The organism is Streptomyces sp. Ag109_G2-15 (assembly GCF_900215565.1).
GTDB classification, from domain to species: domain Bacteria; phylum Actinomycetota; class Actinomycetes; order Streptomycetales; family Streptomycetaceae; genus Streptomyces; species Streptomyces diastatochromogenes.
The window spans coordinates 1209363-1267033 of record NZ_OCNI01000001.1 but is presented as its reverse complement, the minus strand read 5'-3'; the positions used below and the strand labels follow the sequence as shown (position 1 = coordinate 1267033).

General features: G+C 70.0%; 45 protein-coding genes and 1 pseudogene (2 of these 46 cut by a window edge). 19 read left to right on the top strand and 27 right to left on the bottom strand.

Annotation, left to right across the window (positions count from 1 at the left end):
* The 4 genes from CRP49_RS05285 to CRP49_RS05270 all read left to right on the top strand — a co-directional run.
* Positions 1 to 768: the 3' portion of a tetratricopeptide repeat protein gene (locus tag CRP49_RS05285; protein WP_097252366.1), read on the top strand. It extends 204 nt beyond the left edge of the window; only the last 768 of its 972 coding nucleotides appear in the window; its start codon lies off the left edge, out of view; its stop codon occupies positions 766 to 768.
* A 621-nt stretch (positions 769 to 1389) separates the two neighbouring features.
* Positions 1390 to 2037: a DUF6230 family protein gene (locus CRP49_RS05280; RefSeq protein ID WP_097252365.1), complete on the top strand. Its 648-nt coding sequence runs from the start codon at positions 1390 to 1392 to the stop codon at positions 2035 to 2037.
* 119 nt (positions 2038 to 2156) lie between these two features.
* Positions 2157 to 2714 (top strand): DUF6114 domain-containing protein, encoded by a 558-nt coding sequence (locus CRP49_RS05275; protein WP_097252364.1) that lies wholly within the window; start codon positions 2157 to 2159, stop codon positions 2712 to 2714.
* A complete protein-coding gene (locus CRP49_RS05270) occupies positions 2704 to 4065 on the top strand; it encodes a hypothetical protein (RefSeq protein WP_179851509.1) in 1362 nt (453 codons plus the stop codon). Before CRP49_RS05275 ends, CRP49_RS05270 begins: the two co-directional genes overlap by 11 nt.
* Positions 4066 to 4226: 161 nt before the next feature.
* On the opposite strand, the gene pyk is transcribed toward CRP49_RS05270, so the two are convergent.
* The 3 genes from pyk to pta all read right to left on the bottom strand — a co-directional run bounded on the left by pyk (position 4227) and on the right by pta (position 9086).
* Positions 4227 to 5654 (bottom strand): pyruvate kinase, encoded by a 1428-nt coding sequence (pyk, locus tag CRP49_RS05265; RefSeq protein WP_097252363.1) that lies wholly within the window; start codon positions 5652 to 5654, stop codon positions 4227 to 4229.
* 133 nt (positions 5655 to 5787) lie between these two features.
* A complete protein-coding gene (locus tag CRP49_RS05260) occupies positions 5788 to 6999 on the bottom strand; it encodes an acetate kinase (protein WP_097252362.1) in 1212 nt (403 codons plus the stop codon).
* Positions 6996 to 9086 (bottom strand): phosphate acetyltransferase, encoded by a 2091-nt coding sequence (gene pta / locus CRP49_RS05255; protein WP_097252361.1) that lies wholly within the window; start codon positions 9084 to 9086, stop codon positions 6996 to 6998. Before pta ends, CRP49_RS05260 begins: the two co-directional genes overlap by 4 nt.
* A 223-nt stretch (positions 9087 to 9309) precedes the next feature.
* Here pta and CRP49_RS05250 point away from each other — a divergent pair, with 223 nt between their 5' ends.
* Positions 9310 to 10335, top strand: coding sequence for an ATP-dependent 6-phosphofructokinase (locus CRP49_RS05250; RefSeq protein WP_097252360.1), 1026 nt, complete (start codon positions 9310 to 9312; stop codon positions 10333 to 10335).
* Between the two features lie 12 nt (positions 10336 to 10347).
* Here the strand turns inward: CRP49_RS05250 and CRP49_RS05245 are convergent, their stop codons facing one another.
* The 6 genes and pseudogenes from CRP49_RS05245 to CRP49_RS05220 form a co-directional block, all read right to left on the bottom strand.
* A complete protein-coding gene (locus tag CRP49_RS05245; RefSeq protein WP_097252359.1) occupies positions 10348 to 11052 on the bottom strand; it encodes a helix-turn-helix transcriptional regulator in 705 nt (234 codons plus the stop codon).
* A gap of 137 nt (positions 11053 to 11189) precedes the next feature.
* The gene (locus CRP49_RS05240; protein WP_097252358.1) at positions 11190 to 12017 is read right to left on the bottom strand and encodes a carbohydrate ABC transporter permease; all 828 of its coding nucleotides are present in this window, start codon (positions 12015 to 12017) and stop codon (positions 11190 to 11192) included.
* Between the two features lie 8 nt (positions 12018 to 12025).
* On the bottom strand, positions 12026 to 12889 hold the full coding sequence (locus CRP49_RS05235) for a carbohydrate ABC transporter permease (protein ID WP_097252357.1): 864 nt from the start codon (positions 12887 to 12889) through the stop codon (positions 12026 to 12028).
* A pseudogene (locus CRP49_RS05230) lies at positions 12886 to 14269 on the bottom strand (extracellular solute-binding protein). Before CRP49_RS05230 ends, CRP49_RS05235 begins: the two are co-directional and overlap by 4 nt.
* Before the next feature lie 116 nt (positions 14270 to 14385).
* Positions 14386 to 14577: a hypothetical protein gene (locus tag CRP49_RS05225; RefSeq protein ID WP_097252356.1), complete on the bottom strand. Its 192-nt coding sequence runs from the start codon at positions 14575 to 14577 to the stop codon at positions 14386 to 14388.
* A gap of 10 nt (positions 14578 to 14587) precedes the next feature.
* Positions 14588 to 15361 carry a DUF5753 domain-containing protein gene (locus CRP49_RS05220; protein WP_306459707.1) on the bottom strand — a complete coding sequence of 258 codons (774 nt, stop codon included), beginning with the start codon at positions 15359 to 15361 and terminating at the stop codon, positions 14588 to 14590.
* 223 nt (positions 15362 to 15584) lie between these two features.
* On the opposite strand from CRP49_RS05220, the gene CRP49_RS05215 reads away from it, so the two are divergent.
* On the top strand, positions 15585 to 16085 hold the full coding sequence (locus CRP49_RS05215) for an ATP-binding protein (protein WP_097252354.1): 501 nt from the start codon (positions 15585 to 15587) through the stop codon (positions 16083 to 16085).
* A gap of 8 nt (positions 16086 to 16093) precedes the next feature.
* Here the strand turns inward: CRP49_RS05215 and CRP49_RS05210 are convergent, their stop codons facing one another.
* Entirely contained in the window at positions 16094 to 18007 is a 1914-nt protein-coding gene (locus tag CRP49_RS05210) for a tetratricopeptide repeat protein (RefSeq protein WP_179851508.1), read from the bottom strand.
* Positions 18008 to 18170: 163 nt separating this feature from the next.
* A complete protein-coding gene (locus tag CRP49_RS05205) occupies positions 18171 to 19013 on the bottom strand; it encodes a 5'-methylthioadenosine/S-adenosylhomocysteine nucleosidase (protein ID WP_179851507.1) in 843 nt (280 codons plus the stop codon).
* Positions 19014 to 19046: 33 nt separating this feature from the next.
* On the opposite strand from CRP49_RS05205, the gene CRP49_RS05200 reads away from it, so the two are divergent.
* Entirely contained in the window at positions 19047 to 19604 is a 558-nt protein-coding gene (locus CRP49_RS05200; protein WP_097252352.1) for a hypothetical protein, read from the top strand.
* Positions 19601 to 21793: a tetratricopeptide repeat protein gene (locus tag CRP49_RS05195; RefSeq protein ID WP_143669963.1), complete on the top strand. Its 2193-nt coding sequence runs from the start codon at positions 19601 to 19603 to the stop codon at positions 21791 to 21793. The genes CRP49_RS05200 and CRP49_RS05195 overlap by 4 nt, the downstream gene beginning before the upstream one ends.
* On the opposite strand, the gene CRP49_RS05190 is transcribed toward CRP49_RS05195, so the two are convergent.
* A complete protein-coding gene (locus CRP49_RS05190; RefSeq protein WP_097252351.1) occupies positions 21675 to 22370 on the bottom strand; it encodes a response regulator in 696 nt (231 codons plus the stop codon). The genes CRP49_RS05195 and CRP49_RS05190 overlap by 119 nt on opposite strands.
* On the bottom strand, positions 22370 to 23986 hold the full coding sequence (locus CRP49_RS05185) for a sensor histidine kinase (protein WP_097252350.1): 1617 nt from the start codon (positions 23984 to 23986) through the stop codon (positions 22370 to 22372). The genes CRP49_RS05190 and CRP49_RS05185 overlap by 1 nt, the downstream gene beginning before the upstream one ends.
* Positions 23987 to 24107: 121 nt before the next feature.
* Here CRP49_RS05185 and CRP49_RS05180 point away from each other — a divergent pair, with 121 nt between their 5' ends.
* Positions 24108 to 25517 carry a cation:dicarboxylate symporter family transporter gene (locus CRP49_RS05180; protein ID WP_097257201.1) on the top strand — a complete coding sequence of 470 codons (1410 nt, stop codon included), beginning with the start codon at positions 24108 to 24110 and terminating at the stop codon, positions 25515 to 25517.
* 198 nt (positions 25518 to 25715) lie between these two features.
* Here the strand turns inward: CRP49_RS05180 and CRP49_RS05175 are convergent, their stop codons facing one another.
* Entirely contained in the window at positions 25716 to 26339 is a 624-nt protein-coding gene (locus CRP49_RS05175) for a TetR/AcrR family transcriptional regulator (RefSeq protein WP_097252349.1), read from the bottom strand.
* A 117-nt stretch (positions 26340 to 26456) separates the two neighbouring features.
* On the opposite strand from CRP49_RS05175, the gene CRP49_RS05170 reads away from it, so the two are divergent.
* Complete coding sequence (locus tag CRP49_RS05170; RefSeq protein WP_097252348.1) at positions 26457 to 28139, top strand: MFS transporter; 1683 nt, start codon at positions 26457 to 26459, stop codon at positions 28137 to 28139.
* A gap of 100 nt (positions 28140 to 28239) precedes the next feature.
* Positions 28240 to 29004, top strand: coding sequence for a DUF2127 domain-containing protein (locus tag CRP49_RS05165; protein ID WP_097252347.1), 765 nt, complete (start codon positions 28240 to 28242; stop codon positions 29002 to 29004).
* Positions 29005 to 29019: 15 nt separating this feature from the next.
* Here the strand turns inward: CRP49_RS05165 and CRP49_RS05160 are convergent, their stop codons facing one another.
* From CRP49_RS05160 to CRP49_RS05150, 3 genes are read right to left on the bottom strand one after another with little or no spacing between them, the layout of a single operon-like run.
* Positions 29020 to 29439: a hypothetical protein gene (locus CRP49_RS05160; RefSeq protein ID WP_097252346.1), complete on the bottom strand. Its 420-nt coding sequence runs from the start codon at positions 29437 to 29439 to the stop codon at positions 29020 to 29022.
* Between the two features lie 53 nt (positions 29440 to 29492).
* On the bottom strand, positions 29493 to 30389 hold the full coding sequence (locus tag CRP49_RS05155; protein WP_097252345.1) for an aldo/keto reductase: 897 nt from the start codon (positions 30387 to 30389) through the stop codon (positions 29493 to 29495).
* Between the two features lies 1 nt (position 30390).
* Positions 30391 to 31305 carry an NAD-dependent epimerase/dehydratase family protein gene (locus CRP49_RS05150; RefSeq protein ID WP_097252344.1) on the bottom strand — a complete coding sequence of 305 codons (915 nt, stop codon included), beginning with the start codon at positions 31303 to 31305 and terminating at the stop codon, positions 30391 to 30393.
* Between the two features lie 46 nt (positions 31306 to 31351).
* Between CRP49_RS05150 and CRP49_RS05145 the strand changes: the two genes are divergently transcribed.
* The 6 genes from CRP49_RS05145 to CRP49_RS05120 all read left to right on the top strand — a co-directional run bounded on the left by CRP49_RS05145 (position 31352) and on the right by CRP49_RS05120 (position 39632).
* On the top strand, positions 31352 to 31873 hold the full coding sequence (locus CRP49_RS05145; RefSeq protein ID WP_097252343.1) for an Lrp/AsnC family transcriptional regulator: 522 nt from the start codon (positions 31352 to 31354) through the stop codon (positions 31871 to 31873).
* Between the two features lie 29 nt (positions 31874 to 31902).
* On the top strand, positions 31903 to 32331 hold the full coding sequence (locus tag CRP49_RS05140; RefSeq protein ID WP_097252342.1) for a MerR family transcriptional regulator: 429 nt from the start codon (positions 31903 to 31905) through the stop codon (positions 32329 to 32331).
* A complete protein-coding gene (trxA, locus tag CRP49_RS05135) occupies positions 32328 to 32660 on the top strand; it encodes a thioredoxin (protein WP_306459706.1) in 333 nt (110 codons plus the stop codon). The genes CRP49_RS05140 and trxA overlap by 4 nt, the downstream gene beginning before the upstream one ends.
* Positions 32661 to 32807: 147 nt before the next feature.
* Entirely contained in the window at positions 32808 to 36770 is a 3963-nt protein-coding gene (locus CRP49_RS05130) for a DNRLRE domain-containing protein (protein WP_097252341.1), read from the top strand.
* Position 36771: 1 nt separating this feature from the next.
* On the top strand, positions 36772 to 37242 hold the full coding sequence (locus CRP49_RS05125; RefSeq protein WP_097252340.1) for a hypothetical protein: 471 nt from the start codon (positions 36772 to 36774) through the stop codon (positions 37240 to 37242).
* 167 nt (positions 37243 to 37409) lie between these two features.
* Positions 37410 to 39632, top strand: a complete 2223-nt coding sequence (locus CRP49_RS05120; protein ID WP_097257199.1) for a UvrD-helicase domain-containing protein — start codon at positions 37410 to 37412, stop codon at positions 39630 to 39632.
* 77 nt (positions 39633 to 39709) lie between these two features.
* Here the strand turns inward: CRP49_RS05120 and glgB are convergent, their stop codons facing one another.
* The 4 genes from glgB to CRP49_RS05100 form a co-directional block, all read right to left on the bottom strand.
* Positions 39710 to 42106: a 1,4-alpha-glucan branching enzyme gene (gene glgB / locus CRP49_RS05115; protein ID WP_097252339.1), complete on the bottom strand. Its 2397-nt coding sequence runs from the start codon at positions 42104 to 42106 to the stop codon at positions 39710 to 39712.
* Complete coding sequence (locus CRP49_RS05110) at positions 42103 to 43527, bottom strand: maltokinase (RefSeq protein WP_179851506.1); 1425 nt, start codon at positions 43525 to 43527, stop codon at positions 42103 to 42105. The genes glgB and CRP49_RS05110 overlap by 4 nt, the downstream gene beginning before the upstream one ends.
* Before the next feature lie 178 nt (positions 43528 to 43705).
* Positions 43706 to 45406, bottom strand: a complete 1701-nt coding sequence (treS, locus tag CRP49_RS05105) for a maltose alpha-D-glucosyltransferase (protein ID WP_097252337.1) — start codon at positions 45404 to 45406, stop codon at positions 43706 to 43708.
* Positions 45403 to 47532: an alpha-1,4-glucan--maltose-1-phosphate maltosyltransferase gene (locus CRP49_RS05100; RefSeq protein ID WP_097252336.1), complete on the bottom strand. Its 2130-nt coding sequence runs from the start codon at positions 47530 to 47532 to the stop codon at positions 45403 to 45405. The genes treS and CRP49_RS05100 overlap by 4 nt, the downstream gene beginning before the upstream one ends.
* A 337-nt stretch (positions 47533 to 47869) precedes the next feature.
* Between CRP49_RS05100 and CRP49_RS05095 the strand changes: the two genes are divergently transcribed.
* Positions 47870 to 50488 (top strand): glycosyltransferase family 1 protein, encoded by a 2619-nt coding sequence (locus CRP49_RS05095; protein WP_097252335.1) that lies wholly within the window; start codon positions 47870 to 47872, stop codon positions 50486 to 50488.
* 3 nt (positions 50489 to 50491) lie between these two features.
* Here the strand turns inward: CRP49_RS05095 and CRP49_RS05090 are convergent, their stop codons facing one another.
* From CRP49_RS05090 to CRP49_RS05080, 3 genes are all read right to left on the bottom strand, one after another.
* Positions 50492 to 51013, bottom strand: coding sequence for a DUF1990 domain-containing protein (locus CRP49_RS05090; RefSeq protein WP_097252334.1), 522 nt, complete (start codon positions 51011 to 51013; stop codon positions 50492 to 50494).
* A gap of 71 nt (positions 51014 to 51084) precedes the next feature.
* Positions 51085 to 52746, bottom strand: a complete 1662-nt coding sequence (locus CRP49_RS05085) for a M4 family metallopeptidase (protein ID WP_097252333.1) — start codon at positions 52744 to 52746, stop codon at positions 51085 to 51087.
* A gap of 251 nt (positions 52747 to 52997) precedes the next feature.
* On the bottom strand, positions 52998 to 55037 hold the full coding sequence (locus tag CRP49_RS05080; RefSeq protein ID WP_097252332.1) for a M4 family metallopeptidase: 2040 nt from the start codon (positions 55035 to 55037) through the stop codon (positions 52998 to 53000).
* A gap of 336 nt (positions 55038 to 55373) precedes the next feature.
* Here CRP49_RS05080 and CRP49_RS05075 point away from each other — a divergent pair, with 336 nt between their 5' ends.
* The gene (locus tag CRP49_RS05075; RefSeq protein ID WP_097252331.1) at positions 55374 to 55985 is read left to right on the top strand and encodes a TetR/AcrR family transcriptional regulator; all 612 of its coding nucleotides are present in this window, start codon (positions 55374 to 55376) and stop codon (positions 55983 to 55985) included.
* 38 nt (positions 55986 to 56023) lie between these two features.
* Here the strand turns inward: CRP49_RS05075 and CRP49_RS05070 are convergent, their stop codons facing one another.
* The 3 genes in view from CRP49_RS05070 to mdlC are tightly spaced (at most 53 nt apart) and all read right to left on the bottom strand, a layout consistent with a single transcriptional unit that may run on beyond the window.
* Positions 56024 to 56425, bottom strand: coding sequence for a tautomerase family protein (locus tag CRP49_RS05070; protein WP_097252330.1), 402 nt, complete (start codon positions 56423 to 56425; stop codon positions 56024 to 56026).
* Positions 56426 to 56444: 19 nt separating this feature from the next.
* Entirely contained in the window at positions 56445 to 57206 is a 762-nt protein-coding gene (locus CRP49_RS05065; protein WP_097252329.1) for an SDR family oxidoreductase, read from the bottom strand.
* A gap of 53 nt (positions 57207 to 57259) precedes the next feature.
* Positions 57260 to 57671: the 3' end of a benzoylformate decarboxylase gene (gene mdlC, locus CRP49_RS05060; protein WP_097252328.1), read on the bottom strand. 1199 nt of this gene lie beyond the right edge of the window; 412 of the gene's 1611 nt are visible here — the last part of the coding sequence; its start codon lies off the right edge, out of view; its stop codon occupies positions 57260 to 57262.

Below are 57671 nucleotides of genomic sequence, written 5' to 3'. Positions count from 1 at the left end.
CCCGTCGTCATCGACTTCTGGGCCGAGTGGTGTCAGCCCTGCAAGCAGCTGAGCCCGGTCCTGGAGCGACTGGCCGTCGAGTACAACGGGCGCTTCCTGCTCGCCAAGATCGACGTCGACGCCAACCAGATGTTGATGCAGCAGTTCGGGGTCCAGGGGATCCCCGCCGTGTTCGCGGTCGTCGCCGGGCAGGCGCTGCCGCTCTTCCAGGGGGCCGCCGGCGAGCAGCAGATCCGGGAGACCCTGGACCAGCTGGTACAGGTCGCCGAGCAGCGCTTCGGCCTGACCGGTCTGGTCGTCGACCCGGACGCGCAGCCGGGCGCCGCCGCCGAGCGCGAGGTGCCGGCCGGGCCGTACGACGCCCTGCTCGAAGCGGCCGTACAGGCGCTGGACGCGGGCGACTTCGGCGGGGCCGTCCAGGCCTACAAGAACGTACTGAGCGACGACCCGGCCAACACGGAGGCCAAACTGGGCCTCGCGCAGGCCGAGTTGCTCCGGCGGGTGCAGGGTATGGACCCGCAGCAGGTGCGCAAGGAGGCCGCCGAGAAGCCGGGTGACGTGGACGCGCAGATCGCGGCCGCCGACCTCGACCTGGTGGGCGGTCATGTCGAGGACGCCTTCGGGCGGCTCATCGAGACCGTGCAGCGCACGGTGGGTGACGACCGGGACGCGGTGCGGCGCCGGCTGCTGGAGCTGTTCGAGGTCGTGGGCCCCGAGGACCCGCGGGTGGTCGGGGCGCGCCGCGCCCTGGCCCGCGCCCTGTTCTGACCAGTTACTAAACGCCACGGCTTGTGATGCCGGGGTGAAAGATTTGCCGACGTGGCGTCAGGGCGGCTGCGCTTTACCAAATCTTGGTAATCGCAGCCGCTGTTACTCGCAGTAAATCAGGGCCGTTGATCTGTCTGGTTTCGTCCATGGATCAACGGCTTTGCTCTGCCCCTGGATGCGACCGAGTGTTGCCCTCCGAGACCGGCGGGTCGTTGTTCGGTTATCCGGCCGTTACTAGCGAGTAACGAACCCCCTTGTGCCGGGCGCGAGAATGCACCACGATCGGCGACGCTCGGTCCATTCCCGTACCCCGACAGCCGGTCGGGTCACGGGAGACTCTGGGTCCCCACCGAGCAGAGCCGGCGGCAGTGGCGCCGGCTCTAGGGCAGGGGGGTCTTCGCCGGACCGGCGAAGCCTGTCCAGAGGTTGTGCGTGATGCGTGTCAGGCGCGACCAGTGGTTGTCGCTCGGGGGTGATCGCCGGTGATTCGGGCGCGGTTCGCGCCTCCGAGTACGGGCGCTCTCCTTCCCGAGGACGTAGCACTTCTCCCATCCCTGCCTGGCTGAGCCGCCGACTGGGGCGAGTCCGGGCCAGGAGATGTACGTCCGAGAAGGAGGAAATATGGAGTCCCAGGTGCGTGGCGGGACCAGATGGAAGCGGTTCGCTGTGGTCATGGTGCCCAGCGTCGCCGCAACGGCCGCGATAGGTGTCGCCCTCGCGCAGGGCGCTCTCGCTGCTTCGTTCAGCGTTTCGGGTCAGCAGTTCAAGGTGACGGCCGACAGCCTCCACGGTGAGGGCTTCGCCCAGTACGGGGCGGTCGACAGCGGCTACACGCTCGACGGGAAGAAGACGGCCCACGCGGTCGCCGTCTCGTCGTTCAACGACGCCACGATCACCAACATGTGCCAGTCCGTGGTCACCCCGGACGTGCCGTTCCTCGGGTCGATCACCCTCCGTCTGGAGGCCGGCGGTGCGGGTCACGACAAGGTCCAGGCCCACAACCTCTACATCGACGTCGACGACCTGAAGGCCGACGCCGTCTTCCACGGCATCGACATCGGTGTGGCCGCCAAGGACGCCAGCAAGGGTCCGGGCATGAAGGGCAACGGCGAGCAGGCCAACCCGTTCGGCTTCGCCCAGCAGGCGGACTCGGCGGACCTGACCAACGTGCAGCAGACGGCGTGGGCCACCACCGCCGGCACGTTCAAGCTCAGCGGTCTGCACATGTCGCTGCACAAGGGCGACGGCAAGGGAATCGAGTGCTACTAGGCACTCGGTGATCGGGCGGGGGCGCCGACGGCACCCCCGCCCGACCCGCACTCCGGCCGCGTCTTCACGCGCGGCACACATCACCACCACAGCAACGCCGCACCAGGGAGCTGTTTTCCATGAGCGCCGAGACTCCTGCCGCCGACCCCGGCCAGTTCACCCACCGGAGGCTGCAGTTCCGCGCATGGCGGGGCGCCCGTCCGTTCTGGGCCGGGCTGTACGTCCTGCTCAGCGGCCTTCCGATCATGTACTTCCCGTACTTCCACCTCCAGCTCGGTCATCTGACGCTGGCGATGGCGACCACGGCGGGGGCCGGCTCCCTGATCATCGGCGTGCTGCTCATGGTGCTGGGCGTCAGCCTCTGGTTCCAGAAGCACGTACGGACGTTCGCGGGAGTCGCCGCGATCCTGCTGGCGCTGGTGTCACTCCCCGTGTCGAACTTCGGCGGCTTTATCGTGGGCTTCCTGCTCGCCCTCGTCGGCGGAGCGATGGCCGTGGCGTGGGTGCCGGGCGCGGAGCCGCAGTCGGAGCCGCCGGCCGGGCCCGGCCCGGGTGAGGGTGCCGCCCCCGAAGCCGCACCGCTGCCGCGTCAGGCCGCGGACGGGGTGAGCGAGTCGTACGACCTGTCAGGGACGAGCCCGGCCAACGAGGCGAACGGGAGGCACAGTGCCGGCTGACGAGGTGGCCCACGGGACCGACGTGGACGGGTCCCGTACCAGAACCGGGCCACGCCACGCGGCACCCAAGAAGCCGCTGTTCACCAGGTTCCACATGCCGGGCGGCAAGGCGATTGCCTCCGTGGCGATGCCCACGGCGGTCATCGTGGGCATGGGTTTCACGTCGACCCTCGCCCTCGCCGACAACGGCAGCACGCCGTCGACGTCCAACAGCCAGAAGGCCGCGGACTACAAGGACTGCGTCACGGCGCTGGACGACTCCAAGAACGCCTCGGCCTCGCCGTCGCCGTCCGCGAGCGTGTCCACCGCCACGGCCACGCCGACCCCCACGGCGTCCGCCGGCACCCAGGACGGCAAGGACACGGGCAAGACCCCTTCGTCGGATTCAGGTTCCGGCGACCAGGCCACGCCCAAGCCGACGGCGACCTCCGGCTCCTCCGACTCGGGTTCGGACTCCGGCTCCTCGGGCTCCGGTGGCGGCAGCACGGCCACGCCGACCCCGTCGGCGTCCCAGAGCAGCGGTGGCACCATCCTGGACACCATCGGCGACACGATCGGTGACATCGGTGACGTCCTGACCGGCGGCAAGAAGGACTCCGGTACGTCCGCGAGCCCCACGCCGTCCGCGTCCGAGTCGTCGTCGCCGGCCACGTCGTCCTCGTCCGGCACGTCCGGTTCGTCCGGCTCCTCGGGCAAGGGCAGCGCCTCCGACACCGTCAAGGACACCGCGACCAAGGCCGCCAAGACGGTCGAGGACACGGTCAAGGACACCACCGGCACCGTCTCCAAGACGGCCGAGGACGCCACCAAGGCGGTCAAGGACGCGGCCGAGTCGGCCACGCCCAGCCCCTCCGCCAGCTCCTCGACCTCCGCGGACGACTGCCCGGTGGCCACCGACGACGAGAGCGGCGTCGACAACAAGGTGCCGGTGGCGGACGACCCCTGGTACCTGAACGCCAGCTCGCTGCTGCTGAAGGGCGCCGACTACCAGGGCATCGTCGAGGTGAAGACGGCCGACGGCACCAAGAAGAAGGTGCTGAAGTACGTCATCTCCGGCGGCACGGACATCGGTGACCTGCACCAGACGGTGAACGACAAGCAGTCCGGCAAGACCTACCACGTGCAGGCCGCCAAGGGCTCGACGTCCACCATCCGCAACGGCGACACCGTGATGTACACCCAGAGCATCTCGGGCAACCTGTTCGGCCTGATCCCGGTGACGTTCAGCCCCGACAGCCCGCCGCCGCTGAACATCCCGCTGATCTACTTCACCAACGTGAAGGTGGTCCAGGCGGCCCAGTTCGGTGGTGACCTCCACGTGCCCGGCATGCACGTGTACACGACCGACTGAGCAGCCGTTCAAGCCCGTTCGGGAGCCGCACGCCGTGGCCCGGCCCTCCACTTGCGGAGGGCCGGGCCACGGCCTTTGGTGGCCCTTTACGCCGACGATCTGAGGGCGCCCCCTGTCACAGGGGGCGCCCTCACTGTCGTACAAGGCCCTTGCGGGGAGCGTTACTTGGTCTCGCCGCCCACGTGGTGGACCCGGACCATGTTGGTGGTGCCGGGGACGCCGGGGGGCGAGCCGGCGGTGATGATGACCGTGTCGCCGGGGTTGAAGCGGCCCAGCTTGGCCAGCTCCTGGTCGACCATGTCGACCATCTCGTCGGTGCTGTTGACGAACGGCACGACGTTCGGCTCCACGCCCCAGCTGAGCGTCAGCTGGTTGCGGGTGTCCTCGTCGGTGGTGAAGGCGAGGATCGGCTGGGACGCGCGATAGCGGGACAGACGCCGGGCGGTGTCGCCGGACTGGGTGAAGGCGATCAGGCCGCGGCCGCCGAGGAAGTCGGCGATCTCGCAGGCCGCCCGGGCGACCGAACCGCCCTGGGTGCGCGGCTTCTTGCCGGGGACCAGCGGCTGCAGGCCCTTGGAGAGCAGCTCCTGCTCGGCCGCGGTGACGATCTTCGACATGGTCTTGACGGTCTCGACCGGGTAGGCGCCCACCGAGGACTCCGCCGAGAGCATGACCGCGTCGGCACCGTCCAGGATCGCGTTGGCCACGTCGGAGGCCTCGGCGCGGGTCGGCCGGGAGTTGGTGATCATCGACTCCATCATCTGGGTCGCCACGATCACCGGCTTGGCGTTGCGCCGGCACATCTCCACCAGGCGCTTCTGCACCATGGGGACCTTCTCCAGCGGGTACTCGACGGCGAGGTCACCACGGGCCACCATGACGGCGTCGAACGCCGCGACGACTTCCTCCATGTTCTCGACCGCCTGCGGCTTCTCGACCTTGGCGATCACCGGGACCCGGCGGCCCTCCTCGTCCATCACGCGGTGGACGTCCTGCACGTCCTTGGCGTCCCGGACGAAGGAGAGGGCGACCATGTCGCAGCCCATGCGGAGGGCGAAGCGCAGGTCCTCGATGTCCTTCTCGGACAGCGCCGGGACGTTGACCGCCGCGCCGGGCAGGTTGATGCCCTTGTGGTCGGAGACGACACCGCCCTCGATGACGATCGTCTTCACCCGCGGACCCTCGACGTCCAGGACCTTCAGCTCGACGTTGCCGTCGTTGATGAGGACCTGGTCGCCGCGCGACACGTCGCCCGGCAGCCCCTTGTACGTCGTGCCGCAGATGTGCTTGTCGCCCGGCACGTCCTCGGTCGTGATGACGAACTCGTCACCCCGCTCCAGCTCGACCGGACCCTCGGCGAAGGTCTCCAGGCGGATCTTCGGGCCCTGCAGGTCGGCGAGGACACCGATGGCCCGGCCGGTCTCCTTCGAGGCCGCACGGACGCGGTCGTACCGCGTCTGGTGCTCGGCGTGGGTGCCGTGGCTGAAGTTGAAGCGGGCCACATTCATGCCGGCCTCGATCATCGAGACGAGCATCTCGTGGGAGTCGACCGCGGGGCCGAGAGTACAGACGATTTTCGAACGGCGCATGGGGGCGATCCTATCGGTTTGTTTCGCTGCGGAATATTCCGTCTGGCGGAAGATACAAATGGGCGGACATGCGCTCAGGCGTGTTACTGCCGTGTATTACTCAGCTCCACTGCTCAGCTGTACTGCCTTTTGCTCAACTGCTCTTTCCGACCAGCGTGTACGTCTGTGTGGCGATCTCCAGTTCCTCGTCGGTCGGCACCACGGCGACCGCGACCCGCGCGGACTCCGGCGAGATCAGCCGCGGCTCGTCGCCGCGTACGGCGTTCAGCTCGCCGTCGACCGCCAGGCCCAGGCCCTCCAGGCCCGCGATCGCCGCCTCCCGCACCGGCGCCGCGTTCTCGCCGACGCCGGCCGTGAACGCGACCGCGTCCACTCGGCCGAGCACCGCGTAATAGGCGCCGATGTACTTCTTGATCCGGTGAATGTAAATGTCGAAGGCGAGCGCGGCCGCTTCGTCGCCCTCGTCGATCCGGCGGCGGATCTCCCGCATGTCATTGTCCCCGCACAGGCCGAACAGACCGCTGCTCTTGTTGAGAAGAGTGTCGATCTCATCCATGGACATTCCGCCAACACGCGCCAAATGGAAGATGACGGCGGGATCCAGGTCGCCGGACCGCGTCCCCATCACCAGGCCCTCCAACGGCGTCAGCCCCATGGAGGTGTCCACGCACCGGCCCCCCTCGACCGCCGACGCCGAGGCGCCGTTGCCGAGGTGCAGCACGATCACGTTCACGTCCGCCGGGTCCTTGCCCAGCAGCCGCGCGGTCTCCCGGGAGACGTACGCGTGCGAGGTGCCGTGGAAGCCGTAGCGGCGGATGCGGTGCCGGTCCGCGATCTTCGGGTCGATCGCGTAGCGGGCCGCGGACTCCGGCATGGTCGTGTGGAACGCCGTGTCGAAGACGGCGACCTGCGGCAGATCGGGGCGCAGCGCCTGCGCGGTGCGGATGCCGGTGAGGTTGGCCGGGTTGTGCAGCGGCGCGACGGGGATCAGTCGCTCGATCTCGGCGAGCACCTCGTCGTCGATGACGGTGGGCTCGGTGAAGAACATGCCGCCGTGCACCACCCGGTGCCCGATCGCGGCCAGTTCCGGCGACTCCAGGCCCAGGCCGTCCCGGGCCAGCTCCTCGGCGACCGCCTTGAGGGCCGCGTCGTGGCCGGCGATCGGATCGGTGTGCTCGCGGGTGTCGCCCGTGGTGAGGCAGGTGTGCTTGAGCCGGGAGGTCTGCTCGCCGATCCGCTCGACCAGACCCACCGCCAGCCGGCTGCTGTCCCGCATGTCCAGCAGCTGGTACTTCACCGACGAGGAGCCGGAGTTGAGGACGAGGACACGGGTGGGGGAGGTCACTGCTGGGACGCCTTCTCGCTCGGGTTCTGGGCCTGGATCGCCGTGATGGCGACGGTGGAGACGATGTCCTGGACGAGTGCGCCCCGGGACAGGTCGTTGACCGGCTTGCGCAGCCCCTGCAGGACCGGTCCGACGGCGATCGCGCCGGCCGACCGCTGCACGGCCTTGTACGTGTTGTTGCCGGTGTTGAGGTCGGGGAAGATCAGCACGCTGGCCTGCCCGGCGACATCGGAGTCCGGCAGCTTGGTCGCGGCGATGGACGGTTCCACGGCCGCGTCGTACTGGATCGGCCCCTCGATCTTCAGGTCGGACCGCCGCGAGCGCGCCAGCTCGGTCGCCTCGCGCACCTTGTCGACGTCGGCGCCCGAACCCGACGTACCGGTCGAGTACGACAGCATCGCGATCCGCGGCTCCACGCCGAACTGCGCCGCCGTGGCCGCCGACTGGATGGCGATGTCCGCCAGCTGCTGGGCGTTCGGGTCCGGGTTGACCGCGCAGTCGCCGTAGACCAGCACCTTGTCGGCCAGGCACATGAAGAAGACGGACGACACGATCGAAGAGTCCGGCTTGGTCTTGATGATCTCGAACGCGGGCCGGATGGTGGCCGCCGTGGAGTGCACCGAGCCCGACACCATGCCGTCGGCCAGGCCCTCCTGGACCATCAGGGTGCCGAAGTAGTTGACGTCGGAGACGACGTCGTAGGCCAGCTCCACCGTCACGCCCTTGTGGGCGCGCAGCGCCGCGTACTGCTCGGCGAAGGCGTCCCGCAGCTCGCTGGTGGCCGGGTCGATCAGCTGGGTGTCGCCGAGGTCGATGCCCAGGTCGGCGGCCTTCTTGCGGATCTGGTCGACCGGACCGAGCAGGGTCAGGTCGCACACGCCCCGGCGCAGCAGCACCTCGGCCGCGCGCAGCACCCGCTCCTCGGTGCCCTCCGGCAGCACGACCCGCCGCTTGTCCGAGCGGGCCTGCTCCAGCAGCTTGTGCTCGAACATCATCGGGGTGACCCGGTCGCTGCTCGGCGCCGAGACCCGGCGGGCCAGCTCGGCGGTATCGGCGTACCGCTCGAACAGGCCGAGCGCGGTCTCCGCCTTGCGCGGGGTGGCCGCGGTCATCTTCCCCTCCAGGGAGAAGAGCTGCTCGGCGGTGGGGAAGCTGGTGCCGGAGACCGAGATCACCGGGGTGCCCGGGGCGAGCCGGGCGGCCAGCGTGAGGATCTCCTCGCTCGGCACCTCGTTCAGGGTGAGCACCACGCCGGCTATCGGCGGGGTGCCGGCACTGTGCGCGGCCAACGAGCCGACGACCAGATCGGCCCGGTCGCCCGGGGTCACGACCAGGCAGCCCGGGGTCAGGGCGCTGAGGAAGTTCGGCAGCATCGCACCGCCGAAGACGAAGCCCAGCGCGTCCCGGGCGAGCCCGGAGTCGTCCCCGAGCAGCACCTTGGCGTCGAGGGTCTGGGCGATCTGCGCGACGGTCGGCGCGGACAGCGCGGGCTCGTCGGGCACCACGTAGCAGGGCACCGGCAAGCGGTCCGCGAGCCGTACGGCGATCTCGTCGCGGTCCTCGCGGGCCACCCGGTTGGTGACCACGGCGAGGACGTCGCAGCCCAGCCCGTCGTACGCGCGGTAGGCGTTGCGCGTCTCGGCGAGCACGGACTCGGCCGTCTGCTTACGGCCGCCGACCACCGGGATCACGGACGCGCCGAACTCGTTGGCGAGGCGGGCGTTCAGGGACAGCTCGTCCGGCAGCTGGGTGCCGGCGAAGTCGGTGCCGAGGACGAGGACGACGTCGTAGTCCCGGGCCACCAGATGGAAACGGTCGACCAGCGCGGAGACCAGTTCGTCCGTGCCCTGTTCCGCCTGGAGCGCGGACGCCTCCAGGTAGTCCATGCCGTAGACGGTCGCCGGGTCCTGGGAGAGGCGGTAGCGCGACCGCAGCAGTTCGAACATCCGGTCGGGCCGGTCGTGCACGAGCGGACGGAACACACCCACCCGGTCGACCTGCCGGGTCAGCAGCTCCATGACCCCCAGTTCGACGACCTGCCGGCCGTCGCCGCGGTCGATCCCGGTCACGTACACGCTGCGCGTCACGTGTGCACTCCGTTCCCTGTGTCTCGGCAGAGATGACTCGTCTGCGATGTCGTCTGCGATGTCTCGTCTACGGCATAAAAATCGCCCACCAAGGTGAGCAGAACCCTCTTGACAATACCCCCGGTGCCGGATAAGGCGCCCGTCAGGACTTCACCGCTCCGGCGGACGTGAAACAATCGGCACTGGCTCACCGGCACCGACAGCGAGCAGGAGACACAGCACGATGCGCATCGGAGTTCTCACCGCAGGCGGCGACTGCCCCGGCCTGAACGCCGTGATCCGGTCGGTCGTGCACCGAGCGGTGGCGCAGTACGGCGACGAGGTCATCGGCTTCGAGGACGGCTACCGGGGTCTGCTCGACCGCCACTACCGCTCCCTCGACCTGGACGCGGTCAGCGGCATCCTGGCCCGCGGCGGCACCATCCTCGGCTCCTCCCGCCTGGAGCGCGACCGGCTGCGCGAGGCATGTGAAGGCGCCGCCGACATGGTCGAGGAGTTCGGCATCGACGCGCTGATCCCGATCGGCGGCGAGGGCACGCTGACCGCGGCCCGCATGCTCTCCGACGCGGGCCTGCCGGTCGTCGGCGTCCCCAAGACCATCGACAACGACATCTCCTCCACGGACCGCACCTTCGGCTTCGACACCGCGGTCGGCGTCGCCACCGAGGCGATGGACCGCCTGAAGACCACGGCCGAGTCCCACCAGCGCGTGATGGTCGTCGAGGTGATGGGCCGGCACGCCGGCTGGATCGCCCTGGAGTCCGGCATGGCCGCCGGCGCCCACGGCATCTGCCTGCCCGAGCGCCCCTTCGACCCCGCCGACCTGGTCAAGATGGTCGAGGAGCGCTTCGCCCGCGGCAAGAAGTTCGCGGTCGTCTGCGTCGCCGAGGGCGCCCACCCCGCCGAGGGCACCATGGACTACGCCAAGGGCGAGATCGACCAGTACGGCCACGAGCGCTTCCTGGGCATCGGCACCGCGCTCGCCTACGAGCTGGAGCGGCGCCTCGGCAAGGAGGCCAAGCCGGTCATCCTCGGCCACGTCCAGCGCGGCGGCGTCCCGACCGCGTACGACCGTGTCCTCGCCACCCGCTTCGGCTGGCACGCCGTAGAGGCCGCACACCGCGGCGACTTCGGCAAGATGACCGCGCTGCGCGGCTCCGACGTCATGATGGTGCCGCTCGCGGAGGCGGTCACCGAGCTGAAGACGGTCCCGAAGGACCGCATGGACGAGGCGGAGTCGGTCTTCTAACCGTTCCGGCTTCTAACCATTCCGGCTCTCGACCGCGGTCCAGAAGTTCTCGACGATCTGATCGAGGAAGTCCCGGCCGGACACACTGGCCTCCTTGGTGCCGCCGCCCCAGCTGAGGGTGGCGGCCATGTGCCCCTGGTAGTCCTCGTGCAGCTCCTGCAGCACGTCCTCCAGAACCCCCCGGTCCAGGGGCGCAACCTTCGCCACCGGGCGCACATAGGCCTGCCAGCGGGTGGTCACCGCGCTGTGCAGCAACTCGGCGAGCTTGGTCTCGCGGTCCGTGACGGTCACGAAGTCGGGCAGGGACAGCTGCAGCACGTCCGCGAGCACGGCCGACTGGCGCTCGTTGCCGCGCCATGTCCCGCTGTCCTCCATGTGCAGGTACCCGGACAGGTCCATGCCGACGGCACGGGCGACATCCTCCGGTGCGATCCCGCGCGAGACGCGGTGCTCGCGCAGGGTCCGCGGCCGGCCGATCAGTTCGCCCGGCGAACACCACAGCACGCCCGCGAGAGCGGTGAGTTCGGGGTTGCTGGGCGCGGCGGTGCCGCGCTCCCACGCGGCCACGAGGTCGGGGGTGACATAGGGCATCCCGTACGACGCACGCATCCCGTAGGCGACGTGCTCGGGCCCCATGCCGAGGGCGGCACGGAGCCTGCGGGCGGCCGGGGCGTTGAACGGGGGGGTCGAGGGGTTTTGGGCTGAGGGCTGGCGCACTCAGCACAAGGTAGGGAGCTACCCATGAGTTGACTACGGGCCGTTCCGACAGGATCACTAATTGTAGGAACGTACGGTTCCGGCCGTTCGGTATGTTCCGGCCGTTCGGTAGGTAACGGACGGATCACCCGTTCCCGCTATCCCTTGACCGCGCCACCGAGTGCGAACCCACCCCCCAGCCGTCGCGCCACGAGCACGTACAACAAGATCACCGGCGTCGAGTAGATCACGGAGAAGGCGGCGAGCTGCCCGTACGCCACCATGCCCCGGTTGCCGAAGAAGTCGTTGATGCTGACCGAGGCCGGCATCTGGTCCGGGCTGAGCAGGAGCATGAAGGGGACGAAGAAGTTCCCCCACATCATCACGAACGAGAAGACGGTGACGACGGCGAGCCCCGGCCCCATGAGCGGCAGCACGATCCGGACCAGGGACTGGAGGGAGGAGGCCCCGTCCGTCCAGGCCGCCTCCTCCAGCTCCTTCGGCACCCCGTCCATGAAGTTCTTCATGAGCCAGATGGCGAAGGGAAGCTGGGAGGCGGCGAAGAAGAAGATCGTCCCCTGGACCGTGTCGATCAGGTTCACCCGCACGAACAACGCGTACACCGGCACCATGATCGCGGTGATCGGCAGACCCGTCGCGAACAGGATCGTCAGGAGGAAGGGCCGGTTGAGCCGGGACCGGAACCGGGAGAGGGGATAGGCGGCGAGGGCCGCGCAGACGACGGTCAGCGCGGTGGCACCGCCGCACAGGATCAGGCTGTTGAGCAGCGGTGTGTAGGTGATGTCCGGGGTGAGGACGGCGTCGAAGTTGCCGAGCGTGAGCCCGTCGGGCACTTTCACTTTCAGGTCCGCCCGCGGGTCCACGGAGGACAGCAGCACCCAGGCGAGGGGCAGCGCGAAGGCGAGGGCCACGGCGAGGAGCGAGACGTCGGCGGCGAGGCGACGAGAGGCGCGTTTGCGGGGCATGGCCGGTCCTACACCTCCGTGCGCAGCAGACGCAGATACGCGACGGAGAACAGGGAGCCCACGAGCAGCAGGAGCAGGGCGACGGCGGTGCCGTACCCGATCATGCTGTTCTGGAAGGCCTGTTCGTACATGAACAGCGGCAGGGTCTGGCTCTTGTCGCCCGGCCCGCCCCTGGTCATCACCCAGATCAGCCCGAAGACGGAGAGCGTCTGCAGGGTGTTGAGCATGAGGTTGGTGCCGATGGAACGCCGGATCATCGGCAGGGTGATGTGCCACATCCGCCGCCATCCGCCGGCGCCGTCCACTTCCGCGGCCTCGGTGATCTCGCTCGGTATCTCATCCAGCGCGGCGGAGTAGACGAGCATCGAGAACGCCGTTCCGCGCCAGACGTTGGCGAAGGAGACGGCGAGGATGGGGAGGGTGAACAGCCAGTTCTGCGTGGGCAGATGGAGATGCTGAAGGATGGCGTTCAGCGTCCCCTCACGCCGGAAGAAGGCGTAGAGCAGGAACCCCGCGACGACCTCAGGCAGCACCCAGGCCGTGATCACGACCCCGCCCGTGAGAGTTCGTACGGGCTTGGAGGCACGTTTCATCAGCGCTGCGAGGGCCAGCCCCAGCGTGTTCTGCCCGACGAGCGAGGACAGCACGGTGAACACAAGGGTCAGCCATACGGCGTTGAGGAACGCGTCGTCGTGGAAGGCCTTGCGGAAGTTGTCGAGGCCGACGAAGGAGGAGTGGGCCTGACCGGTCAGCTGGAGGTCGGTGAAGGCGATGTAGACGCAGTAGGCGATGGGCCCGGCGAGGAAGAGCAGGATGAGGACCACGGCGGGGGTGAGGGGGAGTGCCCGGGTGAACCGGCGCCGGACGCTCACCTCTGGACCACTTGGCCGCCGGTGACGTCCTTGAGCGTCGAGTCGTACGCACTCGCCGCCTTCTCCGCGGACTGGTCGCCGGTCGTCACGCTCTCCATCGCCTCCTGGACGGCGGTCGACACCTTCGGGTACGCGGGATAGGCGGGCCGGTAGTGCGTGCTCGCGACCAGGTCGGTGAAGAACTTGATGCCGGGTTGGGCGGTGGCGTACGCGGGGTCGGCGGCGACGTCCTTGCGCACGGCTATTCCGGAGTTGGCGATGTACCACTTCCGGGCGTTGTCCTTCGTCTGCATGGTCTTGATGAAGTCGAAGGCGAGGTCCGGGTGGGCTGCCTTCGCCGGGACGGACCAGGTCCAGCCGCCGGACATGCTCACCTTGCCGGGGGCCTGGCCGTGCTGGGTGGGCATGTGGGCGAGCCCGAGCTGCTGGGACCAGTCGTTCCACTCGTGCCCGCTGCCCGGCAGCCAGGCCTGCGGGAGCCAGGAGCCGTCGAGGTCGATGCCGAGCTTGCCCTGGGGGAGAAGTTCGCCGTTGACGGTGGTGGCGAAGTTGGGGTCGAGGGCGTCGGAGACGTCGGGGCCGAGCTTCTCCTTGTACACGGTCTCGACGAACTTCAGCGAGTCCTTGAACCCCTGGCTCCCGGCGATCCACTTCTTGCCGCCGCTGTCGTACAGCGGGTCCGACGTCCCGTCGCCGGTGCCGTACAGGAGCATTTCGAACCCCTGCATGGTGGCCCGCTCACCCGCCGGCTTGCCGGTGTAGACGTTGAGGGGGGGTGACGCCGGGGACTTTCTTCTTGATGATCCGGGCGGCGGAGAGGATGTCGTCCCAGGTCTTCGGCTGCCAGGTGGTGGGGAGCCCGGCCTGACGGAAGACCCGCTTGTCGAACCACAGGCCCCGGGTGTCCGTGCCGTCGGGAACGCCGTACGTCTTCCCGTCCTCACCCTTAGCCGCGTTCTTGGCGGTGTCGATGAACTGCTGCCAGTCCGGCCACTTGGCGAGGTACGGGTCGAGGGGCTTCAAGTACCCACTGGTGATGTCCGAGTTGATGAGGAAGGTGTCCTCGTAGACCAGGTCCGGGGCGGTCCTGGGGGAGCGGAGCATCTGCTGGAGCTTGGTGTAGTACTCCGAGTCCGGGGCCTTGATGGGGACGAGTTCGACCTTCTTGCCCGGGTACTTCTTCTCGAACTCCTTCTTCATGTCGGCGAGGTAGGTGTCCATCACCTTGATGGAGTTGTCCGTCGACTGCTTGAAGGAGACCTTCAGGGTGTTGGGGCTGCTGCCGGATCCGTTGCCGCAGGCGGTGAGGGCGGTTGCGGCGAGGGTGAGTGCGATGAGGGTGGCGGCGGTGGGGGTGGCGGCGGTGGGGCGCACGGGCATGACCTCCTGCGGGCACACATCGTTGTGGCTTGGCGTGGAGATGGCTGCCGTGTGAACGTAAGAGGAGTGGTCTAGTCAGGTCAATGAGTCTGCGGTGATTGGGCTTCGGTGGCGGGCTACAGGAGGTGGTCGGCCTTGCCGGACTTGATGTCACGGATGAGGGCGCGGAGGGCTTCGCGGGAGTCGGTGAGGGGGTGGTCCTCCTGGCCGGCTATGGCGATGTAGGCGTTGCCTTGGGGGTCGGTGCCTATGCGGAAGCAGTTGGCGCCCTCTCCGCAGAAGGGTTCTTCCCAGCTGATGTCGGTCATGGCGGCGCTCCTAGAGGTCGTTGGCCAGGGCGTGGATGAAGTCACGCGAGGCATGCGGCGCGAGTGATACGGCCTGCGCGGCGTCCAGTTGGGCTCGGTACTTGCCGAGTTGGGCTTCCGAATCGATGAACTCCGGGCCGTGCGTGCTGTCGAGTTCCACGGTGTCGAGGCGGGGGACGGCTGCCTCTGCGTGGACCACGGACTGCCCGGCTCCCGGGAAGCCGCCCGCCTTGAACGGAATGACCCGCAGGGTCACGGTCTCGCGCTCGGACATGCGTACCAGATGCTCAAGTTGGCGCCTTGCGACCGCAGGACCGCCGAACTCCATGCGGAGGGCGGCCTCGTGGAGGATCACGTCGAGCGACGGCGGGCTCGGCCGGTCGAGTACCTGCTGCCGGTCGATCCGGTGGGCGACCCGGATGTCGACGTCGTCCGAGGAAAGGCGTGGGATCACTGCTTCGAAGACGGCGCGGGCGTGGTCCTCGGTCTGCAGCAGTCCCGGCAGGTGCACGGTGACGGCGATGTGCAGGCGTATGGCGTGCCACTCCATCTCGGCGATGTCCAGGAAAGCGTCCCGGAGTTGTCCCCGGTATGCCTCCCACCAGCCCTTCTCGCGCCCGGCAGCCATGGCGGCGAGGGCCTCGACGAGGGCCTGGTCCGCGCAGCCGTAGTTGCCCGCGAGGGTCCGTACGCGCTCGGCGCTGATGCCGGAGCGACCCGACTCCATGTTGGGCACGTTCGTGCGCGGGACGCTCAGCAGCGCGGCCGCTTGCTCCGTGGTCATCCCGGCCGCGACACGCAACTTGCGCAACTCGGCACCGAGCCGTCGCTGACGCTCTGTGGGAGCGCTCCTCGGTGGCATCCGCCCTCCTGTTCGGCCGTGTGACGGGGACAGTCTGCCGCTGGTGTGACTGATCGGTCCACCGAGGACTTCGACGAAGAGTAGTACACGTACTCCGCGCATGCATTCGGAATCACGCACACCCGTACACGCGAAGGAGTCGTCCGTGTCCGCACCGGTCACTGTCTCGGCCTGTCCCCGCTCCGCCGACGAATGGCAGACAACGCCGCCGTCCCCCGACACGCTCGCCTACAGCTTCACGCTCCCCGCCGGGCCGGCCAGCCCCCGTGTTGCCCGTGCGGCTGCCCGCGTCGTTCTCCAGATCCATGGCCTGGCCGAGATGACGGACGCGGTGGTGCAGGTGGTTTCCGAACTGGCCGCCTGCGCGTGTCGGTTCACACCCGAGAGTGAGGTGTACGTGTCCCTGCGGTACCGGGACGGGGGCCTGCGGGTGAACGTCTACGACGGACACGCCCGGCACGACCATCCCCGGCTGGCGGCGGCCTGCGACACGCGGAGGCGGGCCGCGCTGCGGGTGCTCGGGTGCGTGGTGCGGGCGTGTCAGGGGGAGTGGGGGTTCGGGGAGGCGCGGGAGCCTGGGGGTGGGATGCGGATGTGGGCGGTGGTGCCTTGGCGGGGGGCTCGGGGGTATGTGGGGGTGGGGTGAGGTTGGGGTTATTCCGGTAGTTCGGCGGCGCGGGAGCGGGCTTGGTCGGCTCGGTCCGGGGCATTGGCGCGGGTGTAGGCGTCGGCGGCCTGGAGGTAGGCGGAGCGGGCTTCGGCGGGGCGGTTAGCGGCCTTGTGGGCAAGGGCCAGGTTGCTGAACGTCAGACCCTCGCCGTACCAGTCCTCGAACGCTCGGCGGATCTTCAGGGACGTGCCGTATGCCTCGACCGCCTCCTCCGTCCGGCCCGCCGTCTGCAGAGCGAGACCAAGGTTGTTCCACACTCCGCCCTCGCCATGGCGGTCTCCGGTGGCTTGGTGCAGGTCGCGGGCGCGGATGTGGGCGTCGATCGCTTCCCGAGTCCGGCCCGCCCTCCGCAGGGCGCTGCCGAGGCTGTTCCACGCCTTGCCCTCGCCGTGGCGGTCTCCGGTGGCCTGGTGTAGGTCGCGGGCGCGGATGTGGGCGTTGATCGCCTCCTCCACCCGGCCCGCCTCCCGTAGGGCAATGCCGAGGTTGTGCCACGCGCCTGCTTCAAGGTGGGGGTCTTCCGCAGCCTGATACAAGTCACGGGCCCGGGTGTGGGCGTCGATCGCTTTCTCTGTCCGGCCCATCTCTCCGAGAGCGTTGCCAAGGTGGTCCCACGCCATGGCCTCGCCCAACCGGTGCCTGGCTCGGTGAGCGGCCTCCCGCGCCGCCTCCGCGACGGCGATCCAGTCGTCGAAATACCGCCGCCAGTACAGGTACTCCCCCAGACACTCTGCCAGCCGCACTGCCGCGCCCGCGAACCGTTCTTCCCGCGCCCACCCCGCCGCGGCTACCAGACCCGCCCGCTCACCGTCCAACCATGCCAACGCCTGACCCCGGTCCCCGAACCGCTCTGGCTCCGCCATGCCAGGCAGCCACCGCAATCGGTCATCAGCGGCATCCGCCCACCGGGCGTAGAACCCGAGCACCCGCTCCCGCGCCGCCTCCCCCTCCTCCCTCAACCTCGTATTCCCCGCCACCACACCCGCCCCGAACGCCCGCACCAGGTCATGCAACCGCCACCGCATAGCAGGAGCCGTCCCATCGACGTCCCGCGCCGGCATGACCAGATGCGTGGCGGCCAACTCCTCCAACAGGCAGAGCACGGCCTCCATGTCGAGGTCAGCCAGAGCGGCGATCGCTTCCGTGCTGGTCCCCGCACCCGGAGCAAGACAGAGGAGACGCAGCAGCCGGGCTTGGTCGGACGACAGTCGGCGATACGACGTCTCCAGCACAGGACGCAAGACGAGTGAGCGCCCGTACAGATCCGTGCCCGGACTGCCATGGTCGAGAACGGCGGTCGGGTCTCCGGCGTCCCGGATATCGGCCACCAGAGAGGCGATGCCTCGATGTCGGCGCCGACGCAGCATCCCCACCGCGATCTGGAGCGCCAAGGGCAAGTGGCCACAACGATCGACGAGTTCGCGTAGTGCGTCGGGTTCGCCCACAGCGCGCTCGTCGCGCTCGTCGGTGTCGCGCAAGGCGCGCGTCACCAGGGCGACTGAGTCGTCCGGATCAAGCGTCTCGAGGTCGATGAGTCGTACCGGAAGAGCGTCAGGACGGTCCCGGGACGTGATGAGCACCCGGTGATGGTCCGTGCCGGGGAGCAGCGGCAGGTACTGGGACGGATCCGACGCGTTGTCCAGGATCAGCAGCATCCGATCCCGCCGTTCGGCGAGGAGCGCCCGGTACGCGTCGTACTGGCGCTCCGCCGTCGGCGGCAGCTCCTGCCCCCGTACCCCGAGCGCGTCGAGCAGCGCCAGAACCGCCTGATCAGCTGTGACCGGGTCGTCGTCGTACCCGCGCAGGTCCACGAACAGAGTCCCGCCCGGAAACCAGCCCTCCGCACGCGCCCGATGCGCCGCCTCCACCACCAGCGCGGTCTTGCCGATGCCTCCCATGCCTGTGACGGCGAAGATGAGGAGCGGAAGTGCGGTCGTATGGGACTCGTCGGGGGCGAGGTGCGGGAGCAGGCGGTCCAGCTCCGCCGACCGGCCGGTGAAGCCCAGCGGGCGGGGCGGCAGGGTGGCGGTCGCGCGGGGGACCGGGCCGTGGATCGTGCCCTTACCGGCCTCCGACCTGCTTCCCGATGACGGGGCCGTAGAAGGTCCCGCCCCGGAAATCGATGCGGTCGCCCCCGGAACCGACTTGGGGACCCTCCTCGGAGTCGCCGGAACCCCCGTCGCGAGGCAGATGCTTGCGCAGCACCGCCACCGTCACCGAAGCCGCCTGCGCCGCCGCCCGCTTCTGCGAGCCGCCGGCGTCGGCCTTGCGCTTGTTCGCGTCCGCGCGGTCGCTGATGCCTCGGACGACGAGGGCGTCCAACTGTCCGTTGAAGTGGGCGGCGTTGGCCGCTCCGGAGCCCTCCATCTCGATCGCGCCGGCGTCGTTGTAGTGCGACTCGATGTGCCGTGCGATGTCGGACTCGGCGTCGGCCAGCACCACGTCACCGGTCGCGATCGGCGCGAAGTGCACCTCCACGCCCTCCAGGTCCCGGGCCGCCGAACGGGCCGCCTGCTCCAGCGCGTGGGAGCTGGGCAGGGCCTTGGGGCGAACCTTGAAGCCTTCGTCGGTCTGCTTGCCGCTGTGGATCTCGTACACCTGGGTGCCGACCACGACATCACCGATCTCGATGACGTCCTTCAGACTGCCGGCCACCCCCACGAAGAACACGGCCTGTGGATGCAGCCACTCGATGAGCTGCGTCGCGAGCGCCGCGGCACGCTCGGCGCCCACGCCCAACTCGCTGACCGCGACCTGCCAGGGGCTGTCGGGCAGCCTGCCGATCTCGACGCGGGTTCCTTTCGGGTGGACGCGTTCCTCGCGGTCCTCGATGTACGCCCGCACCGCCGTGTACTCCAGCGCGAGTGCGGTCAGGATCAGAACAGTCGGCTTCGTCTGCGGCACACTCTTAAGGTACTGCCGGGGGAAGGGGCACGAGTGGCGGAACGGGACGTTACGGTAGGGCAGTTGCTGCTCACCGAGTACCAGACGATCAAGGACGAGCAGAAGACGCGGATCGGGTTCCGGGACAATCTGCTGTACGTCACCCTCACTGTCGTGGCAGCCGTGATCGCCGCCGCCGCGCAGGCCAAGCAGGCCGCGATGTTGCTGGCGCTGCCGCCGGTGTGTGTGGTGCTCGGGTGGACGTATCTCGTCAATGACCAGAAGATCTCCGCCATTGGGGCCTATGTGCGGGGGGAGTTGGGGCCTCGGCTCGCGGAGATGGTTCAGGTGGAGGGGGGCGAGGTCTTCAAGTGGGAGGCCGCCCATCGGGGGGATGCGCGGCGGGTCTCGCGGAAGGTCGCGCAGTGCGTGATCGACCTGCTGGCCTTCTGCGTGGTGCCGTTGAGTGCGCTGGTCGTGTACTGGGTTGGGGCTGACGCCTCGACCGGGTTGGTGATTCTCTCCGTTCCGGAGGCGGTCTCGGTGCTCGGGCTGGGGGTGTACATCGTTCAGTACGCCCTGCCGTTCGGGAGCGGAGGCCGGGCGGGGTGAGCGATCACATTCACTTCCAGGACGGGGAGTTCAAAGGGACGGTCATCGGGAAGGCGGAGTACCGGCAGGAGGCTCCGGCGCCTACGGCGTTGGATGCGTTGCCTCCTAGGGCGGCTGGGTTCACGGGTCGCGACGGGGAGTTGGGTCGGCTGCTCGATGTCCTGAACCCGGCCTGCTCCAGCGGAGCACAGGCTGTACTTGTCACCGCAGTGTCCGGGCTGGGCGGTATCGGCAAGACCACGCTGGCGGTGGAGTCGGCGTACGCGGCCCGGGAGGCGGGTTGGTATCCAGGCGGCGTGATCTTTGTCGATCTGCACGGATACGACGACGTACCGGTGACGGCTGATCAGGCACTTCAGTTGTTGCTGCGGGCCCTCGGCGTCGAGCCCCAGCACATTCCGGCGGTCGCGGACGAGCGAGCGGGGCTCTATCGGTCGCTGCTGGCGGGTCGGGATGCCCTGCTCGTCCTCGCTGACAATGCGTCGTCACCGGATCAGATATGGCCCCTGCTGCCGGGCGGCAACAGGCACAGGATCCTCGTCACCTCCCGGGATCGGCTGCCCCAATTGGACGCCCGGCTCCTGCCGTTGGATCAGCTCGGGCCTCCGGCAGCGTACGACCTTCTCGACCGTGCACTGAGAATCGCCGACCCGGATGACAGCCGTATCGGCGAGGAGGCCGAGGCGGCTGGACGGCTCGCCGGACTCTGTGGGCACCTCCCGCTGGCTCTGCAGATCGCCGCCGCGTTGTTGGCCGAGGATCCCGGCATGTCCGTCGCGGATCTTGTAGACGAGTTGACTACGTCGTACGACCGTCTCGCCGCCCTCGATGACGGCCACCGCAGCATCCGCGCCGCCTTCGACCTCTCCTACCGTCGGCTCCCGCCCGGCCAAGCCCGCCTGTTGCGCCTGCTCGCTCTGGCACCGGGGCCCGAGGTGAGTGACGAGGTCGCCGCCGCGCTGGTCGGGGCCGACGTCCTTCCGCTACGGGACCTGAGGGGACTGGCCCGCGCGAACCTCGTGGAGCGGGGGAGCGGCCGAGGGCGGTGGCGATTGCATGATCTCGTGCGGGCGTTCGGGGTGGGCGTGGTGGCCGGGGATGCGGGCTTGCGGGAGGAGGGGGAAGCGGCGCGGGCTCGGGTGCTGGAGTTCTACCTCCGGTGGGCATCGAGGGCTGAAGACCGGTTGCGGTGGGTGCCGGGAATGCCGGAGCCGGAGCGGTTCGCGGACCGGAGACAGGCGCTGGCGTGGCTGGACGGGGAGCGGGCGGGGCTGGTTGCGGCAGCGCTGTGGGCGCGCGAGGAGCGCTACGCGGCCGCCGCGGTGCGGCTGGCCGCATCCATGACGCTGTACCTGTATTGGCGACGGTACTTCGACGACTGGCTCACCACTAGCCATGCTGCCCAAGGGGCCGCTCACGACATCGGGGACCACCGCAGCGAGGCTTTCTCGTGGAACAACCTTGGCTACGCTCTCCGCGAGATCGGGCGGGTAGAGGAGGCGATTGACGCCCACACCCGGGCCCGCGACCTGTATCAGGCTCTCGACGACGTCCATGGCGAGGCGAGCGCGTGGGACCTCCTTGGCTACGCTCTGCGGGAGGTCGGTCGGGCGGGGGAGGCGATTGACGCCCACACCCGGGCCCGCGACGTGTACCAGGCTCTCGACAACCTCCAAGGCGAAGCCGAAGCGTGGGACTACCTCGGCCTCGCCCTGCGGGACGTCGGCCGGGTGGGGGAGGCGATCGACGCCCACATCCGCTCCCGTGACCTGGAGCAGGCCACTGGGGATCGCCACCGTGAGGGCGTCTCGTGGCACAACCTCGGCTTGGCCCTTCTACATGCGGGCCGGGTGGAGGAGGCGATCGAGGCGTATGGGAAAGACCTGGAGATCTGCCGGGAGCTCGAGGACTGGTACCGAGCAGGTCAGACCCTCGAAGGCCTGGCACGCGCTCACCAGAGTGCCCACCACTCCGCTGACACCTACGCCTGCTTGCTCCAGGCCGCCGATGCCTACAACAGAGCCGGCGCTCCCGCTGAAGCCGCCAACGCCCGCGCCCAAGCCGCCGCCCTCACCGCCCCTGAGAAACCCACCGATAAACCAACTCCGGCCTCCCCACCTGCCCATAAACCGGCTCCCGCCCAGCCCTCCCCGCCTCCACCAGATGCTCCAGGTACCGCCGAGCGGTAATCCGCGAAATCCCCACCGCCTCCGCGACCCCCGCCGCCGTAAGCCCCTCCGACGCCTCCCGAAGCACCCCCGTGACCCGCTCCAGCGTCGGCCCGCTCAAGCCCTTCGGCAGCGCCGCAGGCGAAGGTGCTCGAAGCGCACCCAGGGCCCGGTCCACCTCGTCCTGCCCGCTCGCCTCGCCCACCGCCGCATGGAACTCGGCGTACCGCACCAGCCGGTCCCGCAGCGTGGCGAAAGTGAAGGGCTTCAGGACGTACTGGACGACCCCCAGGGAGACACCCTCCCGCACCACCGCAAGGTCCCGCGCCGACGTCACGGCTATCACGTCCGCGTGATACCCGGCGGCCCGCAGCGACCGAGCGAACTGCAGCCCGTGCACATCCGGCAGGTGCAGGTCCAGCAACAACAGGTCCACGGCCGTGCGGTCCAGGATCCGCCGTGCCTCCGCGCCCGTGTGCGCCTTGCCCACCGCCACGAACCCCGGCACCCGGCCGACGTACATCACATGCGCGTCGGCGGCCACGGGGTCGTCCTCGACGACGAGGACGCGGATGGGTTGCGAAACAGAACCCGTCATCAGCCGCCACCCACCGATGTGCGCAACGGCAACCGCACCTCGAACACCGCTCCGCCCTCCTCGGCCTCCGCCACCGTCAGCGTCCCGTCGAGCCGGGTGACCGCCTGCCGGACCAGGGCGAGGCCGAGGCCGCGCCCGCCGGGTCCCGCCGGCTTCGTCGAGAACCCCCGTTGGAATACCAGGTCGGCATGGGCGGGGTCGACCCCCGGTCCCGTGTCGGACACGCGCAGCACCAGTTCGGCGGCCGAGGCGTACGCCGTCACGGTCACCCGGGCTCGCACACTGCCCTGCGCCGCGTCCACCGCGTTGTCGATCAGGTTGCCGAGGACGGTCACCAGGTCCCGCGCGGACAGCTCGGGCGGGAGTACGCCGTCGTCGAGCCGGCTGTCCGCCGAGACCACCAGCTCGACGCCCCGCTCGTTGGCCTGGGCCGTCTTGCCCAGGAGCAGTGCGGCCAGCACCGGCTCGCTCACGGCGGCCACCACCTGGTCGGTGAGGGCCTGGGCCAGCTCCAGTTCCGCCGTCGCGAAGTCCACGGCTTCCTCGGCCCGGCCCAGCTCGATCAGGGAGACGACCGTGTGGAGGCGGTTCGCCGCTTCGTGGGCCTGGGAGCGCAGGGCCTGGGTGAAGCCGCGCTCCGAGTCCAACTCGCCCATCAGGGACTGGAGTTCGGTGACGTCCCGGAGGGTGACCACCGTGCCCCGGCGCTCTCCGCCCGACACCGGTGACGTGTTCACCACCAGCACCCGGGACGCCGTCAGGTGCACCTCGTCCACGCGTGGCTCCGACGACAGCAGTGCGCCGGTCAGCGGTGCCGGCAGGCCCAGGTCCGCCACCGACCTGCCGATCACGTCCTCCTCCTCGCCGACCCCGAGCAGCTCCTGGCCGCCGTCGTTGATCAGCGCCACCCTGAACTGCCCGTCCAGCATGAGCAGCCCCTCGCGGACCGCGTGCAGCGCCGCCTGGTGGTAGTCGTGCATCCGGCTCAGCTCGGTCGCGTTCATGCCGTGGGTGTGGCGGCGCAGGCGGGCGTTGACGACGTACGTGCCCACCGCGCCCAGCAGCAGCGCGACGCCGGCCACTCCGAGCAGGGCCGTGACCTGGCCCCGGACCCGTGCGCTGATCGCCTCCACCTTGATGCCGGCGCTGACCAGGCCGATGACCCTGCCGTTCTCCTCCACCGGGGTGACCGCGCGGACGGACGCGCCGAGGGTGCCGGTGTAGGTCTCGGTGAAGGTGCGGCCGTGCTGGGCGGGGCCGATGCGGCCGAGGAAGTGCTTGCCGATCTGCTTCTCGTCGGGGTGGGTCCAGCGGATGCCGGACGGGGTCATGATCGTCACGAAGTCGACGTTCGCGTCCCGCATGACCTGCAGCGCGTAGGGCTGGAGGTCCTTGGTCGGATCGGGGGTGTGGATCGCCGTGCGGACGGAGGGGGAGTCCGCGATCGAGCGGGCCACCGCCGTCGCGTGGCGGGCCGCCGCGTCCTCGGCCTGCCGTTCGTCGCTGACGTAGGTGAACAGCGCGTACCCGGCCACGACCACCGCTATCAGCACGGCCTGCATGGCGAACAGCTGGCCGGCCAGGCTGCGGGGGCGGGGGAGGGACGGGAAGCGCATGTCAGCAGTGTGCCTCTCGGGTTAAGCATGAACTAAATGAACGGAAGGGTGACCGCCCTCACAGAGCGGGAGATAGTCACGGCATCCCCCACAACCCCCGGACGTGAGCCGCACGCCGGTGATGCCGACGAAGACGTCAAGGAGGGCAGCCGTGGCCGCCACATCCCCCGATACGGCACCTGCCGCACCCCGCGTGAAGCGGGACCGGACCCACTACCTGTACATCGCCGTCATCGTGGCGGTCGCGCTCGGTATCGCCGTGGGGCTCATCTGGCCCGATGCCGGAGTCGAGCTGAAGCCGCTGGGCACCGGCTTCGTGAACCTGATCAAGATGATGATCTCGCCGATCATCTTCTGCACGATCGTGCTCGGCATCGGCTCCGTACGGAAGGCCGCGAAGGTCGGTGCCGTCGGCGGTATCGCCCTCGGCTACTTCCTCGTGATGTCGCTGGTCGCGCTGGCCATCGGGCTCGTCGTCGGCAACGTGCTGCACCCGGGTGACGGGCTGCACATCACCAACGCCATCAAGGCGACCGGGCACGAGCAGGTGTCCCCGGACGCGCTGCCGCCGGTCGACTTCGTCCTGTCGATCATTCCGACGACCTTCGTGTCCGCGTTCACCGAGGGCCAGGTGCTGCAGACCCTGCTGGTCGCGCTGCTCGCCGGGTTCGCGCTGCAGGCCATGGGGTCGGTCGGGCAGCCGGTGCTGCGGGGCATCGAGCACATCCAGCGGCTGGTCTTCCGCATCCTGTCCATGGTCATGTGGGCCGCGCCGATCGGCGCCTTCGGTGCCATCGCGGCCGTCGTCGGCTCCGCGGGTCTGGACGCGCTGAAGAGCCTCGCCGTGCTGATGCTCGGCTTCTACGTGACCTGCTTCCTGTTCGTCTTCATCGTGCTCGGCACGCTGCTGCGGATCGTCGCGGGGCTGAACATCTTCACGCTCTTCAAGTACCTGGCCCGCGAGTTCCTGCTGATCCTGTCGACCTCCTCCTCCGAGTCCGCGCTGCCGCGGCTCATCGCGAAGATGGAGCACCTGGGCATCAGCAAGCCGGTCGTCGGCATCACCGTGCCGACCGGCTACTCCTTCAACCTCGACGGCACCATGATCTACATGACCATGGCGTCGCTCTACATCGCCGACGCCCTGGGCACCCCGATGTCGATCGGTGAGCAGATCCCGCTGCTGCTCTTCCTGCTGCTCGCCTCCAAGGGCGCGGCGGGCGTCAGCGGCGCGGGTCTGGCCACCCTGGCCGGCGGTCTCCAGTCGCACAAGCCCGCGCTGGTCGACGGCGTCGGCCTGATCGTCGGCATCGACCGCTTCATGAGCGAGGCGCGTGCGCTGACCAACTTCGCGGGCAACGCGGTCGCCACGGTGCTGATCGGTACCTGGACCAAGGAGATCGACAAGGGCCGGGTGCAGCAGGTTCTCGCGGGTGAGCTGCCGTTCGACGAGACGACGCTCTTGGACGAGAACGAGGGCGCGGCCGCTGAGGTTCGCGAGGACGGGGAGAAGGAGCTGGCCAAGGCGTAAACACTCCGTTGGGCAAGCCGGTTCCGTTTCTGCGGGCCGGTGGGGGCTGGTCGCGCAGTTCCCCGCGCCCCTGAGGGGCGCGAAACGCCCCCATACTCCGGACGTCCGGCCCCGCCTGAACCCGGGCCGGGCGTCCGGGTACCGCCGCCGGGCGGCTGAGTCTCCCCCGTTAACTCAGCCGCCCGGCTTCCCTGTGCGCTACGACCCCTCAGTCACCTTGGCCACCAGTTCGGTGGCCGCGGAGGCGGGCACGCCCGCCGCGGTCAGAACCGTGACCGTGGCCGCGCGGCCCGCCTCCTCCGCTGTCACCAGCCCGTCGTTCACCGCCTCCGTCACCGCGAACAGCATCTGTTCGTGCACGTACGCGAGGGCCGGCGCGGGCAGCGGGGAGCTGAAGACGCCCTCGTCCAGGCCGTGTTGGAGCAGCCGCACCTTGTTCTCGCGCAGGGGCGCCAGGCGTTCGCGGATGCCCTGCACGGTGACCGTGCGCTGGGCCAGGGCGACCAGCAGCCGGTAGCGGTCGGCGATCTCCCAGATCGCGAGCACCGAGCGGGCCACCGCCTCCGCCGGGTCGGCCACCCCCGCCCGGGCCCCCGCGTCCGCCTCCGCCAGCGCCTGGACCGCCCCGTCGACGAGCGTGCTGATCAGCGCCTCACGGCTCGGGAAGTGCCCGTACACCGTCCGCCGTACGACCCCTGCGGCGCGCGCGATCTGGTCCATGGAGGCGTCGGGATCGCGCAGCAGCTCGGCGAGGGCGACGTCGAGGATGCGGCGCCGGTTGGCGTCGGCGCGGCTGGAGCTACCGGTGGTCATGGCAGTCATTCTGCACACCCCTCCTCGACTTGCACAGTGCTGTGCAACGACGTACATTGCACATGGCTGTGCAATTGCACGGTGCTGTGCAAGTCTCGTCGCGCTGTGAGGAAGGCGATCCCTGCCATGCGACTCGTCATGAACGAACCGGTCGACAGGACGGACCGGCCCTACGCCCGACGCTGGTGGGCACTTCTCGTGCTCTGCCTGAGCCTGCTGATCATCGTGATGGCCAACACCGCCCTCACGGTCGCGGCGCCCGACATGACCCGGGACCTCGGTCTGTCCAGCGCCGACCTGCAGTGGGTCATCGACGGCTACACCGTCCCGTACGCGGCGCTGATGCTCCTGCTCGGAGCGATCGGCGACAAGTACAGCCGCCGCGGCGCCCTCGTCCTCGGTCTCGTCGTCTTCGCCGGCGGAGCGGTCGGCGGCTACCTGGCCGGCAGTTCCACGGCGGTCATCGCGGCCCGTGCCGTGATGGGTGTCGGTGCCGCGCTGATCATGCCCGCCACCCTGTCCCTCCTCGCCGCGACCTTCCCGCGCGCCGAGCGCGCCAAGGCCATCACGCTGTGGACCGCCACGGCCGGCCTCGCCATCGCCGCCGGACCGGTGGTCGCGGGCGCCCTGCTGCGCGACCACGGCTGGTCCTCGACCTTCCTGATCAACGTGCCCATCGCCGTGCTGGCGATCATCGGCGCCCTCGTCCTCGTACCGCCGTCCAAGGCCGGGCACCACGACCGGATCGACTACGTCGGCGGACTGCTGTCGGTGATCTGGACCGGCTCGCTGATCTACATGATCATCGAGGGGCCGCACTTCGGCTGGGGCGTCAAGGCGGTCACGGCCGCCGTCCTCGCGGGCGTGGGCCTGGTCGCCTTCGTCGTCTGGGAGCTGCGCCACCCCCGCCCGATCCTGGACGTGCGCCGCTTCACCGACCGCCGTTTCGCGGGCTCCAACCTCGCCGTGGCCCTCTTCTTCCTGGCCGTCTTCGGCGCCTTCTACTACCTCACCCAGCACCTGCAGTTCGTCCTCGGCTACGACGCCCTGGAGACCGGCGTCCGCATGCTCCCGCTGGCCGGCGCGGTCTTCGTCGGCTCGGCCCTCACCGGCTGGCTCACCCCGCGCGTCGGCATGAAGCTCACCGTCACCGCGGGCATGGTCGGCGGTACGACGGCCCTCGCGCTGCTGACCCAGGTCGACGCGGGCTCGGCGTACGGCGACTTCGTGGCGCCCCTCGTCATCCTGGGCCTCGCCATCGGCCTCGCCCTCTCGCCCTGCACCGACGCGATCATGGGCGCCTTCCCGGAGTCCGAACTGGGCGTCGGCGGCGCGGTCAACGACACCTCGCTGGAGCTGGGCGGTTCGCTCGGCATCGCGATCCTCGGCTCGCTGCTCGCCACCTCGTACGGCGACCACCTCACCGACGCCACCGCGGGCAGCAAGCTCCCGGCGAGCGCCCTGGAGACCGCACAGGACTCGGTCGGCGCCGGGTACGCGGTCGCACAGGGCATCGGCGACAAGGCGCACCAGCTGGCCGCACAGGCCGCGCAGACGAGCGACCCCCAGCAGGCCGCGCAGCTCAAGCAGCAGGCCGCCCAGCTCGCCTCCGGCGCCCGGCAGATGGCGGACGCGGTCGGCTCCTCCTTCTCCGACGCCGTCGCCCACACCAGCCTGGTCGGCGCGGTGATCCTGGGCATCGGCACGGTCCTGGTGGCCGTCCTGCTGCCGCGCCGCGAGGCCGCCGTACAGGCGGTGCAGGAGGAGAAGGCCGAGGAGAAGGAACTGGCGGAGAGCGCAGCCGGCTGACCCCTTACCGCGTCTTCTCACTCGCATCCACTAGCGTGCCGCTCCGGAACCGGAACGGCACGTTCGTGCGTGTTCCCGAACGAACTTGGAGGCACGGGGGATGAAGATCGACTGGGACCGGCGGACCTGCGCGCGCAAGGGACATGTGACCTACGCGCCCGACGATCCGCGGCTGCGGGTACGGCTGCACGCGCAGACCGCGCTCGGCGACGTATGGCGCTGCCTGCGCTGCGGCGACTTCGCCCTGGGCGAGCCGCACGGCTCGGGGCCGGCCGACGAGGCACCGCTGGTGCCGCGCGGGAAGGTGCTGCGGGACCTGTTCATCCTGCGCTTCCTGGCGATCGAGCGGGCGGTGCGCGGGGTGTTCATCGTGCTGGTCGCGATCGCGGTGTGGAAGTTCAGCAACAGCCAGGACGCGGTGCGCCGCCTCTTCAACCAGAACCTGGACGTCTTCCGCCCGGTCTTCCGGCACTTCCACTACGACCTCGACCACTCACCGGTCGTCGACTCCATCCAGAAGGCCTTCGGCTACCGGCACTCCACGCTGCTGCTGGTCGCGGCCCTGCTCCTGGCGTACGCGCTGATCGAACTGGTCGAGGCGGTCGGCCTCTGGTACGCCAAGCGCTGGGCGGAGTACCTGACGGTGGTCGCCACCGCCGCCTTCCTCCCGCTGGAGATCTACGAACTCACCGAGCACATCAGCTGGTTGAAGATCGCCACCCTCGTCCTCAACATCCTCGCGGTCCTCTACATCGCCCTGGCCAAGCGGCTGTTCGGGCTGCGCGGCGGGCGCAGGAAGTTCGAGGAGGAGCGGCACAGCGCGTCCCTGCTGGAGGTGGAGGAGTCCGCCGGGGTGGCCGCCTGACCGTCCGTGCGGCGATCAGGCCGTCAGGAGCCCGACTCCCACGCTGACCACGCCTAGGGCGAGCGCGGCGGCCCCGGCCCACACCAGCGCGAACATCCCGTTCGGGCGGTCGACGTCGCCGCGGCCCGCGGAGGACGCGAAGAAGCCGCCCGGCAGCAGGATCGCCGAGGCCGGGACCCCGAGGCGCGCGATCCAGCCGACCGCCCCGGTCAGCCCGGCCGCGTCGGCGTACAGCAGGCACACCAGGCTGAGGATGACGAGCACACCGGCGTGCGCGTGGCCGGCTCGGGCGAACGCCTTCTGGAACGGCGTCATCGGCACCAGGCCGCGCACGATGCGGGTCATGAACCAGCCGCCGATCTCGATGGTCGGCACGGTGAGCAGGACGACACCGGCGAGGATGCGGCTGGCGTCGGTGAGGTGCAGGGCGTCCATGCGAAACTCCTGGATTCACTGGCTTCACGGGGCGTTGGTGTGGCAAGGGGGATTCACGGCGTCCGCGCTGCCCGCGTCAGACGTGTCAACTCCTCCTCGCCCAGCACCAGGTTCGCTGCCCCAGCCGAGTCCCGTACAGTCTCCGGACGGCTCGCGCCCGGGATCGGGACCACGGTCGGGGAGAGGGACAACAGCCAGGCGAGGCAGACCTGTTGGGGGCTCACCCCGTGCTCCCGGGCCACCTGGTGGAATACGGCGAACCGGTCCGTAGAGCCCTCCAGCCGGGACGGCCCGTCCAGCGAGCTGCGGGAGATGCCGCCCAGCGGGCTCCAGGGCAGGAACGCCAGTCCCAGTTCCGCGCAGAGCCGCCGCTCGGGTTCGCTGTCCTGGACCTCGGGGGAGTAGCGGTTCTGGACGGACACCAGCCGGTCGCCGAGGATCGCGCGGGCGCTGGGGATCTGGTCGGTGGTCACGTTGGAGAGGCCGGCCAGGCGGATCTTGCCCTCGTCCAACAGGTCACGCAGCGCGCCGACGGACTCCTCGAAGGGCACGGCCGGGTCGGGCTTGTGCAGCTGGTAGAGGCCGATCGACTCGATGCCGAGGCGCTTCAGGGAGGCCTCGGCGGCCGCCTTCAGGTGCGTGGGCGTGCCCGTCACCGTCCAGTCGCCGTCGGCCGGCCGGCCCCGGCCGCCCTTCGTGGCCACCAGCACGCCGTCCGTGTCGCCGCCGTAGGTCGCGAGTGCGCGGGCGAGGAGGAGTTCGTTGTGGCCGGGGTCCTGGCCCGGAAGATGGTAGGAGTCGGCCGTGTCCAGCAGGGTCACGCCCGCGTCGAGCGCGGCGTGCACGGTGGCCAGGGCGCGGGTCTCGTCGGGGCGGCCCTCGATGGACAGCGGCATCGCGCCGAGCCCGATCGCGCTCACCCGCACGTCGCCGAGGGTGCGGTATCTCATGTCACACGTCCTGTCCGAGGGTCTCGGCGACGGCCTTCGGCAGCCACTGCCGTACGTCACCGAAGGCGAAACCGAGCTGGGTGGCCCGGGAGTTGTCCATGCCGTAGGAGCGGTAGAAGGAGAAAGGGGAGACCTCGCCGACCTCCACGGCCTGGAACACCGCCTCGCCGCCGGGCAGGTGCGCGGCCACCGCCTCGCACAGCTCCCCGGTCGTCAGCGTCCCGTGGGAGGCGGCGTTGACGGGTCCGGTGAAGTCCTGGGTCGTCGCCCAGGCCAGGAAGTCGGCGATCTCCTCGACGTGGATGTACGTCGCCGGGTGGTTCACGGCGGGTACGGCGATCGGGGCGCCGGTGCGGACGCGGTCGGCGTAGTGCTGGAGGCGGCCCGTGAAGTCGTCGTCGCCGCCCAGGACATGGGCCACGCGGACGGACACGTACGGGAACTCCGGGCCGGCCGCCGCGAACACCGCCTCCGCCTGCCGCTTGCCCTCGCCGTAGTGGGAGTCGAGGAACTGCTCGTCGTCCCAGGGGAGTTCCGGGTCGACCGGGACGGTCAGCGGATCGACGGCCGTCTCGCGCACCGGGGCGGCCGAGTCCTCGTACTCGTACACCTCGACCGTCGACGTCATCACATAGCGGGCCGTGCGGCCGGTGAGGACCCGGCGGGCGACGGCCGCCTGGCGCGGGGTGTAGCAGACCTGGTCGACGACCACGTCGAAGGTGCGGGAGCCGAGCGCCTCGATCAGTGACTTCTCGTCATCGCGGTCCGCGACCAGGTGAATCGCGCCGGAAGGCGGGGCGGAGGAGCCGCGATTGAGAACCGTGACCCGGTCTCCGGCGGCCAGCAGACGTGCGATCAGCCGCTTGCCGAAATAGCGGTTTCCGCCGATGACCAGTATTTCTCGTCCCTGTCTCATGGACCATAATTTTCCGGGCGTAGCAGCGAAGTCTGAAGGGGAAGACATGGGAGTTCCGGCCACCGCACCGAAAGAACCACGGCAGCTGCGCGCCGCCACCGGCGAAACGTCGGCGGCCTTCGACGCGCTGGACCGGCAGATCCTCGAACTGCTCCAGACCGACGGCCGGATCAAGCTGAGCGAGCTGGGGCGCCGGGTGCGGCTCAGCCCGGCCGCGGTCACCGAGCGGGTGCGCCGGCTGGAGGCGGCGGGCGTGGTCGAGGGGTACGGCGCCCAGGTCGCGCCCGCGCGTCTCGGCTACGGCATCCAGGCCTTCATCCGGGTCAACCCGCACGGCGGCTACACCCTCAAGCACCCGAGGACCTTGGAGCTGCTCGACCGCCCGGAGATCACCGAGGTGCACCACGTGGTCGGCGAGGACTGCTGGATCCTCAAGGTCGCCGTCACCGACACCGTGCACCTGGAGGACGTCCTGGAGCAGACCTCGGCGCTCGGCCGTACGACGACCTCGATCGTGCTGTCCTCACCGGTGCGCCGGAAGCCGCTGCTGCCACCCGTCTTGCCTTGACGCCGACGTCAACACCTACGGTCGTAGACATGCGAATCGGCGAGCTGGCCGCACGGGCCGGAACCACCACCCGCACCCTGCGCTACTACGAGGCACGGGGGCTGCTGCCCGCCCGGCGCGACGACAAGGGACACCGCGCCTACGACGAGGCCGACGTCCGGCTGCTCCGGCAGATCCGGACGCTGCAGGACTTCGGGTTCGACCTGGAGGAGACGCGGCCGTTCGTGGAGTGTCTGCGGGCCGGGCACCCGGAGGGCGACTCCTGCCCGGCCTCCCTACTCGTCTACCGGCACAAGCTGGACGAGCTGGACGCGCTCATCGGGCAGCTCCAGGCCGTGCGGGAGACGGTCGCGGGGCAGCTGGAGCGGGCCGAGCGGGCCCGGGACGAGCTGGCGGCCGAGGCGCAGGTTCCGGGGGGTCCGGAACCGGTATGCGAGCTGGGAGAGCTGACGCGATGAGCTTGGTGAGCGGACTGGCCGAAGTGACGGACACGGACTTCGAGGCGGAGGTGATCGGCGCGGACCTTCCGGTGCTGGTGCAGTTCACCGCCGACTGGTGCGGTCCGTGCCGGCAGCTGGCGCCGGTGCTGAAGGACATCGCCTTCGAGGAGGGCGACCGGCTGAAAATCGTCCAGCTGGACGTGGACCGCAACCCCGCGACGACGGTCGCCTACGGGGTGCTTTCGACGCCGACCCTCATGGTGTTCCGGGACGGGGAGCCGGTCCGGTCCATGGTGGGGGCCAGGCCCAAGCGGCGGCTGCTGGAGGAGCTGGCCGACGTGCTGTAGCGAGCCGGCCGGCGCCCAGGACGAGTCGGCCAGGTAAAGACAGTGTACTTTCAGCCAAGATCCCTTGAACGAGAAGTGGGGTTGCTGTGAGCATCCCTTGAACTTCTCCGCTTGATCAAGGAATCTTCTTTGCCATCCCTCAGAACCGTGAGACGCACGGCGGTCCTGGCCGCCGCGGCGCTCACGCTCAACCTCACGCTCGCCACCGGACTCGCCGGTGCCGCGGCAGCCGCCGTACCGGACCTGTCGCAGAGCGGTACCCCGACCGACGGGTCGGCGGGGGACGCGGCCTCGGCGCTGTCCGAGGCCGCGGACACCGGTGAACCGGTCCACATCACGGGACTGGACGACGAGTTCTCGACCACCTACGCCAACCCCGACGGCACGCTCACCACGCGGATATCCGAGGGCGAGCAGCGGATCGCGGGCCCCAACGGCACCTTCGCCCCGGTGAACCTGACCCTCAAGCGGGCCGGCAACCGCGGCTGGGTCCCCAGGAACTCGCCCGTACCCGTGGTGGTGTCCGACGGCGGTTCGCGCACCGCCGCGACCCTGACCAAGAGCGACGGCTCGAAGGTCGGCGTCGGCTGGCCCACGAACCTGCCGAAGCCCAAGGTCCACGGCGGCGTGGCGACCTACCGGGTGTCCGCCACCGAGAACCTGGTCGTGTCGACCACCGCGAGCGGCTTCACGGCCCATGTCGTGCTCACCGCCCGGCCGTCCAGGTCCTTCTCGCTCACGCTTCCGCTCGTCCTCGGCGGCAAGCTCAGCGCCCGGCAGACCACGAACGGCGCGATCGCCCTGCGCCGCGGGTCGTCCGGCGCCACCGTCGCGTCGGCCCACCAGTTCACGATGTGGGACTCCGCGCACGGGGCCGAGGCCACCCCGGATGCCGAGCGCAAGGTCGCCACCACCCTGACCAAGGGCCCGGACGGCAGCACCTGGATGCGGCTGCGCCCTTCGATGAAGTTCCTGGCCAGCCCGCGTACGGTGTACCCGGTCACGATCGACCCGGACATCTCCTCGCTCAGCCGCAGTGGTGACACGTACGTCTACACGGACAGCACCACGCCTCAGATCAGCAGTTACCGACTGATGGTGGGCACGTTCGACAACGGCGTCACCAACTACCGCTCGTACCTGAACTGGAAGCTCGACGCCATCCAGGGCAAGCACGTGGTCAGCGCCAACCTGAAGCTCTACCAGTACGACGCCAACACCTGCACCGCCCAGCCGATGTCCGTCCACCCGCTCGACGCGAACTCCTCGCCCTCGACGGTGTGGGCCAACAGGCCGGCCGCCGACTACTCCGGCACGTGGTGGATCAGCGACAGCTTCAATCACGGCGACGAGACCGACGGCTGCGCCAACGCCACCGAGTCCATCGACATCACCAAGATCATCAAGGGCTGGGTGGACGGCACCCACGCCCAGCACGGCATCCAGCTGAACAACGCCGCCGCCGACCTCACGTACGGCAAGCGCTTCTGCTCGATGAACCCGGACTCGTCGCACAGCTCGTGCAACACCGCGACGCGCGAGCCCACTCTCGCCGTCACCTACAACACCCTGCCGGCCAAGCCCTCCGGCCTCCAGGCCACTCCGGGAAGCACCTCCGGCAGCGCCTCCTACGTCACTTCCACCACCCCGACCCTGGCCGCCCTGGTCAAGGACGCCGACTCCAACAGCCTCACCACCCAGTTCTCCATCGCCAACAGCAGCGGCACCGTCCTCACCACGGGCTCCGGAGCCTCGGTGGCGTCCGGCGCCAAGGCCACCTGGACGGTTCCCGCGGGTGTGCTCGCCGACCACACCACGTACAAGTTCCAGGTCCGCGGCCATGACGGCACCGACTACTCGGCCTGGTCCAGCTGGCTGAACTTCACCGTGGACACCTCCAAGGCGCCCAAACCCCCGGCCGACCTGCCGACCGCACTCCAGAGCGGCGCGAGCCAGACCCTCACCCCCATCCTGTCCGGCGTGGTCTCCGCTCCTTCCGGGAACACCGTCCAGGCCGAGTTCCTGCTGTACGACAGCACCGGCGCGGCCCTGGGGGGCAGCCCCCTGGCCACCATCGGCGCGGACAACGGCGAGCGGGCGGCCGTACAGGTCCCGGCAGGGCTGCTCAGCGACGGGGCCACGTACACCTGGAAGATGCGGGCCTGTTCCAACAGCCGCTGCTCCGGCTACACCGGCACCCAGAGCTTCACCGTCCATCTCCCCGCCGCGCCGACGACGCCCACCACGACCACGACGGTCATCGGCAGCTCGGCACTGACCCAGGCGACCGTGGACACGGGAGCCACCGACTGCGCCGGGGCCGCGTGCACCGGCTCGGCGGCGAGCACGCTGAAGGTCGGCGCCTCCGGCACCACACACTGGCGCAGCTACATCCTGCCCGACCTGTCCGCCATCCCCTCCGGTGCCCGGATCACCTCGGCGACCCTCAGCATGGGCACCGCCGGCTGCATGGGCACCTGCGAGGCGCACGACATCGAGGTCCACCCCCTCAACGCCGACTGGACCGCCGCCGGCACCGGCCCCGATCTGGTCGCCGCCGCCGACGGCAACGCACTCGACCTGAGCACCGCCGACCCGGCCTCGCTCGACGTCACCTCCGCCGTACAGCTCTGGCTCGACGGCTCGAACCCCGACCAGGGGCTCGCACTCCAGGCCGCCGACGAGGGTTCCGGCACCACCACCGGCGCCACCTACCCGGCCTCCGGCACCAAGCTCACGGTCACCTACATCGCCCCGGGCGCCCCCGACGCGCCCACCACCGTCACCGCCACGCCGACGGCCGCCGGACTGCTGGTCCACTGGAACGCCCCGGAGAACACCGGCTACTCCGGTGACATCTCCTCGTACACCGTCACCGCCTACGCGGCCGGCACCACCCAGCAGGCGGCGCAGACCTCGGTCGACGCCGCGACCGGCGGCACCACGGCCGTACTCTCCGGGCTCACCAACGGCGTCGGCTACACCGTCACCGTCACCGCGACCACCGCCCACGGCACCAGCGCGCCGGCCGCCTCATCGTCGGTCAGGCCCGCCGCGACGCACGCCGCGAGCACCACCGCCTACAAGTCGATCCTCCAGCAGTACCTCGACGCCCGCAGCGGTCTGCTCACCGGTACCTACGCGAGTGCGGACGCCGCCGTCGCCGCCAGCGCCGACGGGGCCGCGTTCAGCGCCCAGTTGCACATCGACGAGGACGATCTGCTCGCCGAGAAGGCGCGTCTGTCCGGTGACGGGGTCGGTTACTCCGGCATCACCACGAACCTGGCCGACACCACCGCCGGGCCCCTGACCAGTACCTCGGACCTGGTGTACACCCACCACACGGGCGCCACCACGATGACCGACGGCACCACTCAGAGCGGAGAGGACGCCCATGAGGTGTACACCTTCGACACGAGCGGCCCGTCTCCGGTGCTGACCCAGCGGCTTGACGCCACCGACTTCCTGAGCAGCCTGTCGGCCTCCGGCACCGCGGCCGCGCAGGTCCCGCTCGACGGGGACGACACGGACGTCACGGCGCCCGGCATGGACGCCTTCTACACCGACGGAGACGCCCTCCCCGTGGGCACCGCGCCCGCGGCCACCGCCAAGCGCGCTTCCTTCAGCCGCGGCGGCACCGTCTCCTGGGCCGCGGCGCACTACGCGGACGCGGACGAACTGCGGACCGACTGCACCAACTTCGCCTCCAAGTCCCTGAACCGAGGCGGCGGCGCGCACATGGAGTACGGATCGGTCATCGACATGAGGCGCAGCCCGTACGAGTGGTGGCGCAAGTCGAAGTCGGACATGACCTATTCCTGGTCCGCCGCCAACAACTTCGCCAATTTCATGGGCAACGAGGACAGCGTCACCTGGGTCCGGAACCTCAGCAGCGTCTCGGCCGGTGACATCATGCTGCTGGAGTACGCGGGCGACGGTGACTCCAACCTCGACCACGCGGCCGTGATCTACGGCACCGGTTCCACGACCAGCTCCATCAAGGTCTACCAGCACTCCAGCCATTACCGGAACACGAACCTCGCCGCCATCATCAAGCGCCGTCCGGGCGTCACGGTCTACATCGCCCACATCACACCCCACTGGTACTGATATGAACAGAACCCGAAAGACCATTCTGTGGCTCGCGCTCGGCCTGGCCCTTCTGCTGGCCGGGGGCGCCGCCCTCGCCTGGGGTGCCCCGCGCGACCAGTGGGACTACCGCCGGGCGAGCCGGGCCGGCCTGCCCGCGGTGACGTACACGGGCGACCGGAGCGCCCCCAGCACGCTGAAGCTCTATCTCGAGCTCTACGTGCAGCGCCTGAGTGACGGCGACGCGGACCGCCTGACGGACCTCTCCTGGCACCGCCGCTGGTTCGCCCGCCACGCCGAGGCGGCCGCCGCCCGCCGTGTCATCGGCACCTACGGCAAGGGGGCGGCGGGACCGGTCTCCATCGACCTCACTCCCGAGGACCCGTACGACGTCCGGGGCGGCACCATTCACTTCCGCCGCACCGGACAGCAGGAGACCTTCACCGTCTTCAAGCGCAACGGCCTGTGGCTGTTCGTCATCGGCTCGTCCTGACACGCGGCCTGAGCGTCGCCTGACACGAGAAATCCCCCGAGCAATTGCGCTCGGGGGATTTTCTTGCGTATATTCAATGGTTCGCGACTTCAAGGAGATTGAGTCGCAAAGAAGTTCAGTGAGCACAGTATATCCGTGCGGGAGTGGAATTGTCAAACAGCGATGAAATTCGCGGTGAGCAGGAATTCATCGACGGGCTGTACGCGCGCGTGGACGCCCTGCGCGGGCACACCGAGGCCGGCGTCGCGGACGCGCTCGCGCAGGGCAACACGCCCATGCAGGCCCGGCTGGAGCGGGACATCCTGGTCGCCGAGCGGTCCGGGCTGCTCGCCGCGCTGAACGCCGTCGACGGTTCGCTGTGCTTCGGCCGTATCGACCTGACCTCGGGCACCAGCCACCACATCGGGCGCATCGGCCTGCGCACCGACGACGCCGAGCGCACCCCGATCCTGATCGACTGGCGTGCCGACGTCGCCCGCCCCTTCTACCTGGCCACCGGCCACACCCCGATGGGCCTGCGCCGGCGCCGGCACATCACCACCGACGGCCGTACGGTGACCGCCCTGCACGACGAGATCCTCGACCTCGGCGACAGGACCAGGACCGGCCACGAGGACCCGACCGGCGACGCCGTGCTGCTCGCCGCCCTCAACTCCGCGCGCACCGGCCGTATGAACGACATCGTGCAGACCATCCAGGCCGAGCAGGACGAGATCATCCGGGCGCCCTACCGCGGGGTGCTGGTGGTCGAGGGCGGCCCCGGCACCGGCAAGACGGCGGTCGCCCTGCATAGGGCCGCGTATCTGCTGTACGAGCACCGGGAGTTGCTCGCCAAGCGCGCCGTCCTGATCGTCGGCCCCAACCCGGCCTTCCTCGGCTACATCGGCGAGGTGCTGCCCTCGCTCGGCGAGACCGGGGTGCTGCTGGCGACGGTCGGCGAGCTGTTCCCGGGCGTGAAGGCGACGGCGACCGAAGGCCGGGAGGCGGCCGCGGTGAAGGGCCGCGCCGACATGGCGGACGTACTCGCCGAAGTCGTACGCGACTGGCAGTCGCTGCCCGATCCGGTGATCGCGATCGAGCACGACCGCGAGATCCTGATGCTCGACGACGGCCTGGTGAAGGTCGCCCGCGAGCGCACCCGCGCCGCCAAGCTGCCGCACAACGTGGCCCGGGAACACTTCGAGGGCCACATCCTCAACACGCTCACCGAGCTGTACGCCGAGCGCGTGGGGACCGACCCGTACGACGGCAGCAGCCTGCTGGACGCCTCCGACATCACCCAGATCCGCGACGAACTCGCCGAGAACCCCGAGGTCTGGACGGCCGTCGACCAGCTGTGGCCGCGTCTGACGCCGCAGCGCCTGGTCGCGGACTTCCTCGCCGACCCCGTGGGCTATCTGCCCGACGACGACGCGGCCGCGATCCGCCGCCCGGTGACCCGGGCGTGGACCGTGGCGGACGTACCGCTGCTCGACGAGGCGGCCGAACTGCTGGGCGTCGACGAGCGGGTGACGCGGGCGCGGGCGGAGCGGGAGCGGGAGACGCAGGTGGCGTACGCGCAGGGCGTCCTGGACGTCTCGTACGCCTCCCGGACCTACGAGTTCGAGGACAAGGACGAGGAGGACTCGGAGGTCCTGTCCGCGCACGACATCATCGACGCCGAGCGGTTCGCCGAGCGGCAGGAGGAGGACGACCACCGCAGCGCCGCCGAGCGGGCGGCGGCCGACCGGACCTGGGCGTTCGGGCACATCATCGTCGACGAGGCGCAGGAGCTGTCGCCGATGGCGTGGCGGCTGCTCATGCGGCGCAGCCCGACCCGCTCGATGACCCTGGTCGGCGATCCGGCCCAGACGGCGGAGGCGGCGGGCGTCGGCTCCTGGTCGAAGATCCTCCAGCCGTACGTCGAGGACCGCTGGGAGCACACGCGTCTCGGCGTCAACTACCGTACGCCGGCGGAGATCATGGCCGTCGCGGCGGCCGTCGTCCGCGCCGAGAACCCCGGCTTCGAACCGCCCAGCTCGGTCCGTTCGACGGGGGTACGGCCCTGGGCGCGCGCCACCGACGACCTGCCCGGCGCCGTCGCCAAGGCGGTCGATGAGCTGACGCCCGCCGAGGGCCGGCTCGCGGTCATCGCCCCGCGCTACCTGCACCGCAAGCTGGCCGCACGGCTGGCCGGGGTGACGGCGGGCGCCGAGCCCGACCTGACCCAGCACGTCGTCCTCCTCGACCCCCGCCAGTCGAAGGGCCTGGAGTTCGACTCGGTCCTGGTCGTGGAACCGGCCCGCTACGGCACGAGCGACCTGTACGTGGCACTCACCCGGGCGACCCAGCGGCTGGGGGTGCTGTACACCGGCGAACTGCCGAAGGCTCTGGCCGGCGCCTTTGCGTAGGTGGGTGACCGTCAACGAGTACGAGGCCCCCGGGCAACCGCTGCCCGGGGCCGGGGTTCAGAGGTGCGCGGGCGTGGTCAGGCCGGCCGCAGCCACACCGTCGCCAGTGGAGGCAGGGTCAGGCGGATGCTGGCCGGCCGGCCGTGCCAGGGCTGGGGCTCCGGTTTGACCGGGTCGGGGTTGGTGACGGCGCTGCCGCCGTACCGCTCGGCGTCGGTGTTGAGGACCTCGTGCCAGGCGGGGACGTCCTCGGGGACGCCCAGCCGGTAGTCGTGACGGACGACCGGGGAGAGGTTCGACAGCGCCAGCAGCGGGACACCGGCCGCGTCGAGCCGCAGGAACGCCAGGAGGTTGTCCTCGGCCGCGTCCCCGACGACCCACTGGAAGCCGGACGGTTCCGTGTCGCGCTCCCACAGCGCCGGGGTCGTCCGGTAGACGGTGTTGAGGTCACGGACCAGGTCCCGGACGCCCCGGTGGTCGGCCTCGGCGCCGTACGACGGATCGAGCAGCCACCAGTCCGGGCCGTGCGCCTCGGACCACTCGGCGCCCTGCGCGAACTCCTGGCCCATGAACAGCAGTTGCTTGCCCGGGTGGGCCCACATGAAGCCCAGGTAGGCGCGGTGGTTGGCGCGCTGCTGCCACCAGTCGCCGGGCATCTTCGAGACGAGGGACCGCTTGCCGTGCACCACCTCGTCGTGGGAGATCGGCAGCACGTAGTTCTCGCTGTACGCGTACACCATCGAGAAGGTCATCTCGTGGTGGTGGTACTTGCGGTGCACGGGTTCGTGGCTCATGTACTGGAGCGAGTCGTGCATCCAGCCCATGTTCCACTTCAGCCCGAAACCGAGCCCGCCGAAGCCGCTCGGGCCCTTGTGGTGGGTGGGCCGGGTGACGCCGTCCCAGGCGGTGGACTCCTCGGCGATGGTCACCACGCCCGGGCAGCGCCGGTAGACGGTGGCGTTCATCTCCTGCAGGAAGGCCACCGCGTCCAGGTTCTCCCGGCCGCCGTGCTCGTTCGGCGTCCACTGGCCGGGCTCGCGCGAGTAGTCGAGGTAGAGCATGGAGGCCACGGCGTCCACCCGCAGCCCGTCGATGTGGAACTCCTCGCACCAGTACACGGCGTTCGCGACGAGGAAGTTGCGCACCTCGCGGCGGCCGAAGTCGAACTCCAGGGTGCCCCAGTCGGGGTGCGCGGCCCGCAGCGGATCGTGGTGCTCGTACAGCGGACGCCCGTCGAACTCGGCCAGTGCCCACTCGTCCCGCGGGAAGTGCGCCGGAACCCAGTCCATCAGGACGCCGACGCCCGCCTGATGCAGCCGGTCCACGAGGTACTTGAAGTCGTCCGGGGTGCCGAGCCGGGCGGTCGGAGCGAAGAAGCCGGTGACCTGGTAGCCCCAGGAGCCGCCGAAGGGATGCTCGGCGACCGGCATCAGTTCGACGTGGGTGAAGCCCATCTCGGTGACGTACGAGGAGAGTTGGTCGGCAAGTTGGCGGTACGTCAGACCCGGGCGCCAGGAGGGCAGATGGACCTCGTACACGGAGAACGGCGCCTCGTGTACGGGGGTGTCGGCGCGGTGGGCCATCCATTCCGCGTCGCCCCACTCGTGGTGCGATGCGTGCACGATCGACGACGTGGCCGGCGGGACCTCGGTACGGCGGGCCAGCGGGTCGGCGCGCAGGGTGCGCGAGCCGTCCGGGCGGGTGATCTCGAACTTGTACAGCTCGCCCTCGCCGATGCCCGGCACGAACAGCTCCCACACCCCCGAGGAGCCGAGCGAGCGCATCGCATGTCCGCCGGCGTCCCAGAAGTTGAAGTTCCCCGCGACCCGCACACCGCGCGCGTTCGGCGCCCACACCGAGAACCGGGTGCCGGTCACGCCCTGGTGGGTCATGACGTGCGCGCCGAGCACCCGCCACAGCCGCTCGTGCCGGCCCTCGCCGATCAGGTGCAGGTCCAGCTCGCCGAGCGTGGGCAGGAAGCGGTAGGCGTCCTCGGTCTCGTGGACCGTGCCGTCGTACGTCACGAGCAGCCGGTAGCCGGGGACCTCGGTGAGCGGGAGCAGCCCGGAGAAGAAGCCGTCCCCGTCGTCGTGCAGGTCCGCCCGCAGGTCGCCGGAGACCACGCTGACCGCCTGCGCGTAGGGACGGAAGGCACGGAAGGCGACCCCGCCCGGGACCGGGTGGGCGCCGAGGACGGCGTGCGGGTCGTGGTGCGTGCCGTGCAGCAGCCGCTCCCGGTCACCGGCGTCGATCGCGGGGGAGACGGCGACCTCCAGAGGGCGCTCCTGGGCGGGCGGTTCGGGCTTGCGGGCGCTGGGGATGACGGCGGAACCGGGTTTCTGGGCGGAACCCGTTTTCCCGGCCGAACCGGCGGCCGCGGCCTTCTTCCCGGCCGTGCTCTTCTCTGCCGTGCTCTTCTCGGCCTTGCTCTTGCCGGACTTGTTCTTCGGGGTGGCTGGCTTCTTGGACGTCACTGACGGGTCTCCCGGGCGAGGGTCGGGTCGGACGTGGCGAGGCGGCGGACCGCGGCGAGGGGTACGGGCAGCCAGTCGGGGCGGTGACGGGCCTCGTAGACGACTTCGTAGACGGCCTTGTCGGTCTCGTAGGCCCGCAGCAGGACGGGATCGGTGCGCGGGTCGCGGCCGGCCGCCTCCGCGTACCCGGAGCAGTACGCGGCCCGGCAGCGGTCCGCCCAGCCCGGTGCGGGCGGGCTCACCGAGCGGGCGGCGTAGTCGAAGGAGCGCAGCATCCCGGCGATGTCTCGCACCGGCGGCTGCGGCAGGCGCCGCTCGGCCAGCGGCCGGACCGGCTCGCCCTCGAAGTCGATCAGCGACCAGGCGCCGGACGGCGAGCGCAGACACTGGCCGAGATGCAGGTCGCCGTGGATGCGCTGGGCGGTCCAGGTGCGCCCCTCGGCGGCCAGCCCGTCCAGCGCCTCGAAGGCCGAGCGCAGCCCCCGCTCGTACGGCCGGAGCGCCGGCACCGCCTGGACGGCCGCCGCCAGCCGCTCGGTCATGCCGTCCACCAGCGACCGCAGCTGGGCGTGGCCCAGGGTGACCGTCGGCAGGGCATGGGCGAGGGCGGTGTGCACCTCGGCGGTGGCCCGGCCCAGCGCCCGGGCCTCGGCGACGAAGTCCTCGCCCTTGGCCAGCTCGCGCAGCGCCAGCTCCCAGCCGTCGGCCGCACCGCTCACGAACGGCTGGAGCACGGCCAGGACGTACGACGCGTCGGGCTCGTCGGCCGGCTCGGCCCGCAGCCACGCCGTCGGCGCGGGCACCCGGGCGCAGCCCTCGCGGGCCAGGGCGCGCGGTATCTCCAGGTCGGGGTTGACGCCGGGGACCACCCGGCGCAACAGCTTCAGGATGAACGTATCGCCGTAGACGATCGACGAGTTGGACTGCTCGGCGGTCATCAGGCGGGCCACCAGTCCCTCCCGGATCTCCTGGCCCGGTTCCCGTTCGAACCGAAGCCCGCCGACGCGCGCCTGGGTGCGCAGGGCCTCCAGGAGCACATCGGCGGGCCGGGGGTCGTACAGGGCCTCGTACACCGTGCGGCCGGCCAGCGGGCCCTCGGCCACATGTCCGATGAGCGCGGGCGCCAGCCGGGGCGGCAGCGCCTCGCGCACGCCTATCAGCAGCTGGTAGCAGTCGCCGGGGTGCGGCGGGGCGCCGAGCGCGGGCGGCTGGTGGACGCGCAGGAGCAGGTGGTACAGGCCCAGCCGGCCGTCGGGGGGCAGCAGTTCGGTGGCCGCCACCTGGGTGAAACCGGTGACCGGGCGGCCCTTGCCCGCGAACCACCGCTGCCTGGGCAGCCACTCGCGCAACAGCGGTGCGAGCGAGGCGAGGAGGTGACCGGAAGGGGGAGTGGTGCCAGAAGGGGTGACCGTATCCGCCATGGGCGTCATGTCCTTTCCCCGGGTCGTCGGGGGTGTTCCTGATGGGTGCCCCGGGCGGGGCGGCGGAAACCCGCTGCCCCGCCCGGCAGCGCCCCTCGGGGGCGCGGGGAACTGCGCGACCAGCCGCGACGGACCGGCGGACGACCGACGGCCCATCGCGGCCTCTCCAGCGGAGCGCTTACGCGGCGTCCCGGCGCAGCCGGAACCAGTAGAAGCCGTGCCCCGCCAGGGTCAGCAGGTACGGCAGCTCGCCGATCGCCGGGAACCGCACCCCGCCGAACAGCTCGACCGGATGCCGCCCGCCGAACCGCCTCAGGTCCAGCTCCGTGGGCTGTGCGAACCGGGAGAAGTTGTGGACGCAGAGCACCAGGTCGTCCTCGTACTCGCGGAGGAAGGCGAGGACGGCGGGGTTGGAGGACTGGAGTTCGTTGTAGGACCCCAGTCCGAAGGCAGGATTCTGCTTGCGGATCTCGATCATGCGGCGGGTCCAGTGGAGCAGCGACGACGGCGAGGACATGGAGGCCTCGACGTTGGTGACCTGGTAGCCGTAGACCGGGTCCATGATCGTGGGCAGGAAGAGCCGTCCGGGGTCGGAGGAGGAGAATCCGGCGTTGCGGTCGGGGGTCCACTGCATGGGGGTGCGCACGGCGTCGCGGTCGCCGAGCCAGATGTTGTCGCCCATGCCGATCTCGTCGCCGTAGTAGAGGATCGGTGAGCCGGGCAGGGAGAGCAGCAGGGCGGTGAACAGCTCGATCTGGTTGCGGTCGTTGTCGAGCAGGGGCGCGAGGCGGCGGCGGATGCCGATGTTGGCGCGCATACGCGGGTCTTTCGCGTATTCGGCCCACATGTAGTCGCGTTCCTCGTCGGTGACCATTTCGAGGGTCAGCTCGTCGTGGTTGCGCAGGAAGATGCCCCATTGGCAGTTCGAGGGGATCGCCGGGGTCTTGGCGAGGATCTCGGAGACCGGGTAGCGCGACTCGCGTCGGACGGCCATGAAGATGCGGGGCATGACGGGGAAGTGGAAGGCCATGTGGCATTCGTCGCCGCCGGCCTGGTAGTCGCCGAAGTAGTCGACGACGTCCTCGGGCCACTGGTTGGCCTCCGCCAGGAGCACGGTGTCGGGGTACTGGGCGTCGATCTCCTTGCGCACCCGCTTCAGGAACTCGTGGGTCGCCGGCAGGTTCTCGCAGTTCGTGCCCTCCTGCTGGTACAGGTACGGCACGGCGTCCAGACGGAACCCGTCGATACCCAGGTCGAGCCAGAACTTCAGCGCGGAGATCATCTCCTCCTGCACCGCCGGGTTCTCGTAGTTGAGGTCCGGCTGGTGCGAGAAGAAGCGGTGCCAGTAGTACTGCTTGCGTACGGGGTCGTACGTCCAGTTGGAGGCCTCGGTGTCGACAAAGATGATCCGGGCGTCCTGGAACTGCTTGTCGTCGTCGGCCCAGACGTAGTAGTCGCCGTACGGACCGTCCGGATCCCGCCTCGACTCCTGGAACCACGGGTGCTGGTCGCTGGTGTGGTTCATGACGAAGTCGATGATGACGCGCATGCCGCGCTGGTGGGCGGCGTCCACGAACTCCACGAAGTCAGCCAGGTCACCGAATTCGGGGAGTACGGCGGTGTAGTCGGAGACGTCGTAGCCGCCGTCACGCAGGGGTGACTTGAAGAACGGCGGCAGCCAGAGGCAGTCGACGCCGAGCCACTGCAGGTAGTCGAGCTTGGCGGTCAGACCCTTGAGGTCGCCGACGCCGTCACCGTTGCTGTCCTGGAAGGAGCGGACCAGCACCTCGTAGAAGACGGCGCGTTTGAACCACTCCGGGTCCCGGTCCTGGGCGGGTGTGTCCCCGAAGGTGTCCGGGACGGGCTCGTTGACGATCATATTGTGGGTGACCCTCCGATCTGCGGGGTGGACGGTCGCAGAACCGAGAAGACATGCGCGGGCCTATGGCCCGGTTCGAGGCGCACATAGTTGGCCCTGCCCCAGTGATAGGTCTCGCCTGTGAGCAGATCGCGCACCGGCACCGACTCGTGCCAGTTCAGGCCGAGTTGCGGCATGTCCAACGAGACCGTGGCCTCCTGGGTGTGGTGGGGGTCGAGGTTGGCGACCACCAGAACCGTGTTCGATCCGCTCCGCTTCGAGTAGACGATCACCTCGTCCTTGTCGGCGTGGTGGAAGTGGAGGTCGCGCAGCTGCCGCAGCGCGGGATTGCGGCGCCTGATGTCGTTGAGCTGGGTGATGAGGGGGGCGAGGGTACGGCCCTCGCGTGCGGCGGCTTCCCAGTCGCGGGGTTTGAGCTGGTACTTCTCCGAGTCGAGGTACTCCTCGCCGCCCTGGCGCAGCGGGGTGTTCTCGCACAGTTCGTAGCCGCTGTAGATGCCCCAGGTGGGGGAGAGGGTGGCGGCGAGCACGGCACGGGTCTCGAAGGCGGGACGGCCGCCGTGCTGGAGGTAGGCGTGCAGGATGTCGGGGGTGTTGGCGAAGAAGTTCGGCCGCATGTAGGAGGCGGCCTCACCCGAGAGTTCGGTCAGGTACTCCGTCAGTTCCTGCTTGCTGTTGCGCCAGGTGAAGTACGTGTACGACTGCTGGAAGCCGACCTGCGCCAGGGCGTGCATCATCGCCGGGCGGGTGAACGCCTCCGCCAGGAAGATGACGTCCGGGTCGACGCGGTTGACCTCTCCGATCACGCGCTCCCAGAACACGACCGGTTTGGTGTGCGGGTTGTCCACGCGGAAGATCCGCACGCCGTGTCCCATCCAGTGCCGCAGGATCCGGACCGTTTCGGTGATCAGGCCGTCCAGGTCGGCGTCGAAGGCGATGGGGTAGATGTCCTGGTACTTCTTCGGCGGGTTCTCCGCGTAGGCGATGGTGCCGTCGGGGCGGTGGTGGAACCACTCCGGGTGCTTGTGCACCCAGGGGTGGTCCGGGGAGCACTGCAGGGCGAAGTCCAGGGCCACCTCCAGGCCCAGCTCCCGCGCGCGGGCGACGAAATGGTCGAAGTCCTCCAGGGTGCCCAGGTCGGGGTGGACGGCGTCGTGCCCGCCCTCGGGCGAACCGATCGCCCACGGCACACCCACGTCGTCCGGGCCGGCGGTGAGGGTGTTGTTGCGGCCCTTGCGGAACGTCGTACCGATCGGGTGGATCGGCGGGAGGTAGACGACGTCGAAGCCCATCTCCGCGATCGCCTTCAACCGCTGGGCGGCGGTACGGAAGGTGCCGTGCGGCTGCTCGGGCGTGCCCTCGGAACGCGGGAAGAACTCGTACCAGGAGCCGTACAGCGCCCGCTCCCGCTCGACCAGCAGCGGCATCGCGTCGGACGCGGTGACCAACTCCCGCAGCGGATAACGGGACAGCACCGCCTCCACCTCGGGCGCCAGTGCCGCCGCGAGCCGCCAGGCGGCCGGACGGTCCTCGTCCCGCAGCGCGGCGGCGGCCTCCAGGACGACATCCCGCCGCTCCTCGGGGACTTCGGCGGCCGTCCGCTCGTACAGCCGGGCGCCTTCCTCCAGGACCAGGCCGGTGTCGATGCCCGCCGGGATCTTGATCTGTGCGTGGTGCCGCCAGGTGGCGACCGGGTCCGACCAGGCCTCCACCGTGTACGTCCAGTGGCCGGGCTCGCCGGCGGTCACGGTGGCGCCGTAACGGTCGGTGCCCGGGGCTAGTTCGCGCATCGGGGTCCAGGGGCCGGGGCGGCCCTGGGGGTCCCGCAGGACGACGTTCGCGGCGACGGCGTCGTGCCCCTCGCGGAACACGGTGGCCGACACCTCGAACGACTCACCGGCCACCGCCTTGGCGGGCCTGCGCCCGTGCTGGACCACGGGGCGCACGTCGAGGACGGGGATACGGCCGAGGGCGGTGGGTTCGGCCGGGGCGGCGCGCTGCCGGGGCGGCACCGGGGCCGCGTCGTGGACGTCCTCGGCCGGCTTTCCGGATTTCTTGCCAGAAGTTTTCCTTCCGGCTGCCTTGCTGGTTGTCGTGGGTGCTGACGAGTGGTGCGTGGCGGGCATGACCGCTCCTGTCCGCTTCAACGTGGGTGTGGGCGGATGGGTGTGGGGAGGTGGGTCCTGCAGGTGAGCTGGGGTGCGGCTGTGGGGCGTACCGGAGGAGCCTTCCCACCCTATTCGGGTGGGCAATCCGGCACTTTGTTAACTACTCACGCGTATGTCTACGCACAAGACCGGCCCCATTTCCGGTTTCCCACCGGGGCGGCCGTCACGCCCCCGCCGCGCCCCGACACCCGCCCCTGCCACGTCCCCACCGACCCCCCGGTAACCACTAACGTCGACCCTGACGACGAGACGTACAGCGCCGTGCGTCTCACCCCGCAACGCGTCGAGGTGGAATGTGAAGGCGATCCGTCGGTTCACCGTCCGTCCCGTTCTCCCCGAACCCCTCCGGCCGCTGAGCGACCTGGCGCGCAATCTGCGCTGGTCCTGGCACGCGGAAACGCGCGATCTGTTCCAGTCCGTCGACCCCGAACGCTGGGCCGTCGCCGGGGGCGACCCGGTGCGGCTGCTGGGCGGGGTGAGCCCGGACCGGCTCACCGAGCTGGCCGGGGACCGGCGGTTCCTGCGCCGGCTGACCGCGGTCGCCGACGACCTGGGTGACTATGTGACCGGCGACCGCTGGTACCAGCAGCAGGACGACGGACTGCCCGCCGCCGTCGCCTACTTCTCGCCCGAGTTCGGCATCACGGCCGCGCTGCCCCAGTACTCCGGCGGCCTCGGCATCCTGGCCGGCGACCATCTCAAGGCGGCCAGCGACCTCGGGGTCCCGCTGATCGGTGTCGGCCTGCTCTACCGGCACGGGTACTTCCGCCAGACCCTGTCCCGGGACGGCTGGCAGCAGGAGCACTACCCGGTGCTCGATCCCCATGAGCTGCCCGTCAGCCTGCTCAAGGAGGCCGACGGCACCCCCGCCCAGGTCTCCCTCGCGCTGCCCGGCGGCAGGGCGCTGCACGCCCGGATCTGGCTGGCGCAGGTGGGCCGGGTGCCGCTGCTGATGCTCGACTCGGACGTGGAGGAGAACGACTTCGGCGAACGCGGGGTGACCGACCGGCTGTACGGCGGTGGCAGCGAGCACCGGCTGCTGCAGGAGATGCTGCTGGGGATAGGGGGTGTCCGGGCCGTGCGGACGTACTGCCGGCTCACCGGGCACCCGGAGCCCGAGGTGTTCCACACCAACGAGGGGCACGCCGGCTTCCTCGGTCTTGAGCGGATCGCCGAACTGTGCGACACGGGACTGGAATTCGACTCGGCGCTGGAGGCCGTGCGGGGCGGGACCGTGTTCACCACGCACACCCCCGTCCCGGCCGGGATCGACCGGTTCGACCGGGAGCTGGTCGCCCGGCACTTCGGGTCGGACGCCGAACTCCCGCGCATCGACGTGCAGCGGATCCTGGCGCTCGGCATGGAGACCTACCCGGGTGGCGAGCCGAACCTGTTCAACATGGCCGTGATGGGGCTCAGGCTGGCCCAGCGGGCGAACGGGGTCTCGCTGCTGCACGGGCAGGTCAGCCGGGAGATGTTCGCGGGTCTTTGGCCGGGATTCGACGCCGAGGAGGTGCCGATCACCTCCGTGACCAACGGGGTGCACGCCCCGACCTGGGTCGCCCCCGAGGTGCTCGGGCTCGGTGCCCGGGAGGTCGGCGCCCAGCGGGCCGAGGACGCGCTGACCGTCGGCGGCTCCGAGCGCTGGGACTCGGTCGCGGACATCCCGGACCAGGAGATCTGGGAGCTGCGCCGCACCCTGCGTGAACAGCTGGTGCTGGAGGTACGGGAGCGGCTGCGCGCCTCCTGGCGGCAGCGGGGTGCCGGGGACGCCGAGTTGGGCTGGATCGACGGCGTCCTCGACCCCGACGTCCTGACCATCGGCTTCGCCCGCCGCGTCCCCTCCTACAAGCGGCTCACGCTGATGCTGCGGGACCGGGACCGGCTGATGGAGCTGCTGCTGCACCCGGAGCGGCCGATCCAGATCGTCGTGGCCGGCAAGGCGCATCCGGCGGACGACGGCGGTAAGCGCCTGGTCCAGGAGTTGGTGCGCTTCGCGGACGACCCGCGGGTCCGCCACCGCGTCGTCTTCCTGCCTGACTACGGCATGGCGATGGCGCAGAAGCTCTACCCCGGCTGCGACGTCTGGCTGAACAACCCGCTGCGCCCGCTGGAGGCCTGCGGCACCAGCGGGATGAAGGCGGCGCTGAACGGCTGCCTCAACCTCTCGGTCCTGGACGGCTGGTGGGACGAATGGTTCCAGCCGGACTTCGGCTGGGCCATCCCGACCGCCGACGGCGTCGGCACCGACCCGGACCGCCGGGACGACATCGAGGCCGCGGCCCTGTACGACCTCCTCGAACAGCGGGTCACCCCGCGCTTCTACGAGCGCGGCCGGGGCGGGCTGCCCGACCGCTGGATCGACATGGTCCGCCAGACCCTCACCCTGCTGGGCCCGAAGGTGCTGGCGGGCCGCATGGTCCGCGAGTACGTGGAGCGGCTGTACGCGCCCGCCGCCCAGTCGCATCGGGCGCTGACCGGGGACACGGCCCGTGAACTGGCCGTCTGGAAGGCCAGGGTGCGCGCCGCCTGGTCCGGCGTGAGTGTCGACCACGTGGAGACGACGGCCGCCACGGCCACCGCGGAACTGGGCTCGACCGTGGGGCTGCGGGTGCGGGTGGGGCTCGGCGACCTCGGACCGGACGACGTGGAGGTGCAGGCGGTCTCCGGCCGGGTCGACGCGCAGGACCGCATCACCGACGCCACGGTGGTACCGCTGAAGCCGACCGGCGCACCCGACCTGGAGGGCCGCCGCGTCTACGAGGGCCCGCTCTCCCTGGACCGCACCGGCCCCTACGGCTACACGATCCGCATCCTCCCGGCCCACCGCCTGCTCGCCGCGGGCGCGGAACTGGGCCTGGTGACGGTGCCGTCGGAGGAGGCGGTGGAGGGTGCCGGGGTGCTGATGCGGTGAGCGTCAGTCCTCGAGGCCCCGGGTGGCCAGTTCCCTGAGCACCTTGCCGCACCTGCGGGCGTACGCGTGCTGCAGTCCGCGGGTCGCGGCCCCGCCCGCGCGGGCGTACCACTTGCGGGCGCGGCTGAAGGCGGCCACCGTCAGCCAGACGGTGCCATCGCCGGTGCGGTCGACGACGAAGGCCTCCTCGCCGCACTCGGGGTGGCCTTCCAGGGTGCCGTAGGCCCAGCCGGCGCGGCGGGGTTCGTCCACGGTCCAGACGATGCGGCAGGGGGCCTTGATGAGGCCCGCGAGCGTGACCGTGACGTCGACGTCGGGGGCCGCGCGGTCGGCGGTGGCGTCGATGCCCACGCCCATCGCGCGGTGCATCTCCCAGGTCAGGACCGCCTCGGCGGCCCGTCGGAAGACCTCGGGGCCCTCGCCTAGGCGGGTGCGTTCGAACAGGGGGTGGAAGCCGGGCGGGCAGAAGGTCGGGTCGTCGCGGGTCGCGCCGACCGGCTCGTAGGTGAAGGGCGCCGAGGACATGGGTCACAAGAGTAGGGCGGTACCCGGGGCGCCTTCAGCCCGGGTACCGCCCTGCCTCAAGTGGCTTGTGATCAGCTGACGTTGACCGCCGACCAAGCCGCCGCCACCGCGTTGTACTCGGTGCTGCCGGAGCCGTACAGGTCCTTGGCCGCGTTGAGCGTGCCGGTGCGGGCCGCCTTGTAGTTGGTCGTCGACGTGAAGTACGTCGTCAGCGCCTTGTACCAGATCTGCAGCGCCTTGGCGCGGCCGATGCCGGTGACCGTGGAACCGTTGGACGTCGGGGAGTTGTACGACACCCCGTTGATCGTCTTCGCGCCGCTGCCCTCGGACAGCAGGTAGAAGAAGTGGTTCGCGACGCCGGACGAGTAGTGGACGTCCAGGTTGCCGACCGAGGAGGACCAGGAGTCCGCCGAGCCGCCGTCCTTGCTGGGCTTGTCCATGTAGCGCAGCGGGGTGCCGTCGCCGTTGATGTTGATCTTCTCGCCGATGAGGTAGTCACCGGGGTCCGAGGCGTTGTTCGCGAAGAACTCCACGCCCGTGCCGAAGATGTCGGAGGTGGCCTCGTTCAGGCCACCGGACTCGCCCGAGTAGTCCAGGCCCGCGGTGTTGGCGGTGACGCCGTGGCTCATCTCGTGGCCGGCGACGTCGAGGGAGGTCAGCGGGTCGGCGTTGCCGTCACCGTCGCCGTAGGTCATGCAGAAGCAGCTGTCGTCCCAGAAGGCGTTGACGTAGGCGTTGCCGTAGTGGACGCGGGAGTAGGCGCCGACGCCGTCGTTCTTGATACCGCTGCGGCCGAAGGTGCTCTTGTAGAAGTCCCAGGTCTCCGCCGCGCCGTACGCGGCGTCGGCCGCGGCGGTCTGGTCGGAGGAGGAGGTGGAGGCGGTGCCGGTGCCGAAGGTGTTGGTCGAGTTGCTGACCAGGGTGCCCTTGCCGGACGTCTTGCGGGCCAGGTTGTAGGTCTTGTGGCTGCCGCGCGAGGCGTCGGTCAGGTTGTACGTCGAGCCCGACTGGGTGGTGGTGAGGCTGACGGTGCCCGAGTACAGCGTCTTGCCGGTGCCGGTCGCGTTCTCGACGCCCTGGTACTCGAAGAGCTTCTTGCCGGTGGCGGCGTCGGCGATGACGTGCAGCTGGTTCGGGGTGCCGTCGTCCTGCAGACCGCCGACGATCGTCTCGTAGGCGAGCACGGGCTTGCCGGAGCCGGCCCAGATCACCTTGCGCGCGCCGTCCGCGGAGGTCTTGGCGGAGCCCAGGGTCTTGGCGGCGCCCACGGCCTGCTTCTCGGCCTTGGCGGCGGTGATCTGCGGCTTGAGCGAGGCCACCTTGATGGTCGCCTTGGTCGCCTTGGTGACGCCCTCGGCCTTGCCCGACTTGGCGGTGTGGACGACCAGGTCGCCGCCGAGCACCGGCAGGCCGGCGTAGGTGCGCTCGTAGCGGGTGTGGACGGTGCCGTCGACGTCCTTGACGACGTCCTTGACGACCAGCTTCTCCTTGGCGCCGAGGCCTATCCGCTGCGCGGTCTGGGCAGCGCCGGCCTGGGCCTGCTGGATCAGGGTGGTACGGGCAGCGGCGGACAGCGAGGTCGGGGCGGCGGCCAGCGTCTTGGTGGCGGCGGCCTCGGCCGGGGTCTGGGCGTTGGCGCTGGTGGCCAGCCCGGTGGAGAGCAGGGCTCCGGCGGCGACAGCGGTGGCGACGGCCAGAGTGGTGCGCTTGTGACGCGCGTAGAGGGGGCTCACAGAAGCTCCTTCTCGTGGGGGAGTCCGGGCAGTGTGGGGTTACTGGCCGGAGTGTGTGGCGTTGTGAAGTTGCTGTGCTGCTGCGGCGGGTGGAGAGAGAGTGACATCAGGGACGCGTACATGTCAGGACCTGAAAGTGATGTTGGCCGAAAATCGACTGTCCGGTTAACGTTTCAGGAATGTGAACGGGCGCCGCCCGAGGGGCTCGAACCCCCGGACGGCGCCCTGTTCCCGCGCTGGTGGGGTGTGGTTTACGGGAACGTCAGCTTCCAGCTGTTGATCGTTCCGACGTCCTGCGCGGCCTGGTCCTGGACCTTCAACTTCCAGGTGCCATTGGCCGATTCGGAGGAGGCGTTGACCGTGTAGGTCTCGCTGACGTTGTCCGCCGAGTCGGAGGAGGAGAAGTTCTTCAGGCGGTACGAGGTGCCCGAGGGGCCGACCAGGTCGATCACCAGGTCACCGCGCCAGGTGTGCGTGATGTCCACGCTCACCGAGAGGTTGCTCGGCGCGTTTCCGCTCCTGCCGGAGACGGTGATGTTCGAGGTGACCGCGGGCCCGTTGTCCGGGATCGACACCGGCGAGGTGTTCTCGTACGAGGTGCCGCCGCCCCCGCCGCCACCGGAGCGCGCACCGACCGCCACGCCCGCCCAGGCGTCCTGCACCGCCTTGTACTCGGCGCTGGTGGTGCCGTACAGCTCGCCGGCCGCCGCGAGGGTGCCGGTGCGGGCGCCCGCGTAGTTGGTGGTGGACGTCCACTTGGTGGTGAGCGCCCGGTACCAGATCTGCAGTGCCTTGTCCCGGCCGATGCCGGTGACCGGAAGGCCGTCCGCCGTCGGCGAGTTGTAGGTGACGCCGTTGATGACCTTGGTGCCGCTGCCCTCGCTCAGCAGGTAGAAGAAGTGGTTCGCGGGGCCCGACGAGTAGTGCACGTCGATGGACCCGATCCCCGAGTACCAGCTGTCCTTGGACGCGCCGTCCTTGCTCGGCTTGTCCATGTAGCGCAGCGGGGTGCCGTCGCCGTTGATGTCGATCTTCTCGCCGATGAGGTAGTCGCCGACGTCGGACGAGTTGTTGGCGTAGAACTCCACGCCGGTGCCCATGATGTCGGAAGTGGCCTCGTTCAGACCGCCGGACTCACCGCTGTAGTTGAGGCCCGCGGTGTTGGAGGTGACACCGTGGCTCATCTCGTGGCCGGCGACGTCGAGGGAGGTCAGCGGGTCGGCGTTGCCGGAGCCGTCGCCGTAGGTCATGCAGAAGCAGCTGTCGTCCCAGAAGGCGTTCACGTACGCGTTGCCGTAGTGGACGCGGGAGTAGGCGCCGACGCCGTTGTTCTTGATGCCGCTGCGCCCGAAGACGTTCTTGTAGAAGTCCCAGGTGACCGCGGCGCCGTAGTGGGCGTCCGCGCCCGCGGTGGCGGCGTTGGACGTGGTGCTGTTGCCCCAGGTGTCGTTGGTCTGGGAGAACAGGGTGCCGGTGCCCGAGGTGCCGCGGTTCAGGTTGTACGTCTTGTGGTTGCCACGCGCCCCGTCGTTCAGCGTGTAGTTCGAGCCGGACTGGGTGGTCGTCAGTGTCACCTGGCCGCTGTACTGGGTGTTGCCGATGCCCGTCTTGATGCCCTGGTACTCGAAGAGCTTCTTGCCGGTGGCGGCGTCGGTGACGACGTGCAGCTGGTTCGGGGTGCCGTCGTCCTGGAGCCCGCCGACGACGGTCTCGTACGCGAGAACCGGCTTGCCGCTGCCCGCCCAGATCACCCTGCGCACGCTGTCCGCGGCCGACTTGCTGCCACCGAGGGCCTTGGCCCGCTGGACGGCCTGCTTCTCGACCGAGGCCTTCGACACGGCCGGGGTGAGGTCGGCGACCTTCAGTGAGGCGTTGGTGGCCTTGATGACGGACTTCGTCGCGCCGGACCTGGCGGTGTCCACGATGAGGTCGCCGCCGAGCACCGGCAGACCCGCGTACGTCCGCTCGTAGCGGGTGTGCACGGTCCCGTCGGCGTCCTTGACGACGTCGTGGACGACCAGCTTCTCCTTGGCCCCGAGGCCTATGGACCGCGCCGTGGCGGCCTTCTGGGCATCCGCGTGCCGGATCAGCTCGGCGCGCTGCGAGGGCGTGAGCTTGACGGCCACATGGGCGGAGTTGACCTTGCCGGCCTGCGGCTTCGCCGGGGCGGCGGACGCGGCACCCGACTGGACGGCCGCGGCGATCAGGGCGGCGACACCCGCGAGGGCGACGGTGGCGGTGCGGCGGTGCGAGATGTGGGAGGTGCGTCTGCGAGAGGTGCTACTCAACACTGACTCCTTCTGCGTGACCGCGGGTCGCGCGGCCAGGGGAGACCGGACGGTGGGTTGGGACGTCCGGGCAGAACAGGGCGTTACGCGGAACCACGTGCAGGTGCAGAGCCGGGCCCACGCGAGCATGCGGAGCTGTGGGGTTGCTGTGGGTCGGCCGTGGGAAGAGTGGCAGGGGATCACGGTGTCTGTCAGGACCGCGTCAGAAACTTGGCTGGAAATGGTCCGTTGACCGGTTGTTCATGTTCGATATGCGGATTGTTGGCCGGGTTGGTCGGGCTGTCGGCCGTCCGACGATCGGTCCAGCTCGGAATAGTCGACCGGTCGTAAAATGGCCCCATGGGACGTACCAGTGATGCCCGGGAGAAGATCCTCGGCGCCGCGTGGTCTCTGATCGAGGCGCGTGGTTACTCCGCCCTGGGCGTGGCCGAGATCTGCAAGGCGGCCGGCGTGCCCAAGGGGAGCTTCTACTACTTCTTCGAGTCCAAGGAAGCGCTCGCGCTGGCCGTCATCGACGAGCACTGGGCCGGCCAGAAACGCACCTGGAGCGCCGCTCTGGACGGCGACGCGGAACCGCTGCACCGACTGCGCCGGCTGTTCGAGGAGACCGAGGCCGCCCAGCGGGCCGGCCAGCAGAGCTGCGGCACCGTCTCGGGCTGCCTGTTCGGGAACCTCGCCCTGGAGATGAGCAACCAGACCGAGGCGATCCGCGCCCGGCTGCAGGAGATCTTCGACGCCCAGGTCGAGATGGTCGACTCGGTCATCGCCGAGGCGCTTGAGCGGCGGGAGGCCGACGTGGCCGACCCGAGGGAGGCGGCGCGGGCCGTGGTCGCCCAGCTCGAGGGTCAGGTGCTGTTCGCCAAGCTGTACAACAGCCCGCATCGGCTGGGCGCCCTGTGGGCCAACTGCCTTGCGCTGCTGGGCGCGCGGGAGGCTGTGGCGGGGGTGTGAGGCCCGCCCGCCGCTCCACGCCGTTCAGACGGTTGCGTTCATGCCTCGGTCCGGCGCAACCACTCCTTCTCCTCACCCGGCTCGGGCAGCACATGACCGCCTTCGACAGCGGACCGGGCGGGACTGTCCTGGAGCACCACCATGATCCGGCTCTCGTCCACGCCGGAGATCCGTGCGGTCGCCGAAGAAAGTTCCTGGGCCAGTCTTGTCGCCTCCTCCTGCGGATGGCCGCGCCGTACCCAGCCGGTCAGGATCAGCGGTGTCGCCGGTCGACCGCCCGCGAAGACACTGTCCGCGGGCAGGTCGGAGAAGAGCACGTTGACGTAGGCCGGCGGCACATGGTTGATGTCCGCGTGAATCCGGGTGATCTCGGCTGCCAGTCGGGCCTTCAAGTCGCTTGTCAGAGACCCCTGGGCGGCCGTGCAGGTGTAAACGGGCATTTTGACTCCTCGGGAACCGCTAGAAGCCTTTGCGTACGCCGCCGTCGATCGACACCATCACACCCGTGAGGTACGACGCGGCCGGCGACAGCAGGAAGGCGGCGCTGCGGCCGAACTCGTCGGGGGTTCCGTAGCGGCGGAGCGGGACGCCGGCGGTCGCGCGCTCGCGGGCCGCGGCGGGATCGCCGGCCCGCGCGTCGAGTTCGCGTACTCGGTCGGTTTCGATGTGGGCGGGCACGAGGCCGACGACGCGGATGCCCCTCGGGCCCAGCTCGTTCGCGAGGTTCTTCGCGTAACCGGCCAGGCCCGGCCTCAGGGCATTGGAGATCGCGAGGCCGGGAATCGGTTCGTACACGGAGCTGGAGAGGACGAAGCCGATGACGCCTCCCTCGCCCAGCTCCGCCGCGACGGCGCGGGAGAGCCGCACCGCGCCGAGGAAGACCGACTCGAAGGCGGCGCGCCACTGGTCGTCGTCGACGGTGTCCGACGTGCCTGCCGGGGGTCCGCCGACGCTGATGAGCACCCCGTCCAGCCGTTTGAAGGCATCGCGGGCCGCGGCGATCAGCCGGTCCGGAGCGTCCGTGTCGGCGTTGTCGGCCACGACGCCGACCGCCTGCCCCGGGCCGCCGAGTTCCGCCTGTGCGGCGGCCACCGACTTCTCACTGCGGCCGCTGACGACCACCCTCGCCCCGTCGGCCACCAGCTCGCGCGCGGCGGCCATGCCCAGCCCCCGGGTGCCACCGGTGACTATGTACACCCGGTCCTTCAGTCCGAAATCCATGATCGCTGCCCTCTCTCCGCTGGTCTCTTTCCCGATCGTGTGAGCTACGCGGCCTACAACATCGCCTTCTGAGGTTGCGTGGCGACGACGATGACCGTGGTGGTGCCGGCGGACAGGGCCGTCTTGAACTCCCGCTCCAGGTCGTCGGTGGTCTCCACGTCGACCCCGCGGCATCCGAAGCCGCGGGCCACGGCGGCGATGTCGAGCCCCGGCAGGTCGAGCCCCGGCACGCCCGGCGTCTCCTCCAGCACCGCGAACGACTTGAGGATGGAGTACTCCTGGTTGCGCATCACCACGTAGACGATCGGGAGGTCGTGCTGGGCCGCCGTGTAGATGGCCTGCACGGAGTACTGGAAGGAGCCGTCGCCGATCAGGCCGATCACCGGCCGTTCGACGCCCCGGTCCCGGTCGCCGAGCGCCACGCCCACCGCGGCCGGGGTGCCCCAGCCGATGCCGCCGCTGGCC

What these genes read in the sequence shown, in the direction of transcription:
- CRP49_RS05225 (WP_097252356.1), bottom strand. Translation starts at nt 14,577, where the DNA reads ATGACCGACATCAGCTGGGAAGAACCCTTCTGCGGAGAGGGCGCCAAC.
- CRP49_RS05140 (WP_097252342.1), top strand. Translation starts at nt 31,903, where the DNA reads ATGCGAATCGGCGAGCTGGCCGCACGGGCCGGAACCACCACCCGCACC.
- CRP49_RS05190 (WP_097252351.1), bottom strand. Translation starts at nt 22,370, where the DNA reads ATGACGGGTTCTGTTTCGCAACCCATCCGCGTCCTCGTCGTCGAGGAC.
- CRP49_RS05220 (WP_306459707.1), bottom strand. Translation starts at nt 15,361, where the DNA reads ATGACCACGGAGCAAGCGGCCGCGCTGCTGAGCGTCCCGCGCACGAAC.
- CRP49_RS05210 (WP_179851508.1), bottom strand. Translation starts at nt 18,007, where the DNA reads ATGGGAGGCATCGGCAAGACCGCGCTGGTGGTGGAGGCGGCGCATCGG.
- CRP49_RS05180 (WP_097257201.1), top strand. Translation starts at nt 24,108, where the DNA reads ATGCCGACGAAGACGTCAAGGAGGGCAGCCGTGGCCGCCACATCCCCC.
- CRP49_RS05065 (WP_097252329.1), bottom strand. Translation starts at nt 57,206, where the DNA reads ATGGATTTCGGACTGAAGGACCGGGTGTACATAGTCACCGGTGGCACC.
- CRP49_RS05185 (WP_097252350.1), bottom strand. Translation starts at nt 23,986, where the DNA reads ATGCGCTTCCCGTCCCTCCCCCGCCCCCGCAGCCTGGCCGGCCAGCTG.
- CRP49_RS05125 (WP_097252340.1), top strand. Translation starts at nt 36,772, where the DNA reads ATGAACAGAACCCGAAAGACCATTCTGTGGCTCGCGCTCGGCCTGGCC.
- CRP49_RS05240 (WP_097252358.1), bottom strand. Translation starts at nt 12,017, where the DNA reads ATGCCCCGCAAACGCGCCTCTCGTCGCCTCGCCGCCGACGTCTCGCTC.
- CRP49_RS05170 (WP_097252348.1), top strand. Translation starts at nt 26,457, where the DNA reads ATGCGACTCGTCATGAACGAACCGGTCGACAGGACGGACCGGCCCTAC.
- pyk (WP_097252363.1), bottom strand. Translation starts at nt 5,654, where the DNA reads ATGCGCCGTTCGAAAATCGTCTGTACTCTCGGCCCCGCGGTCGACTCC.
- CRP49_RS05090 (WP_097252334.1), bottom strand. Translation starts at nt 51,013, where the DNA reads ATGTCCTCGGCGCCCTTCACCTACGAGCCGGTCGGCGCGACCCGCGAC.
- CRP49_RS05250 (WP_097252360.1), top strand. Translation starts at nt 9,310, where the DNA reads ATGCGCATCGGAGTTCTCACCGCAGGCGGCGACTGCCCCGGCCTGAAC.
- CRP49_RS05160 (WP_097252346.1), bottom strand. Translation starts at nt 29,439, where the DNA reads ATGGACGCCCTGCACCTCACCGACGCCAGCCGCATCCTCGCCGGTGTC.
- CRP49_RS05110 (WP_179851506.1), bottom strand. Translation starts at nt 43,527, where the DNA reads ATGGCGGATACGGTCACCCCTTCTGGCACCACTCCCCCTTCCGGTCAC.
- CRP49_RS05075 (WP_097252331.1), top strand. Translation starts at nt 55,374, where the DNA reads ATGGGACGTACCAGTGATGCCCGGGAGAAGATCCTCGGCGCCGCGTGG.
- CRP49_RS05070 (WP_097252330.1), bottom strand. Translation starts at nt 56,425, where the DNA reads ATGCCCGTTTACACCTGCACGGCCGCCCAGGGGTCTCTGACAAGCGAC.
- CRP49_RS05100 (WP_097252336.1), bottom strand. Translation starts at nt 47,532, where the DNA reads ATGCCCGCCACGCACCACTCGTCAGCACCCACGACAACCAGCAAGGCA.
- CRP49_RS05280 (WP_097252365.1), top strand. Translation starts at nt 1,390, where the DNA reads ATGGAGTCCCAGGTGCGTGGCGGGACCAGATGGAAGCGGTTCGCTGTG.
- CRP49_RS05165 (WP_097252347.1), top strand. Translation starts at nt 28,240, where the DNA reads ATGAAGATCGACTGGGACCGGCGGACCTGCGCGCGCAAGGGACATGTG.
- CRP49_RS05150 (WP_097252344.1), bottom strand. Translation starts at nt 31,305, where the DNA reads ATGAGACAGGGACGAGAAATACTGGTCATCGGCGGAAACCGCTATTTC.
- CRP49_RS05175 (WP_097252349.1), bottom strand. Translation starts at nt 26,339, where the DNA reads ATGACTGCCATGACCACCGGTAGCTCCAGCCGCGCCGACGCCAACCGG.
- CRP49_RS05145 (WP_097252343.1), top strand. Translation starts at nt 31,352, where the DNA reads ATGGGAGTTCCGGCCACCGCACCGAAAGAACCACGGCAGCTGCGCGCC.
- CRP49_RS05155 (WP_097252345.1), bottom strand. Translation starts at nt 30,389, where the DNA reads ATGAGATACCGCACCCTCGGCGACGTGCGGGTGAGCGCGATCGGGCTC.
- treS (WP_097252337.1), bottom strand. Translation starts at nt 45,406, where the DNA reads ATGATCGTCAACGAGCCCGTCCCGGACACCTTCGGGGACACACCCGCC.
- CRP49_RS05275 (WP_097252364.1), top strand. Translation starts at nt 2,157, where the DNA reads ATGAGCGCCGAGACTCCTGCCGCCGACCCCGGCCAGTTCACCCACCGG.
- trxA (WP_306459706.1), top strand. Translation starts at nt 32,328, where the DNA reads ATGAGCTTGGTGAGCGGACTGGCCGAAGTGACGGACACGGACTTCGAG.